This window comes from Mesorhizobium sp. Cs1299R1N3, assembly GCF_037179625.1.
Classification (GTDB): Bacteria; Pseudomonadota; Alphaproteobacteria; order Rhizobiales; family Rhizobiaceae; genus Mesorhizobium; species Mesorhizobium salmacidum.
On the sequence record NZ_JAPYKQ010000031.1, the window covers coordinates 1 to 43,133 of the forward strand.

Consider the following 43,133-nt stretch of genomic DNA (forward strand, 5'->3'; position numbering starts at 1 on the left):
ATTTGCGCGGTATTATCCGTCGAGCCATCGTCGACGATGATCGCCTCCCAATCAGCAATGCCCTGGCCGAGGAGGCAATCGAGCGCTTGTGTGAGCGTGACCTCGGCGTTCCGCGCAGGCACCACGATTGAAACCAATGGATTATGCGCCACGTTGTCTTACCCCCGCCTGGTTCGTAAGTGGTGGAACAAGTTGCGTTGATCTTTGTCGGCTTAGGCCGTCACGATCGACGCCGATCCATTCGACCCATCGTCCACAACGACTATATCCAGTATCTGGTAGGTCTGCCGGCGGATGCCGGCATGCATTGCGCCGATGTTTTGCTCGACATTGAACAGCGGTACCACACTGCTTTGCGGTAGCATTATTCTGGATCATCGAGCTTTCGTTTTCTTCGGCAAGAGTCGGCGAATGTCAGAACCGGATAACGGCATCGGATGGCAGCTCTGCCCTGTCAAGATCGGGGCGAATTAGGGGCAAGAAAAAAGACTTGAAGACAGGCTTGAACGGCAAGCGCTCATGCCCGACGCCTTAGAGCTGCGGCCCTCGGCAAAAAAGATGATCGCGGCGAAGACGAGAGCGCAAGTTGATCCGGATCGACCCACTCGGAACCGCGGCCGAACTGCGAGCGCCGCAGTTGCTTGATGATGGATCCAAGGCGCTCGAAATTCACGCGCGAACCGGCTTAAGCCGAAAAGATTCCGGCTTGCGAGCCGGGTATTTTGCTGACATCTTTATAAGTTGCTAAATTAGTACGGTGGCTGCTGTTCAAATGAAGGGTATAGGGATGGCTAAGGAATCTTCGAGTACCGCTTCTCCGGCAAATAAAGCGGACGCAAATCTGACAAGTAATGCAGAGGGAAACGGGCTGGCCTTCATGGCGGGCCAGGCTCGCGAGAGCGGGACCCCCGGCGACGCTGTAGGTGTCGACAAGATACGTGATCTGCTGTTCGGCAACCAGATGCAGGACTATGACCGCCGCTTTTCCAAGCTTGAAGAACGGGTATTGCAGCGCTTCAAGGATGTCGAATCCGAGGCCAAGCGCAATCTTGAAATGTACGAGTCAAATGCGAAAAAGCAGGTCGACTCGCTTGCGGCGCAATTGCGGAACGAAAAAGACGCGCGAGCCGACGCCGACAAGGAGATTGACCGGAATCTTCGCGAGCAAAATCAAGCGCTTGAAAAGCAGGTGCGCGCGTTGTCGGATCAATTGAACGAGCTTGAGCGCGAAATTGCGGACCGGATAAATCGAAACGATCATTTGCTGCGTGAGGAAATCAAGCAAAAGAATGAAGGCATTCAGATGCTGATGGAGAAAATGTTTTCCGATCTCGGCAACGTCAAGACCGACCGAAATCTTTTGGCTGGCCTGTTTGTCGAGGTTGCAAAATGTCTGAACCAGGATCCCGTCGGCAGCAAGAACAACTCGGAGCGTAGCTGGAAAGTGAGTTGATCGGAACTTGACGTCGACCGTCGACCCAATCAGCCTTCCACAAAAAACAGCCTCGAACGATACAGAGATTGATCGCGAGGCTCTGGCCCGTCTTTTGATCGAAATTGCCCGGAACGTTGATCCGGACTACCGTGCGCGTCTCGGCGGAGTTCCAACCGCCGATCCTCGCATGGAAACGCTGCGCCAGTTGCTGGTCAGCCGCGAAATTTCGGAGCTTTCACGAGTTACGCATCTGCTCGACGAACCGGAGCAGCTTGCGGCAGCCGTGGGCGACGTGCTTCCCAGTGCGGCCGCACGAGCGCCTCATGCGCAACTCGGCGAGGCCCTTGCGCCGGCTGTCGAAAGGGCTGTGCAGCGGTCCATCCAGAAGAGCCCGCGCACGCTGACGGATATACTATACCCGGTGTTTCTGCCGGCAATTCGCAAGTCGATCGGGGAAAAGATCGACCAGACTTTTCAGTCGCTGAATGAAACTTTAAGACATATATTCACCTGGCATGGGCTCAAGTGGAGACTCGAATCCTGGAGGACTGGTGCTAGCTTCTCTGAAGTTGTGCTGAAGCATTCTCTTATCTATCGTGTAGAGCACGTCTTTCTCATTAATCGCAATTCAGGTCTTTTGATAGCGCATGTAACTGCGGACAATGCGACGAGCGAAGATCCTCAACTCATTTCTTCGATGCTCAGTGCAATTCAAGATTTTGTGAAAGATTCATTTAACGAGAAAGAGCAGAGCGGCCTGGACACAATTCGCTTTGGCGACCTTCGTCTCTGGTCGGAAGTTGGACCGTTTGCGACCCTGGTTTCGGTGATCCGAGGAAATCCGCCAGAAGAACTGCATGAAATAGTTCGCGATGTATTGCTTCGTATCCATGAGGAATGCTCGCAGGCTTTAGTGGAGTTTGACGGTGACAGTTCGCAGTTGGCCGGCATAGAGGCGCAGTTGCAGACCTGCGTCGAGCTGAAGCAGGAGGAGTCAAACGAGGGTTTTCCGTGGCTGGTGGTAGCTCTGGCTCTGCTGCTTTTGAGTCTGGCTGGCGGTTGGTTCTTTCTTTCCTGGCAATCCGGGCAGCGATGGCAGGCCTACGTATCGCGACTGGAGACCCAGCCGGGCATCATCGTTGCCGAACAAGAGATACGCGGCGGCCAATTTTATGTTGCCGGCCTGAGAGACCCGCTTGCCGCCGACCCGCAAGCTCTGCTGTCCGGAACGCACGTCGATCCTGCCCGGGTTCATTCGCAGTGGCAATTTTATCAGAGCCTTGAACCGGAGTTCGTGTTGAAGCGGCTGACGGCGTCGCTGGCTCCGCCGGATTCAGTACGACTTTCGGTCGTCGATGATCGCCTCGTTGCCGAGGGTGAGGCTCCCGATAGCTGGATAGATCGGGCGCGCGCAGCGGCCCGACAGCTTTCGGCAGGCGGGCCAGTATTCGATATCTCAAGGGTCCGCGATGTAAGCCCCGAAGCACGCGCGGCAGAGCACTGGCAGGCCTACGTGTCGCGACTGGGGACCCAGCCGGGCATCATCGTTGCCGAACAAAAGATACACGATGGCCAATTCTATATTGCAGGGCTGCGAGATCCGCTTGCCGCCGACCCACAGTCGCTGTTGTCTGGAGCGCAGGTTGATCCTGCCCGCGTTCATTCACAGTGGCAATCCTATCAGAGCCTTGAGCCGGAGTTCGTGTTGAAGCGGCTGACGGCGTCGCTGGCTCCGCCGAACACAGTGCGGCTTTCAATCGTCAATGATCACATCGTTGCCGAAGGTGAGGCTGCTGCCACGTGGATCGACCGGGCGCAGGCCGCAGCCCGGCAGCTTTCAGCAGGCGGGCCGGTATTCGATATTTCCGGGGTCCGTGACCCCGAAGAACGCGAGGCGGAGCGCTGGCGGGCTTATGTGTCGCAACTGGAGACCCAGCCGGGCATCATCGTTGCCGAACAAAAGATACGCGACGGCCAATTCTACATCTCCGGCCTGAGAGACCCGCTTGGCGCCGACCCGCAGTCGCTGTTGTCCGGAACGCAGGTCGATCCCGCCCGGGTTCATTCGCAGTGGCAATTCTATCAGAGCCTTGCGCCGGAGTTCGTGTTGAAGCGGCTGACGGCGTCGCTGTATCCGCTGAAATCGGTTCGGCTTTCGATCGTGGAGGGTCGCATCGTTGCCGAAGGTGAGGCTCCCGACACCTGGATAGATCGGGCGCGCGCAGCGGCCCGACAGCTTTCGGCAGGCGGACCGGAATTCGACATCTCCAAGGTTCGTGATGTGAGCCCCGAAGCACGCGAGGCGGAGCACTGGCAGTATTATGTATCGCGACTTGAGGCCCAACCGGGAATCATCGTCGCCCAACAAACGGCGAGGGGCGGCCAATTCTACATTTCCGGCCTGAGAGACCCGCTTGCCGCCGACCCGCAAACTCTGCTGTCCGGAACGCAGGTTGATCCTGCCCGCGTTCATTCACAGTGGCAATTCTATCAGAGCCTTGATCCGAAGTTCGTGGTGAAGCGGCTGACGGCGTCGCTGTCCCCGCCGAAATCGGTTCAGCTTTCGATCATCCAGGGTCGCATCGTTGTCGTGGGTGAGGCTTCTGCCGGCTGGATCAACCGGGCGCAGGCCACCGCCGAACAACTTTCGGCGGACGGAGTGGTTCTGGATGTCTCGCAGCTGCGTGAGCTGAACCTTGCAGATCTTAATTATTTGAGAGAAGCCATCCAGGCGACCGATATTTTCTTCTCTTCCGGCAAAGTTGTGCCGGGACCGGAGCAGTTGCCGGTTCTCGACAGGTTGGCGGATCAAATAAAGGAATTCGCCCAAGATGCCCGCAAGTCAGGCGTAACAGCACGGTTCATGTTGACCGGGCATTCGGACACCACGGGCCGTGAGACGGCCAACGCGTCGATCAGTGCAGCCCGCGCCGAGACAGTTCGTGCGCTTCTCAACAAACGCGGCGTCGCTCCGGAACTGCTGCTGGTTCGGGGCGCGGGCACTTTTGAGCCGCTGGTGCCTGAAAATAGTCAAACCGGGAGCTCCACCAATCGCCGGGTTTCGATTACGGTAAACCTGGACTAGTGGAGCCAAGGATGTTGCAAAAAAAGATCTGCATGCTGGGCGGGTTCTCTGTCGGGAAGACGAGTCTGGTGCGCAGGTATGTGCAGAGCATCTTTTCAGAAACCTACTTGACCACGGTGGGAGTGAAAATCGACAAGAAGAGTGTCGCGCTCCCGGACAAAACCGTGGATCTGATTTTGTGGGATTTAGCTGGTGAAGACGATATCGGCTCATTCCGCGTCAGCTATGTGCGAGGTGCAACCGGGCTTGTGCTTGTCGTCGATGGAACGCGCGCCGCCACTCTTGCCGTGGCGCTAACGCTGCGCGAACGGGTCGAGGCCGAATTCGGCGCCATGCCGTTCGTGGTGCTGTTCAACAAATCCGATCTGGCCGATCGGTGGGCAATATCGGATAGCGAGATTGACGAACTGAGGCAGCGTGGATGGCAAATCTATCTAACGAGTGCGCTCTCGGGTGAGAATGTTGATGATGCGTTTCGTCAACTTGCTTTGATGGTAACCAAATAGACCATGCATGGATTGCCACGAGAAGTCAGCAGCTGGATTTTCAATTTCTTCTACAATGGGAACTCGGTCGCATATCTGAAAATCGACGCCCAGCTTTGCATAACTGCTAAGGGCGGAAATATTGAACATTATGGACTCTCATCGCTTCGCATTGGCGAGCCTGTTGCCGAGCAGCTTGAATTCATGGAAGGTTTGCTGCCTTGCCCGGAGCTTCCGTTTCACATTGCCATGGTCGAGCTGCCCAGCGGGCGTGTCGCGGACCTTCATTTTTTTGCTGACAATGCCTGCGTGTGGCTGCTCTTTCTTGATGCCACTGCCGAACGCGACAATAGGCAGCGGCTTCAACAAAAGGCTTATGAAATGACACTCCTGCAAGAGAGGGAGCGTCAACTCAACGAGAAATTACAATCGACGAACGAGGCGTTGAGGAAGAGCCAGGAGGGGTTGGCGCGTGAATACCAGCGCGCCGAAACCCTGCTCCTCAACATTCTTCCGGCGTCGATCGCGGAGCGATTAAAAGCGCACAAAAAAATTGCTGACAACCACGCAGAAGTGAGTGTGCTTTTTGCCGACATAGTCGGTTTTACAGAACGAGCGCGGAGCGTCGGAGCCGTGACTACGCTCGCTATTTTAAATTACTTCTTCAAGGCGGCGGATCGGCTCTCGGAACGATACGGCTGCGAAAAGATCAAGACAATCGGCGATTGTGTGATGGTGGTCGCTGGCCTGCCCACCGCGCGATCCGATCATGCAAAGGCCCTCGCGCGCTATGCACTTGAGCTGCGCAAGGCGGTCAAGCGCGAACGCTTCGCAGGAGAACCGCTGAGACTCAGAATTGGAATTCACTCAGGCCCAATCGTCGCGGGCGTCATAGGCAAGAGGCGGTTCGCCTATGACCTGTGGGGCGAGACGGTTAATCTCGCCTCGCGTATTCAAACGTCCGCGGAGCCCGATGAAATCCGTATTTCGGATGCAACTCGCCAAATGCTTGGACCAAATTTTGCTTGCGACCCACTCGAGGAAACGGAATTGCGTGGTACAGGTCGTGTGCGAATGTGGCGGCTCCCGGCCTGATTTGCCGCACGGCAGTGCCGACCCTGGAGCCCACGCATCTCAAGCCCCAAGCTTTAACGCGAAGTTTTGACTAATGGTGACCTTCATTATCGGCATCGCAAATGGCAGCAATGCAGTCTTCCGACGCTCTATTGGGCGACTTGGGACACGGCTGACATCAGTTCCTGCGGGTTTGGCGCCCCAAACATGTATCGCCCACCTTCTGGAACCTCCGTGAAGCTCCAGCGAACGATCCCTTGCCGGTCCAATAGGAACTGACCGATCAGTTGTCCGTGTCCCGTCGCCATCATCTGCTCGTCGGCTTCGGTCACTTCGTAATTGTCCTTCTTGTCGAGGAATTCGCTGGCCGCAAAAGGATCCATGGGACCGGGCAACTCGCTCGGCATGACGACCCGCATATCCTTTGCAGCTGCGATCGAGACCTTGTACGGCCAGTTCGTCTCGTTTTGGGTGAATTCGAGATTGGGCAGTCCAAAAGCACGATGTGAAGCGCGTTCAGGGTCTGAGGCCGCAAGCAGGTTCGGCATCGGGTGGTAGCGGAAATAGAGACGCGCCCGTTCGATCGGCGTGTTGACCACCGTCAGGCTCTCCACGCCCTTTTCGCGCAGCTCCGGATCAAGCCGCGCCTGGGCGGCGATATGGCGGCGGCAAAACGCACAATGCAGACCTCGAAACAGACCGACCAGCACCGGTTTTTGTCCGCGAAAGTCGTCAAGCGCGATCTTGCCTTCCTGGGTAATGGCGTCGAGTACCAAGTTCGGCGCTCGGTCTCCCGGTTGAAGTGGCAACAAGTCACTATGCGCGGACATTTCCAACCTCCAACCCCGGCTAGTCGAGAAAGGGCAGCACCACAAGCGCTTCCGGGTCGAGCCCGTGCTGGGCGCATATACCCTGCGCCAGGGAAAAGTACCGTTCGGCCTCAGCCAGATTGTCGAGGTCGAGATTAAGCGTTGCGAGACCATCATAGCACGGAAACAGCAGTTGGGGTTCGCCCGTTTCGCGGGCTACGTCCAGTGCTTCCTGGAACAAGCCAACGGCCAGTTCCGGACGGCCGTTGCACTGGTGGATCTGCCCAAGCACAATCAACGGCACCGGCAGGTGCTCTCGCTGGTCGAGTGCCCGGTCGATCTCGATGGCTTTCTCGGCAGCAGGCACGCCCTCTGTTGGACAGCGATCCGTGAAAGTACAACAAGCGACCGCCAGATTGGCGAGAAGGCGCGCCTGGAAGCCCAAATCACCAATATGGCGCGCGACTTCAAGACCGCGCCGACAGACCTCCATCGCCCGTGCTGGATCGATGGTCGTGTAAAGCACGCCGAGATTGGTGTAGCCGCGGCAGGCCGCGCCCAGCAGACCGGCGGCTTCGGCCAATTCAATGCTGTGCTCGACCTGACCCACGGCTTCACGGTTTCGCCCAAGGCGAGCCAGCGCGACAGCCTTGGTATTGAGGGCCTCGGCGGTCACAAGAGTGGCCTCACGCCCTACATCGGAGACATGCTCCGTTGTCAGAGTGCGTACGCAGTCCAACGCCGCGTCTGCCCATTTTGCCGCGAGAGCGTGATCTCCGCTACGGAACGCCTGTCGGCCACGTTCTTCCCAGAGATGCGCCTGCTCGATCGGAGCATCCGCTCCATCGAGGAGCGCTGCCGCTTCAGCGTAGCGGGATTCTGCTTTGTCCCGCTTGCCGACGTCCCAGAGCAGCCGACCGATCTTACGCAAAACTCGCGCCGACGCTACGCGATCGGCCGACTCGCGGTATGCCTGCAACGCCGCTTCGTAGTGGCGGTGAGCGATCTCGCGGCGGCCCGCCGGGCCGCTCAAATCGGCAATGCGCTCGGCAATTGTCAGTTTGAGCGGTGTTTGCCCGGTCGCCTCCAACGCAGTCAGTGCTCGCTCGTAGAAACGAAGGGCGTCGTCGTTGGCGTATATCATGCGAGCGCGATCACCGGCCGCCTGCAGGTAATGCGCGCCCTTCTCCCGCTCGGCGCTCTGTGCGAACTGATGACCGAGCACGGTCAAATCCTCGAGCCGTTCCGGATTATCGCCGCACAGTTGCTCCAAGGCAGCACCTATCCGCCCGTGGATTTCGGTCCGGCGTTGCAGGAGCAGATTCTGGTAGATCACGTCCTGCAGCAAGGTTTGAGTAAAGCGATAGCTTTGCGACGAGACAGAGCCTGATCCGGCAACTTCCTCAATGATTTCCGCATCGCAAAGCAGTTCGCAGCCGGCTTCTAGCCGGGCGGGGTCGGCTGTCACGGTCTTCAGAAGTGTGGCATCGAAGCGTGGGCCGATTACCGCGGCTTCCTGGGCCAACCGGCGCACCTCTTGTGGCAGCCGGTCGACGCGGGCAAGCAACATTGCCTGGATAGTGGCGGGAATGTCGGTTGCGACTTCGCCTGCCACAGTCCGCCATTGCTGGCCCTCGCGCATCAGTACACCGCGATCAATAAGGCCGCGAACGATCTCCTCTACAAAAAGAGGGTTGCCGCCCGCTCGCTCGAGGATCTGATCGACGAGCCCTCCTGCGGAGCTTACCCAGCTCTCGCCGAAAAGCGCCGCCAGCAGGCTGCGTCCTTCATCGCTGTTGAGCGGCGAAAGCCTGAGCGCCGTGTGACTGACCCGACTTGAGTCGAGCTGGCCGCTGTCCGGCGCCGAGCGATGCGTGACCAGCACCATCAACCGCGTGCGTTCCAACCTGTCCATCACGAAACGTAGTGCCTCGAGCGAAACGGCGTCGGCCCAGTGCAGGTCTTCGACGACAATCAACAGCGGCGACAACGCAAGCCGCCGTTCTATGATGGTGCGGACCGCGTAGAGAATTTGCCGCCGTAGCTGCTCGGGTTCGACATGCTGCAAGGTGGCATCGGGGTCGCCAAGGCCAAGCACATGGTAGAGCAAAGGCATCAGCCGCTTCGCCTCCTCGCCCTGCAGGCCGAGATCGGCAAGCAAGCCTGCGAGCTTCCCCCGCATTTCGTCCCCATTGTCGTTTTGCATCATCCCGGCAGCACCGCGCACCACTGCACCCAAGGCGCCAAATGATTGTTCGCCCAGCGGTGAGCACGTGGCCTGTCGCACGGCGACGTTGCGAAAACGGTCCTCGTCGCCGACACGGGCGACGAACTCCTTCACCAGCCGCGATTTCCCGATACCGGCTTCTCCGACGAGGCGGACAAGTTGGGCCGAGCCGCCGCACGCCTGGTCAAGGCTCGCCAGCATTCTATTGAGCTCCGCAGCACGACCTATCATCGGCGCGCTGAGGCCGAGCGCCTCGAGCCCACGCGCTGCACGCGGCGCCGCAAGCGGTGCATCCAGTCGATGGACGAGCACACTGCCAGCCTTGCCGCGAAGCACGACATCACCCATCGACTCGTAAGAGAAGGCATGCCGGGTCAGCCTGTGAGTGAGTTCGCCTACCAGCACTTCACCCGGTGCGGCCAGCGATTGCAGGCGTTGCGCTGTATTCACCGTGTCGCCGGTCACCGAATAGGATTTGGCGGTGCCGATGCCTAATCGTCCAGTAACGACCGGACCAGTGTTTATGCCGATGTGGAGTAATAGAGGCGAGCCGGAGTGGGGGGCGCTTTCGCCGAGCCGCGCCGTCCGGGCGATCATGTCGAGAGCGGCGCGAAGCGCACGTTCCGGATCGTCCTCATGCGCGACCGGCGCACCGAACAAAGCGAGCAGTGCGTCGCCGATGAATTTGTCGACGAAACCACCAAAGTTTCGCACGGCCGCCGTCAATTCCTTGAACAGTTCGTTCTGCAGCGTTTGCATGACCTCGGGGTCGAGCTGCTCGCTGAGTGTCGTGAAACCGCAAAGGTCGGCAAAGAGGACGGTTACCGTCCGGCGATCGGCGTCAGAGATGGGATGCAGCCCTTCGTCGCTATCGATGTTCGCAAGCAGCGACGGAGTTCGAGAAGGCGGCACAATGGTTCGGCTTGGTGTCGGAGCAGGCCGTTCGACGGCTTTTGCGGGTGCACCGACGCTTGCCCCACATTTCGGACAGAACTCGAAATCAGGTGCGCAGGGATAGCCGCAACTGGCGCATGGCACGGGCTGGCGCTTGCCACACTTCGGACAGAAAGCGTAACCGCCCTCAACCTTGAAACCGCAGCCTGCGCAGTCCATCGAGCCAGACCTCACTAGGGGCCGTGACTGCGTGATCTCCTTACGCACTTCACGGCCAGGGTATTCACAAGCATGAACCGATAGCCGTCGACCGGCAAGCGGCAGCGCAAATGGGCATCGGGCGATCGGGTGGGGCCTGTGGCAGCGCGCAGCCAATTCGGGTTTCTGCGTGGCTGTCGGTTACGAAAGTTTCCTCTTGGTTCGGTCTTCCTGCTATCGTGGAGATGAGGAGGCGGACCCTTGAGCGAGAATCGTAAGCTAGCCGCAATCCTAGCTGCGGATGTGGTCGGATATAGCCGGCTCGCGAGCGCGGACGAAGATCGTACTTTGGCGAGGCTGCGGGCACTGCGCAGCGACCTGATCGATCCGATCATCGCAGTGCACCACGGCCGGGTGATCAAGCGCACCGGCGATGGGGCGCTGGTTGAGTTCCGCAGTGTGGTGGATGCCGTGCGCTGCGCCATAGAAGTTCAGAATGGTATGGTTGAGCGCAATGCCGGCGTGCCGCAGGACCGCCGTATCGAGTTCAGGATCGGCATCCATCTGGGAGATGTGGTCGAAGAAAGCGACGGCGACCTGATGGGCGACGGCGTCAACATCGCCTCGCGTTTGGAGGGACTCTCGGCGCCCGGCGCCATCTGCCTGTCCGAGGATGCCTATCGCCAGGTCAAGGCGAGGCTCGACCTCTCGGTCAGCGATCTCGGCAGCACACAGCTCAAGAACATCGCCGAGCCGATCCGGGTCTATTCGCTGCAAGTAGGCAGCGCCGCAACCAAGGCGGCCGCGACCTCGGAAACCGCGACGAGCCGGCCGGCTACGGCAGTGCCGCCGAAGCTGTCGATCGCCGTGCTGCCGTTCGCCAACATGAGCGGTGACGCCGAACAGGACTACTTCGCCGACGGCATCTCCGAAGACATCATCACGGCCCTGTCCAAACTGTCACAGCTCTTCGTCATCGCACGCAATTCGTCGTTCACCTTCAAGGGCCAGAACGTCCATGTGCAGGAGGTGGGCACGAAGCTCGGCGTGCGGCATGTCCTTGAGGGCAGCGTACGCAAGTCGGGGAACAGGGTGCGCATCACCGCGCAGCTCATCGACGCAACTTCGGGCGGCCATCTTTGGGCGGAGCGGTTCGATCGCGACCTGACCGACATATTCGCCGTGCAGGACGACGTGACGCAACAGATCGTTGGCGCGCTGGCCCTCAATCTGACTGAGGATGACCGTCAGCGGCTGGCGCCAGAGTACCCGCGCAACACGGAGGCGTATGACTATTTCCTGCGGGGCAGGGAGCTATGGCACCGGCTGACGAGGGAGACGAACGTCGCGGCCCGCGACCTCTTGCAACGTGCCATCGAACTGGACCCGAAGTTTGCCTCCGCCCACGCATTCCTGGCCCTCACGCACGGACTCGATTACCTGAACCGGTGGAGTGCGTCGCCGCCGGAATCGATGGCGCAAGCGGAAGAAGCCGCAACGCGAGCGGTAACGCTGGATGGCAGCGATCCCTGGGCGCACTGGGCGCTTGCTATTGCCAAGCTGTACACACGACGGCACGATGGGGCCATCGACGAGGCCGAGCGCGCGCTAGTCCTCAATCCGAACTTCGCCGAAGCGCACGTCGCCCTCGGCGAGGCGCTGTATTATTCGGGCAGATCCGAGGCCGCCCTCGAGAGTTTTGCCCGGGCGAAGATCTTGAATCCATATTTTCCTGATGTGCTTCTGCACTTCCAGGCTTTGGCCTTGTTTCAACTGGGAAGGTACGAAGAGGCCGTTGACCTCTTGATGCAACGGCTGGCTCGCAATGCTGTCACCGACGTCTCGCGGGCGCTTCTGGCCGCCAGCTACGGCCATCTGGGCCGTTTCGCCGAGGCCCGAGCGGCATGGCAGGAGGTGCTTCGCGTCAATCCCGACTACTCGCTGGAATACCGTCGCAAAGTCCTGCCCTACAAGAACCCTGCCGATTTCGAACTCGTGGTGGAGGGGCTCCGCAAGGCCGGTATAGTGCAATGACTGGTGAGGCCATGCGGCCGGATCAGACGCTATAGGCTTGGCCGATCTTGCGCCATCGCGCGTTTTCGCGAACCAGTTTCAGGTTGTCTGTGGTCTCGGCAAATGTCCGCGAACGGTATTGCCGGAGCAGGTCCGCGAAGAGCGCCCCTTCCGGCAGGCCGGCAAGCTGCTCGCGGACCGAGATCTTTTCATCGATGACACGCATGCCCCAGGCATTTTCCCGAACCTGCAGCTCCGCAGCCAAATCACGCTCTTCCGGCGCGCTTTCATCCAGCGCAGCCAGCACGATCGAGTGGAAAAGCGCTACATAGCCAATCTGTCTCAGGCCGCCCACAACCCGCACGCGCGGCAATATGGCAAGGACGAGAAACGTCAGGAACAAGTCCGGCAGCAGCACGCCCTCCAGCAACGCCTGCTGGAGATGCGGCCGCTCGAACGGGATGGAAAGGCCATGCGGCCTGTCAGGCTCGATCAGGTGCCCGTTCTCTAGGACGAGTTTGCGCACGCGCTGCTCGCGGATGCCCCAGAAATAGGCGGTGGCATTGGGCAGGAATCTGCCAAATGGGCCCGACGCGGCCTCTTGCAAGGCATGGTCGAGACGCTGGCGCCTTGCGGGCTCAAGAAGCAGCCTGGAAAGAAGACTGCCGTCTTGGTCCAGATGCCGCGTCATGACCGCCGCGGCGAGCCGATCATCGATAAAAACCGGCCGCGCCATGCCGGAACGATCCCAATCGGTGACCAGTTCCTCGTTGATTTCTGTCAGCGCATCGGCGGCGGTCGCAAACACCTTGTCCTGGCTGGCAAGCAGTGTACCCAGCCAGCGGCTGGCATCCGTTTCATCGCCCACCGCTTCGAGCGCGCGCTTGTTGAGGGAGACGGGACCGGCCACGCAGGCGCTTTTGCGGCACAGTTTGTGGCGCCCCATGCCAAACAGGTTGACCTTGTCGTCTCCGACATCGAGCCATCCGGGCCCCTCCCGGCCAATTGTCTCCATCGTCATCGTCGTTCCCATGAAGCCGACGAAGGCTGACAGCCGGTTTTCGACCGCGCCGAGCCAGGCAAACAGGAGGGCATCGAAGGTGATCCGGTCCATCAGAAGCAGGCAGTGCAGACCGGATTGAATCACCGGTCTGTGCTCGAACTCTTCGAGGGCCTTGCCGATCTCCTCAGGCTGCATAATTGCACCGAGGCGCTGATGCAGGACTTCGCGCAGGATCGAGCGGGCAGCGATCGCCGGGCCCGATGCAGGCCTTGCCACCGGCCGCCACAGATGGCGGGCGTAGTCGGAAACCGGAACATTCCAGTTCTGCTCGATGTCACGCACGACTTCCGGGCAGAGCAGCGACAGCACAGCCAGAATTTCCACGGGGGGGGCAGGGGCTGGGGCGAAGAGGGCGGTCATTAGAACCGCAACCGGGCCATGCTCAGGAGGTCGTGATACTGCCCGTTGGTAAAACCGGCCTTCACATGCCGGCCTTCAACCTGGAAGCCGTGGCTGGTGTAGAGACGGATGGCCGGTTCGTTGTCGGCATAGACGCTCAATTCGACCCGCTTCAGGGCGCGCCAGTTGTCGGCCACGTCAAGCAGCGCGCCAAGGATGGCAGAGCCGATACCCTTGCCGACAAAGCCATCGTCTAGGCCGATATTGATCTCGCCGATATGCGAACGGCGCGGCGAGCTTTGCACGACCAGGCTGCCGTGGCCGACGACCTTGCCGTCCAATTCGGCGACGATCCAGGTGGTTTCCTGGCCGGACTTGGCGATGCGCCGCTCCACCTGATCCACCGTCTCGAACGGCATCCTGAGCGTGCCCCAGCGGAAGCCCGGCATGTTGAAGATAGCGCAAAGCGCCTCCGCATCGTTTGGCCGGACGGCCCGGAGCTGCGGCTGGATTTTCTCGGATGGCGAGGTCGTGCTGGTCATGGCTTTCCCGGGCGAAGGCAATCGGCCCGGCACGATGCACCGGACGTCACCTGAAAATCCAGCCGTCTCTGCAGCCTATGCTGCCGATTGCGAACCAAAATACCGGGAGGCGGTGTAGAGTTTGAAGGCGCCGCTGATGCCGATCCAGCCGAAAAGGGCGAGCCAGCCCAAGGTAGCGGCCGCCGTCCAGTCGATCCGGTGCACCGCGGCGTCAGTGATAACGAGGCCAAGGATGGAAAGCAGGCCGACCAGAAATTGCGCCAGGCCTAGCACCAGCAATTCTTCGCGCGGCGCGTTTTTCCAAACGAGATACGTGCCGCCAGCGCCGGCGAGGAAGATGGCGCTGTAGACCTGGGCGTGGAAGGGATCGACCGTCCATGGCCAGGTGCTGCTGACCATCAGGGGAAACAGCAACATGCCAAAGCCATAGAGCCCAAGGATCGCCGTCTCCGCCAACATGTAGCTGCGCCATGCGGGGCTTAGGGTCACGCCTTTTGCTGACGGACGGGCTCTTGCCCGCCACAGGAACAACCCGGATACCGCGACCGAACCAAGATAGACCAGAAACCAGAGCCAGGTCGCTTTTCGCTCGAGGTTGAAATAGCCGAGATTGATCAACGAAACCGCCGACACGATGACGGTGAAGATGAAGGCCATGACCAGCACGAGCCTGCCCGGCGACCAGCGATTCCAGAACAAGAGCGCCGCCATCACTGCCATTTCGGCGGTGTAGAAGCCGCCGAGAAAGCGGGCACTGAATGGCGTGACGGGCCAAGGCCAGCGCGGCTTGACCAGCGCAGGCGCGAAAAACAGGCCGGCGCCGACGATCAGGACGATAATGACCCCTGCCGAGAAAAGCCGCAACGCCGCGGGAAATGGCGGGTTGTCGGGTGTCGGCACGGGAGAAAGCCCCAAAGATGACTGCGCCATGCACCCATCATAGTGCCGCTTGCGGCCGGTGAAAATCCGCCGAATGCAAATTGAGCTGTCACCAGATCTATCCATTCGAATGGCCGTTCCATCCCTTTCGACGTAAGATGGAGTGCGCGGACCGAAGACCGGTCCGGCCAACACGCCTGGGAGGCGCATTTTCCGGAGCCTGCACGATGACCGAAGCTCAGGACTTGTTCTCGCTTTTGCGGCAATCGACCGATGTCGATCCGCAGGCAATCGACGCGATCCGGCGAACCATCGCCGAGGGCAAGGACCACGAACTTTGCCGCATCAATGCGCTGGCCTTCGCCAGCAAGAATGGCCTCGACGAGGAACGCACCATCAGCGCCTTTCTCCATGCGGCGCGGGTGGGCATCTTCGACATCTCCTGGAATGTTCTGTGCCCCGGCTGCGGCGGCGTGCTCGACACCAACGCCACGCTGAAAACCATGCAGAAGGACGAATACACCTGCGCGCTGTGCTCCCAGGGCTATTCGCCGACCCTCGACGAGATGGTCGAGGTGACATTCACCATCAGTCCCCGCATGCGCAGGATTGCCGCCCACAATCCGCACGAACTGCCGTTGATAGAATACTTCCGCCAGATCTACTGGGCGTCCGGCGCCGATCTGCCGGACGAGGATTTCGCGGAGAAGATGGAAGCGTTCTCGCTGGAGGATATCGAGCTTGCGCCCGGTGAAAAGGCGGTTCTGCCCATACAGCTTCCGTCTGAATTCGTGATCGTCTTCGAGCCGGTCACGCATTCAGCGCAGTTCATCGACGCCAAGGGCGAACCAACAAAGGAGCGTCGAAGCCTCTCCTTGGTTTTCGACCGCGACCATGTCCAGAACCAGACCTTGGAGATGCAACCAGGCCCTTTGCGCATTTCGCTGGAAAACAGGACCGACACCCGTGTGCTGCCGACTGTCTTCATCGCCGGCCACGCATTGCATGATTTCCTGGGCAAGCGCCGGCCCTTCGTGACCGCCAAGCGCCTGCTAACCAACCAGACGTTCCGCGATCTCTATCGCACGGACACGCTCGACATCAACCAGCGGCTGAAGATCACCAGCCTGACCTTCCTGTTCACCGACCTGCGCGGATCGACCGAGCTTTACGAGCGGGTTGGCGATCTTTCAGCCTTCGATCTCGTGCGCGAGCATTTCCAGGTGCTGCACGAGATCGTCGCGGCGGAGGCGGGCGCGGTGGTGAAGACGATCGGTGATGCGGTGATGGCGACCTTCGCGACGCCTGATCGTGCGATTGCTGCGGCCCTCAGGATGCGCGATGCCATGCGTGCGCTCAATGAAAAAAGCGGGCGCGAGGATCTGCTGCTCAAGATCGGTGTCCATGCCGGCCCTTGCATCGCCGTGTCCATGAACGAGCGGCAGGACTATTTTGGCCAGACGGTCAACATTGCTTCACGGGTCCAGAACCTGGCCAACCCACAGGCGATCTTCGCCACCCGTGCGGTGGTCGACGACAATCTCACCGCCGATCTGTTGCGCAGGAACGCGCTGACGCCCGTGCCTCACGAGGTCTCGCTGCGCGGCATTGAGCGGGAGATCGCGGTGTATACAATCACCTGAGGAATTCCAGGGCAATTCCAGGAAAAGCGTGAAACGCTTTCTCTTGGGAATTGCGTTGGAGCAGCGTTTCCGTGAATCGCTCTCGGCCGCTCACACGCGCTTGCAGAGGAAATAACGATCGGCGGGCTCGGACGTCGGCGTCGGGAGGCGTTGCAGCAGCGGGTGATCGAGCGGCGTGCCACTGACCGCGAAGCCGCCGACGCGAAGCATGCTCGCAATCAGATCGGGAAGCCAGGTAGCGGTCACTGCATCGCGATCATCATAGCCGGTGCCGATGTCGGCATGAACAAGGGCGGCTTCGATGCCAATGAACTTGCGGGCAGTCTCGCGTATTTCGCCGAGCACGAGGTTTTCAGCTTCGGGAATTGAGCTGGCGTGTGCGCCGACTTCGCGATCGAACACCACGATCCGACGCCCGGGCAGGCGCTCGCGCAGATGGTGGAACGTCCGGCCATTGCCGAGGCCGAGCTCGAGCACCAGCCCTTCCATCTTCGCCACCTCGGGGCAGACGTGATCGAGAATGTCACGCTGCGCGGTCATCCTGCTGATGAAATTCTCGAGCCGACTCATATGCTTTTGTGTGTCCTGAACCAGATCAAGAGATCGGCAATGCCCGCGACAAGAACTGTTCACGAGTGCATCCCGAAGACGACGCGCCAAGCTCGATTGCGTGTCGGCACGTATAGGGGCGGATGATAAACACTGCAACAACCGAACTGGCTGCCGGCAGGGATCGTACCGGGTGGAGCCGGCGGCCCGGCGCGCGGCGGAATAGCGATCTCACTTGTAAGGGTCCGCGGCGTCCCGCAAGCCGTCGCCGAGGAAGTTGAACGCCAAGATGACGAGAACGACGGGGAGCATCGGCAAAAGTAGCCATGGATAGAATGCGATCACGCTGACGCTGCGCGCCTCGGTTAGCAGGATGCCCCAACTGGTTGTCGGTGGCCTCAGGCCCAGCCCAAGGAAGCTCAGCGCCGTCTCGCCCAGGATCATGCCGGGTATGGAGATCGTCGCCGTCGCGATCAGATGCGACATGAAACCGGGGATGAGGTGCCGCCGGATAATGCGGCTGCTGCTGGCGCCCATCAATTGCGCGGCCAGAACGTAATCCTCCTCGCGCAAGGCCAGAAGCTTTGAACGCACGGCCCGCGCCAGTCCGGTCCAGTGGAGCAGCCCGAGGATGACGGTGATGCCGAAATAGATCAGGATCGGACTCCAGGTAATCGGCATGATCGCCGCCAGAGCCAGCCATAGCGGAATGCTGGGGATCGATTGCAGAACTTCGATTATCCGTTGAACGATCAGGTCGAAGATACCGCCGTGATAGCCAGCCAGTCCGCCTATGACAATGCCGAGCAGGAAGCTGAAACTGATGCCGACAAGGCCAATTGTCAGTGAAATGCGTGCGCCATAGATGATACGCGACAGCACATCGCGCCCCAGCCTGTCGGTGCCGGCCAGAAAGAGCTGGCCGTTTTCGGCAGGACAGACAAAATGCCAGTCACCTTCGACCAGGCCCCAGAACCGGTAACTGTCGCCCTTGCAGAAGAAACGAATCCGCTGAACATCATCCTGTTTGTCGATGTAGTTCCGCTTGAGTGTTTCCATATCCAGCGTCATCTGGCGACCATAGACGAACGGCCCGACAAGCTGGCCGTTATGGAACAGGTGTACCCGCTGCGGCGGCGAATAGATGTAGTCCATGTTGCGTGTGTGCAGATTGTAGGGCGCCAGGAACTCGCAGATCAGTATCCCGAAATAGAGCGCTGCCAGAAATATGCCGGAGACAAGGGCAAGCCGGTGCCGTCGGAATTTCCACCACATCAGCCGCAACTGCGACGCCTGAAAGACCTTCGACTGCTCCGCCGTCATCGCCTCGACTGATTGCAGGTCAAAGGGCGCGATGGAAACGAAGTGTTGCAGTGGGGCACCCGGAGCGGGCAGGGGCGATTCCTTGTTCATTTGGTGCTGCCGCCCTGCAAACGAATTCGTGGATCAAGCAGCGCCAGCGCCAGGTCGGAAATCAGCACGCCGATGACCGTCAGGAAGGCGAGGAACATTAGGAACGAACCCGCCAGATACATGTCCTGGCTCTGCAGCGCCTTGATCAGCATCGGCCCAGTCGTTTCCAAGGACAACACGATCGCCGTGATTTCGGCACCGGAGATGATGGCCGGCAGGATGGAGCCGATGTCGGAAATAAAGAAATTGAGCGCCATGCGCAGCGGATATTTGACCAGTGCCTTGAACGGATGAAGGCCTTTGGCGCGCGCGGTCACGACATATTGCTTGTGAAGCTCATCGAGCAGATTGGCGCGCAGCCGCCGGATCATGCTTGCCGTGCCGCCGGTGCCGATGATCAAGACCGGGATCCAGAGATGGGCGAGGATCGACTTCGCCTTGGCCCAGCTCATCGGCTCACTGAGATATTGCGGGTCCATGAGATGGCCGATTGAGGTGCCGAACCAGATATTGGCGAAATACATCAGGATCAGCGCCAGCATGAAATTCGGAATGGCAAGGCCGAGAAGGCCGAAGAGAGTAAGGCCGTAGTCGCCCCAACTGTATTGATGCGTGGCGGAGTACATGCCGATGGGAAAGGCGATGAGCCAGGTGAAGATGATCGTGACGAAGGAAACCAGCACGGTCAGCCACATTCGGTCCCCGACGACGTCGCGAACCGGCAGCTCATACTCGAAGGAATAGCCGAAATCGCCGTGCAGCATCCCGCCGACCCAGTAGAAATAGCGAATGACGGGCGGCTGGTCGAAACCATATTCCTTCCGCATCATTTGGATGCGATCGGAATCCACCGCTTCGCCCTGAGCCCGAAGCTCGGAAACATAGCTGTCGAAATAGTCGCCTGGGGGAAGTTCGATGATCGTGAACACCAGCGCCGATATGATCAGCAGCGTTGGAACCATCACAGCGATGCGCCAGACAATATATCGAAACACGCTCAGGACTCTCCAAGCCAGAATGTATCCGGCATGTAGACACCGAAATAGGCGGTCGGGTCATAGCCGTAGAGCGCCTTGTCAGGCAGATTGCGCAGCCGCGAGGACACCAGAACCGGCTGATGCGTTCCGTTCACCGTGCCGATCGAAAACACCTGATCGGTGTAGATCGACAACATCGAATTCCAGATCTCGGCGCGCTCCGCGGCCTTGGTCGATCCGTTCCAGCGCTTGAGCAAAGCCATCAACTCGACCACTTCAGGAAGATCGGGCGCCTCACCCATCGTGCCATGGGACAGATAGTAAGTGCCCCAGAGCGGCCATTGCAGCTGGTCGTCGATGGTGGGGGCCAACTGGTACGGATTCATGTCGGAGGTCGGCACGCCATTGTCGATGCCCGACCACATCGACATCATGATCTGGCCGCCAAGTGCGCGGCTGCGGAAGATGTCGCGCTGCGAAGTCCGGACGAACAGGGCGATGCCGATCTGGCGCCAGTGATCGGTGATGAGTTCGAGCGCGTCGGTTTCCAGCGTGCTTTCGCCGGCCGTTTCCACTATGATCTGCGCGGGGCGTCCATCGGGAAGTACCCGCAGGCCATCATCGTCGCGCGCTTGAAGCCCGACCTCGTCGAGAAGGGCGTTGGCCTGGTCGGGATCATGGGCGATCCATGCGTTCGCGAATTCCGGCCGGTAGAGCGGGCTCTCCGGCAGGACCGTATCGGCGCTTTCCTGCGCCAATCCGTAGAACACGGCCAAATTGATCTCGCGCCTGTCCACAGCGAGGGAAAGCGCGCGGCGCACGCGCACGTCACGAAAAAGGCCACGCCACACCTGGTCGCCACAATTCAGATTGGGCAACAGCGCCAGCCGCGAACCCTGTGTGCGTTTCCACAGATGCATCTTCACCGGATAGCGCTTCTCCGCATCCTTCAGAAAAGAGTAATCGGCGAAGTCAATTCCCATGCTTTGCAGATCGCTCTCACCCGCACCGGTCTTGGCGGAAATGATCGCTGACGAGCTGACATTCATGACAATCCGGTCGACATAGGGCAGTTGCCGGCCATCATCGTCTATTCTATGAAAGAACGGGTTTCGCTCGAAGATGAACTGCTCAGCCGGCGGCTTGGTCCGGTTCTGCCAGGGATCGAGCGTCGGCAGCTCCGGGTTCTCCGGGCGATACTGCCGCGACATGCGGATATGCAGGAGCGTCCATTTCTGGACCCGGTTCTCCTTCATCAGGCCGGCGAGCCGGAATGGATCCTGGTATTTCTTGTGGAACTGCTTGAGATAGGCGGCCGGCAAAACAAGCGGTGTCGGCGAAGCAGCGGCAAGCTTGGGCAGGAAGTCGGGATTGGGCGCCTCCCAACTATAGCGGACAGTCAACGGATCGACGATCTCGAAACGTGGCGGCTTGCCGTCCGCCAGCAGGGCAGGGGCGAGCCCGCCTTGCGAAAGCTCATCATTCAGCCAGACATCTTCCCAGCAATAGCGAAAATCCTCCGGCGTCAGCAGGCTGCCATCGGACCATTTATGCCCTTCCCGAATCTTGAACGTGAAGATGCGATCATCCGCTGCGTCGAAGCTTTCGAGAATGTCGGCTTGCAAGTTAAGCCTTTCGTCATAGCCGACCAGGCGGGCATATCCGTAGATCGTCATCATCCGGATATCTTTCTGGCTGCCTATGATGGTACGCAGCGTGCCGCCATACTTGCCGGGTTGCCGGCCCATCGCAGCGAGATTCAATACGCGCGGGCTCTTGGGCAGGCGTTCGGCGAGTGCCGGCAGCGCCCTGGCCGTCAGCTGCGGCTGAAGAAAATCCGGCTCCAGATCGCCAGCGCGCGACGTGCCCGGCAGAAATGCCGAAGCCATGAGCCCAAGGACGGTGCGCCGGCTGATCACAGGCGTAGCTCGCTGAGATCGGCCGAACGGCGGGCCAGCACGAGGTGACCGCCGCCAAGATCGAGCGGCGACAGCACATCCTCTTCGCCCTCGTCGTGGAATTGCGGTCCCCATGCGCTGGCGTCGGAAGCGCCGCCGAGCTTCAGCGTCTTGAAATCCATCGGCCGGTCGAGATCGGGGAAAGGGACTGCGGCGACCAGTGAGCGCGTGTAGGGGTGGACCGGTTTCCTGAGCAGAATTTCGCGCGGCGCAAGCTCGACGATACGCCCGCCGCACATCACCGCGATGCGGTCCGCCATGTAGTCCACCACCGCCAGATTGTGGGATATGAACAGGTAGGTCAGGCCCAGTTCCTTCTGCAGGTCCTTCAGGAGGTTCAGGATCTGCGCCTGGACAGAGACATCGAGCGCCGAAACCGGCTCGTCGCAGATCAGGAGTTCTGGCCCCAGGGCCAACGCGCGCGCGATGCCGATACGCTGACGCTGCCCGCCGGAGAAACTGTGAGGATAACGCTTGATGAAGCGCGGATCGAGCCCGATCGCCTGCATCAGGCTCTTGACGGTGGCTAGTCGGGACGCGGCATTGCCACGTTGATGGATTTCCAGCGGCTCGCTCAAGATATTTTCCACCGTCATGCGAGGTGAAAGCGACGAAACCGGATCCTGGAAGACCATCTGGATTTTCGCGCGCAGCAGGCGCAGGGCGTCTCTGTCGCCTCCCAATACGTCGATCGGTCCATCGCGGCCATTGAAGATCACAGAGCCGCCGCTAGGCGTGACAGCCCGCATGAGCATCTTGCTGACGGTGGTTTTGCCGCAACCGCTTTCGCCGACCAGGCCCAGGCACTCACCACGCCTGATATCGAAGCTCACGCCGTCCACGGCGCGAACAGAGGTTTGACGATCCCCGCCGAACCATCCGGACTTGCGGATGGTAAAAACCTTTGTCAGATCCCTGACCGACAACAGGATGTCGTCCGGCCCCTTCGATGCCGGCGCCGTCTGCTTGCCCAGCAGGGTGCCGACGTTCACCGGCACCTCGCGGAGCGCCTTTAGCCTCTCGCCCGGCTTCAGGTCGAAATGCGGAACAGCTGCCATCAGGCCCTTCAGGTAAGGGTGACCTGGCCGGCGGAATATCGCCTCGACTGGTCCCGCTTCCATGATCTCGCCATGGTACATGACCACCACCTCGTCGGCGACATTGGCGACCACGCCGAGGTCGTGCGTGATCAGCAGCATCGCCATATTCAGCTTGCTCTGAAGCCCGCGCAGCAATTGTAGGATCTGCGCCTGGATGGTGACGTCCAACGCCGTCGTCGGCTCGTCGGCGATCAACAGGGCGGGCCGGCAGATAAGCGCCATGGCGATCATGGCGCGCTGACGCAATCCTCCCGAAAGTTCAAACGGATACATGTCGTAGGCGCGCTTGGGATTGGGAAAGCCGACAAGGCTGAGCATTTCCTCGGTCCGCGCCTTGCGCTCTGCCCGAGCCATCGGCGTATGAATCTGCAGGGATTCGCTGACCTGGTTGCCGATCGTGTGCAGCGGCGAAAGCGATATCATCGGCTCTTGAAAGATCTTGCCGATGCGGCTGCCCCTCAACGCCCGGATTTCGGGTCCATCACGCGGCATCTGCAGGATATCCTGTGTCGTGCCGGGCTTTTCAGGGTCGGAAAATAGGATACGGCCACGAACATGGGCTGTGTTCGGCAAAATGCCCATCACTGCCTGGCTGAGAACCGATTTTCCGGAACCGGACTCGCCCACAAGCGCGGTAACCTTGCCGGGAAGGACGCGAAGATTTGCGCGCCTGACGGCGTGCAATGGTCCCCCGATAATGGCAAAAGAGATGCCAAGATCTTCGACCCGTAGTAGATCAACGCCCGAATTCATTCTCACACCAGCCCCACTCTGGCAACGTCCAGAAAGCGAGAGACTAGCGCATTGCCAGTCTAGAGCAACTTGGATTCGACACGGTCGCCTGCGGCGGAACCGGCGACCGGACTGCTTACCAAAGGCGTTCGGATCAGATTGGGGTGGGCTACTGGAGCTTCCTCGGGTCGCCCGCCGACTGCCGTGCGGCATCGCGATGAAGCAGCATGACCTGCTCGGCCTCCGATCTCCGGTCGTAAATCGGCTCCAGCGCACCGTCTTCATCGAGTGAGAGAGCGCCCGACAGATCGGGTGAAAGCACCGTCAGCTTCTGCTTGATCCCCGCCAGTTCCTCGCTGCCGAGCGTCAGCCAGCTGCTGGCGCCGCAATAGCTGGCGAAGTCTTTGCTGGCGAGAACGCGGTGCGGATATTTCTTGGTCAGGGTCTGGAGGCGCTGGACCTCGTTTACAGCCGAGCCGAAGACAGAGAATGTGAGCCGGTCGGTAAGCCCGACATTGCCGAACATCACGTTGCCGACATGCAGGCCGATGCCAAATTTTATGTCGGACAACCCCTTTTCCTTCCTTCGCAGATTGAGATCCACCATGCGCGCGGTGGCCTTGTGCGCTGCCGCCAGAGCAGACTGGCAGGCGGTCTCGGAATGCGAGCGATGTCTTTCACAAGGGTAGACGGCAATGAAGCCATCACCTATGAAACTCATGATCTGCCCGCCTTTGCGATTGAAAGGTGTAGCAATGGCATCGAAAAACTGGTTCAGCGTATCGATGTAGATTTCGCGGCCAGAAGTTTCGGCAAGCCTTGTCGACCCGCGCATATCGGCCATGACCAGTGCGGCCCGGATTGTGTCGCCCTCGCCGCGCTTGATCTGGCCGTCCAGCACGCGTCTGCCGGCGTCGCCGCCGAGATAAGTGGTCATCATGTTGTCGGCCAACTTGGTGAGCACCGCCATTTTGGTTGCGATGGCGAGATGGTTTTGGATACGCAGCAGCGCCGAAATCATGCTCTCGCTGAAACCTGAAGCACTGTCGGTGGACCAGGACCCGATCATGCCCTGACTGGTATTGCCGTTGAAGGGATGGACGAAAGCCATGTAATCGGTCACGCCCATAAGCCTGAGTTCATCGAAAACAGGAAATTCCGACGGGACCGACGGGTCGAGCCGACGCCGCAGATGGTCGAGCTTGTTGCTGAGCAGATAGTAGTATGGGCTGGTCAGGAACCTGTCAGAATGAACGCCGTCCTTTTTGCGGAAGCCTTCCACTTCCATGCCTTGGCCGCGAATCCAGGTGAAGCCAAGCGCGTCATAAAGCGGATGAAGCATCGAAAAGCTCAAATGCACCCGCTTCAACGGCAGGCCGGCAGCAGCCAGCCGTTCGCAAAACCCCTTTACCAATGTTTCCAGCTCGTTGCCCGCCAGCGCCGACTGAGTCAGCCAGTCGGCAACCTTATCCATGAGAATTGTGGAAATTTCTGCTTGCGCCGTGCTCATACCACCTCGAAACCCGTCGAAGACGGAGCCATTATCCTTCGATCCGCCATAACACAGTCCGCCAGCGTGCCAAAGATGCCCAAAGTCAACGGGGTCGGCTTCGGCGGCAGAACGGCGAAGGAATTACCCGAATGACCGTCCTTGCAACCAAGGACAGGCTGCATTCATGTCTTGTGGCGTTATGTGGCGAAGCTGCGGCTGGAGTGCAATCACGATCCTGACATCCGGGCAAAAAATTTGCCGGCTGGGACGCCGTCAGGCCTTCACCACCGTCTCTCGGAGCAGCCCGAGACGGCCAAAAACATTGCGTGTGTCGACGATCAGAACGGCGTGATCAGCGATTGTCTGATAGTCGATCGCGTCATGGTCGGTTGCAACGACGACAGCATCGAAATCCTTCAAGGCCGCCTCGGTCAATTCGACCGAGCGGCGCCCCTTGATCGCCATATGCTCTCGTGTGGTCGGAATATCGGGAACATGCGGGTCGTGGAATTCCGCCTTGCCGCCCCATTCCTCGATGAGTTCAATGAGCCGCAATGAGGGGCTTTCGCGGATATCGGGCACATTCTTCTTGTAGGCGAGCCCTATGATGAGAATGCGCGAGCGGCTGAGCGCCTTGCCGCAGCGCCGGTCCAGCGCTTTCGCCAGTTCATCGACCACATGACGCGGCATAGCAGTGTTGATCTCTGCCGCCAGCTCGATGAAGCGGGTCGGCAGTTCATACTCGCGCGCCTTCCACGTCAGGTAAAAGGGATCGATCGGAACGCAGTGCCCGCCCAATCCGGGGCCAGGATAGAAAGGCATGTAGCCGAAGGGCTTGCTCTTGGCCGCCTCGATCACCTCCCAGATGTCGATGCCCATCGCGCCGAGCACGACCTTCAATTCGTTGACGAGCGCTATGTTGACCGAACGGAAGATGTTTTCCGTCAGTTTGACTGCCTCGGCGGTCGCCGTGCTGGAAACCGGAACGACGGTTTTGACCACGCCTTGGTAGAAAGCCTGCACGAGCGTCGCCGCTTCAATGCCGTCACCTGCCACGACCTTGGGGATCGTCGCGACTTCAAAGTTGCGGTTGCCGGGATCCTCGCGTTCGGGCGAGAAGCCGAGGAAGAAGTCTATCTTCGACTGCAAGCCGGTTTCTTCCAGTATGGGCTTGATCACGTCGTCGGTTGTGCCGGGATAGGTGGTAGATTCCAGCACGATGAGGTGGCCGAGACGCAGATGCTTTGCGATGACGCCAGTCGTGTTCCTGACAAAGGAGAGGTCCGGCTCACGGTTTTTCGTCAGCGGTGTCGGAACGCAGATGATGATGATATCGCAGACGGACAGTTCGGCAAAATCCGCTGTGGCGCGGAACCGTCCACTCGCCACGTGGCCGGCGAGGTCTGTCGACGTCACCGCCTCAATGTAGGATTGGCCGTTGTTCAGGCTCTCGACCTTCTGGGCTTCGATGTCGAAGCCGAAAACCGGGAAGCCGGCGCGTGCGACCGCAATTGCCAGCGGCAACCCGACATAGCCCAATCCGATCACGCCGACCTGCGCGGCGTGCGTCGAGATACGGTTCAGCAGACGGTCATATGCCGATCGTGAAGCGTCCAAAAATCTGCTTTCCCGTTAATTCGGATAGGCTGGTCGCTGCCAGGCGCGGCTTACCATGGTCCCAGGAACCATGCCCGAGGCATATTGCGGAAAATGGATTCTCGCAAGCCGCCATCAGACCGGCAACTTTGCCTTCAAGCTTGCGGCAGCCATCGCATAGCCGCCGGCGGCACCATCTATGAAATGAACGTGATCGCGCTGCAGCGGCGAGGCGACGAGGCATGTCATCAAGGCCGATTTCTGGCGGTGCAGGCCATAGTTGCAGATGCCCGCCTCTTCCGCCTGTTTCAGCCGGTTCTCGATCCGTTGCAACACATCAGCGTCAACGTCGATGGTCATCTTCAAGCCGTCGTCGAATTTCCGGAAATCCGAATTGCTGGCCACGTCGCGTTTGTAGATCTTCGGATCGAAACTGCCGATCGTCCAGCCGTATCTGTCGGTGATGGCCGTAAGCGTCATCAGGAACACTATCCACAGCTTCGACAGCCACCGCCGTCCTGCCGGCGCCGTGGCCCGCGCCTCAATATCGAGGCCGGCGGGCAGCAAGCTGTAATCCGGCCCGTTCACCGGCACCGGGTGGCCATCGCGTTCCTGCCTGCCGGCAAGGGCGATGATGTCAGATGCCAGAAACTGAAAACCGCGCAGGTCGCGCGACGCCCCCGGTATGGCTATGATCGAGACGATTTCGCCATGCCGGGTTTCGATCGGGTTCCAGCGGCAGGAGAGGCCGGTCAGATCCGGCCGTGCGCCGGCCGGCGCAGGATCGATGCGGTAGCGCCCCGCTTTCATCTCGGCTTCCGCCCAACTGCCGCCACCGCCGGCGAACATTGCATAGAAAACCGCATCGGATGCTTGGAACCTTGCCACGCGAACATCGAGGCCTTGCGCTCGAATATCCTTTATCGGCACGATTGCGGCACGCAGGGTTAGGTCCAGTTCGTCCGCCACCCATCTCTGGACAGCCGCCAGCGCGTTGCGGGTGGTCTCCACTGCCGAGCCGGGAAATGCGACGAGCGCCCCGTCGCCGCCGAAGACAAAGGGAAGATCTTGCCGACCCAGCGCATTGAGCAGGGCCGAAATGACACTGGCGCCGGCCATATTGACTGTCTTATAGCGTCCAGTCTCGATCGCATTGGTCGAGCCGACAATGTCGGCGGTGGCCAGCGCCCAGCAATCGGGGAGAGGCCGATAGTTGTCGATATCGGCAACGCTTTCGAACTTTGCGAAGACCGGTAGAGAAGCGATAAACGGGTCCGACGCGGCAGCTGTTTCCATGAGCATCAGATAGCACATTCCACTGCTTGAAGGTGAAGTCGATGATGCTTCGAAATTGACTTGCGCATGCTTTCCGATGATAGGGTCGCGCAATGCGAATTGCCTTCTACGCGCCGCTGAAGTCACCCAATCATTCCGTTGCCTCCGGCGACCGCCAGATGGCACGCACGCTGGTCAAGGCGCTGGAACATGGAGGACACAGCGTCGAACTGGCATCCGAATTGCGCTTCTATCTACGCGAACCGGAGCCGAAAAGTTTCGATGCGCTCAAGATAAAGGCCCGAGAGGAAGCCGCGCGGCTGACCAGGCTCTGGGATCGTGACGGCAAGCCCGATCTATGGTTCTGCTATCATCCCTATTACAAAGCGCCCGACCTGATCGGGCCCGAGCTGGCGTCGACCTTTGCTGTCCCCTATGTGACGGCGGAAGCTTCCTATTCGAGGCGGCGCAATGCCGGTTTGTGGGCCGATACGCAAGCGTTGGTGGTGCGAGCCGTCGAACAGGCGGCGCTGAACATCTGCTTCACGCAAAGGGATCGTCAGGGACTGGCAGATGCGATACCCGGGGTCGCTCTTGATATGCTGTCGCCCTTTATCGACACATCGGTATTCCAGGAAATGCCGGCACGAGGTTGTCCGACGCGCCTCGTTGCCGTTGCCATGATGCGCCCGGGCGACAAAGTCGAAAGCTATCGCATGCTGGCGCAAGCGCTCGGTCTGATCGGCCACCTGCCCTGGACCATGTCGGTCGTCGGCGACGGGCCTGCCCATGACGAGGTCAAGGCGCAATTCGCCGGCTTTGCCGCCGACCGTATCGAATGGCTTGGCGCGATTGAGCCAGCCGCCGTGCCAGATGTCCTCTACGGTGGAGGAATTTACGTCTGGCCGGGTTACGGCGAGGCCTATGGCGTTGCCTATCTTGAAGCACAGGCCGCTGGCCTTCCGGTGGTGGCTCAGGACATCGCCGGCGTGCCGGAAGTCGTGCGAGATGGCCAGACCGGGTTTCTCACCCCGCCGCGCGATGTGGCGGCGTTCGCTTCTGCCATTGAAAGGCTTCTTGCCCGTAACGATGAAAGAACCATCATGGCTGCAGAAGCCAGACGTTTCATCCTTGAAGAACGTTCCCTCGGCGTTGCAGCGGCGCATCTGGCCGAACTTCTTCCGAAGGTCCCGGTTTCATGACATCGTCCGATCGGATCTGGCAGTCCTTGGTGGAAGAACTGGCGGGCCGGCAACGGGCGGGTCGTAAGGCAGAGTTCTGGCTGCGCGACGATGATGCCGTGGATCCGACGGCTGCGCTTGATCGGCTGCTCGACCTCACGGCTGAATTCGCGGTTCCGGTCACTCTGGCCGTCATTCCGGCGCTCACTGATGAGAAGCTTGTCGCCCGGCTTGACGAGGCGCCGCATGCCACGGTCGCCATCCATGGCTGGGTGCATCGAAATCACGCGCCTGAGGGTCAGAAAAAGCAGGAACTCGGCGCCCATCGGCCACGCGAGGCCGTGCTCGATGAACTGGTTCGCGGGCTGGCGCACGTAACCGGCCTGCACGGCGCACGTGCCGTTCCGATGCTGGTGCCACCCTGGAACAGGATCGACGCCGGCCTGGTATCCGACCTTGGATCGATAGGATTTGCGGCATTGTCGGTCTATGGGCCGCCGAAGCCGGCTCCACTGGCGGTCATCAACAGCAATGTCGACATCATGGATTGGCATGGCACGCGCGGCTGCCGCGATCACGGCCTATTGGTTCAGGCTATCATCGCGCACTTGCAGCATGCATTCGACGACGAACCGGTCGGCCTGCTCACCCACCATCTCGTACATGATGAATCGGCGTGGCTTTTCCTCGAACGGCTGTTCGCAGTCACCGCACGGACTGAAGCCTGCGCATGGCTTCCGATCAGGACATTGATCGCGCGCAGCGCCGGTAGAAGAAACAGCTCAGCGCTTTTTATGCGATGAGACTGTAAATTCGAGGGTCTGGCCATCCCGCGCGGCAAACGCGCCGGCAAACCTGTCCTTGGCCAGTTTCTCCATCTCGTCCAGTTGCTCGTCGGTGCGTGTTGGATCGTGGTGAAACAGCGCGAGCCCCCGCGCACCGGCCGCCTCACAGAGCTTGACGCCCTGTTGCCATGTCGAGTGGCCGTTACCGCGGCGGCGTTCCAATTCCTTCTCGGTGTAGGTGCAATCGTAAATGACGAGGTCGGCATCGTCGATCAGGCCGAGCACCGACTGATCGAGTTTGCCCGTCTCGTGCTCGGTGTCCGTGATCACCGCCACGACGCGGCCGCCCCATTCGACCCGGTAGCCTATGCAGCCGCCCGGATGGGTAAGGCTGCCGGTCCGAACCACCACCCCTTCGCGCGGCCGAAGCACGTCTCCGGACACGAAATCGCGGCAGTCGAGCTTTGCCTTGCAGACGTCCATTTTCACCGGAAACCACGGCGGCCGGATGAACTCATCGATCATCTGCCGGGTCGTCATGCGTCCTGCAAGATGCCCGGACCAAAGGGTAAGCTTGACGCTCGGGTCAAAGATCGGCGCAAAAGCCGGCAGCCCGATGATGTGATCGTAATGGCAATGAGTGAAAAGCAGGTCGAAATCGGTCACATCCGCCGCCTGAAACGCCCTGCCGGCAGGCCGCAGGCCAGAGCCCGCGTCGAATAGAAGCGTATGCTTGCCGCATCGCATCTCAATACAGCTTGTGTTGCCGCCATAGCGAACGAATTCCGGCCCGGATACCGCAATGCTGCCGCGCACGCCCCAAAACCTGACCAGGAAAAAATCGTCGTCCATACTACTTTTCGCCCATCGTGGCTCTAGGCGGTTCGTGCGTCGATCAGATCCGCCGTCGTATGGCTCAGCCGATCGGCAAGAACCCGCAATATCTCGATCGTCATTTCCGGGAACTCCTTCATAAGCCTCAGGAAATGATCCTTGCGGATTCTCAAAACCTCCAGATCACTTGCCGCTCTGACGGTGGCAGTGCGGGAGCTGTTGCACAATATGGCGATTTCGCCGACGATCGAATTTGGCAGCAGTTCGGCAACTTTTATCGGCCCGCTGTCGGAATCGACCAGAATATCCGCCCTGCCTGAAAGGATGACATAGGCGGCGTCTGCCTCGTCGCCCTGCCGGAAAAGAATCTGGTCGGCGCTGTAGTTCACGCGATCGGATGTGAACGCGAGCAACTTGAGCTTGGCCGGCTCAATGCCAGAGAACAAGGGAACGCGTTGCAGCATTCCAACTTCATCCTTGAGCAGCATTGTCGCAAACCTTCCTAAATTCGCGTCTGCCAGACTATGACAGAAGTTCCTTGAAGATACTGTTCCCTGCCAAAAGTGTCTCGTGTGTACCGTCTTCCACCAATTGACCCGAGTCAAAGACGATAACACGATCGAACCCTATCGCCATTGCCGGACTCGTCACGACCCACACAATCGCCGGCGAATGGCCGTCGCGTCTGGCTTCCTCGAGCACGTTTCGCAGCACCTTGTCCTGAATGCGCTGATCGAGCGCCGACAGCGGCCGGTTGAAAATGAGAAAATCGGGACGCTTGAGCAGGGCCCGGGCAACATCGAGCTTCTGTCGCTGTCCACCGGTCAGCCGCCTGCCGCCGGCGCCGACGTTGAAATCCAGGCCGACATCCAGAAGCTCGGCATAAAGCCCCAGCTCGTCAAGAATTTCATAGACGATGGAGCGTATGCGGTCCGGCGCGTCGGGATGGTTGTTGCCCACACGCCCGAACAGGACATTGTCCATGACGGTGGCCGCGGCGATGTATTTGGCGGGATCATACCGTTCGATCGCGTTTTGCAGCTCGGGCGGCAGGTTTTCATAGAACTGGTTGCGTGCGGCGACGATCTTGCTCATCAGCTCGTCGGTCAGCAGGCCGAAGCGGTGCCGGGGCTCGATATAGGCAAAGCTCAAGGTGATGATCATGGCGCGGTCGGCCTCCGAAACCGCCTCGTAGGGACGGTTCTTGAGCCGCTGCAGCAAGGTCTCGTAGGTGGGGATCTCCTCGGCGCTCATGAAGGCGAGCTGCTGGAAGAACTGGTGATCGGGCGGCAGGTCGGCAAACAGCTCGATCGCCTGTTCGGCGATCTCCATGCCCATTTCGTAGAGCGTGCGGTCGAGGCCGGCTTGCTTCAGCACGGAAGCAAAATAGGGATTGGCCGCCAGGGCCTTGTCGCCCAGTTCGGGGCCGGCGGCAGCGCCGAAAAGCAGGTTCTGGCCGATCGTCGCTTCCGTGTTGTAAGCGCCCGGCTCGAAAGGAACCACCAGTTCGCGCAGCCCTTCCTGTTCCAGCCGGGTTCGCAGCGCCGCACGCAGTTCGACGATCCGCCCGGCAAGCTTCGTGTGACGCGTGAGGTCTGCCGAAGAGCGCAAGCCAAGATCCAGAATGTCGCGCGACAGAAGAACCGCGTCGAGCACCCGGCGCACGGCTTCAAAGAGGTCGTGCGGTCCGGTAGCCCCGGCGGAAGCATAGTTGATCCAGTCGCTGTGGATATCAAGATCCGGATTGCCCGACCGGCGCGCCTCGTCGATGCTCCAGCGGTGCTGGTCTGCCGCGGCACCGTCATAAGTCACCGATGTCAGTGGCGCATGTTTCAACCCGTAGAGCAGGTTATCGCGGAGGCTTGCCTGGAACAGGAAAACATCCGACGAGGCGTAGGACATGCGCCGGCCGGTCACTGCTTCGGGGAGTTCAAGCAGGTCGTCGGCGCCCGAAGTGACCCTTCCACTGTCCGGCCAGTTCAGCCGCGCGAAGGCTTCTGCTAGCGCCTCCGCTCCACCTGTTGGGGTGCTGACCAGCGCCACCGTCTCAGCAGGCTTGACCTGCATGGAGATACGGTTGAGGAGCATTGCACCGCCATCGTCTGCCATGGACAGACCGACCGCCGACAGCGGGTTTGTCATCGGACCGGGATCGTCGATCGTCAGTGCTCCGATTCCCGGCGCAATGATGTTGTCGACGGTAAACTGTTCGACGACCTGCTGATATTTGACCTGGACATCCTGCCGATCCTGATCCCAATCGATCAGTTCCTTCATCGGTCCGGGCAAGTCCTTGTAGGCGCCGATCACGGCCACGAGTTGGCCGACGTCCAGCCGGCCCCCGATGACCAGATACCCGCCGATCATGTAGAACAGAAAGGGCGTGAGCTGCGCGAGAAAATTGTTGAGGAACTTTACCATGAATTTCCATTGGTAAAGATCGAAGCGGATCTTGAAGATGAGCCCGAGCCGGGCAGCTATGTCGGCGCGCTCGTAGTTTGACGTATCGTGGACGTGAACCGCGCCGATGCCGTCGACGATTTCGCCAACCCGGCCCGAAAGCGCGCGCGCCGTCAATTGCCGTTGGCGCCCGAGCACGAGTAGCCGCCGCCGCATTCGCGGGATGAGCACGATCTGGATCACCACGATCACGACCGCTATCATTCCGAGCCAGACGTTCTGGACCATGATGAACAGCATGGCCGTCAGCGCCTGGCCGCCGAGCAGCACCGGCTGCAGGAATGCATCGCCGATGAAGCCGCCCAAGGGCTCCACCTCGTCCTTCACCATCGTCGCCACTTCGGCGGATTTCACCCGCTTGAAGTAAATCGGCGGAAACCGCAGCACACGATCGACAAGATCGAAGCGGATACGCCGCAGCATGCGTTCGCCGAGACGGCCCTTGTAGGTGTTGATGTAGAGTTTGAACAGGCCGTTGATGACGACCAGCAAGAGGAACACAATGCTCAGCGCAAGCAGCGTCGCCTTGCGGCCGAGCTGAAAACCGGAGAAGAACAGGACCTCGCCAATAAACGGCAGGTTATAGTGCAACCTCATGAATGGCAGGGTCGCGTCGGGTTGCTCGAAGCCGCGGCCCTGGATCGGGCCGTTGACGATCAGCTTCGGCAGGTTGAAGGACATGAAATACGGGATCATCGAGAGCACGACGATCAGCAATATCCAGACCTGCTGCTTCTTGGTGTGCGTCCAGATATAGCGAGCTAGGCTGGGTTCCATATGCGACTGTGGACCTCAGTTGGAAGGATGGATGCAAAAGCACCTGCTGGCGAATGGCGTATCGGCAATTTCTTCGTCGCCAATGACAAGCTCGAAGCTGCAGTGCACGGAAGTAGTGCTGCGCTCAGCAAGATTGCGTTGTGTCGCCCGAAATCCCAACATACAAGGCGAATATGATGGATGTCACGCAACCGCGCAATGCCGGCATGGACGGGCACGAGCAAGCCTTGGATCTCACCCGAGGAATTGCGGCCTATGTCAAAAGCCCTCTCGTGGCAGGGCTGGCGCGCGTCATCGCCAAGCATCCGAACACCGATATCGCCAACGCCTTCAACCACAAGCAGGTCGCCTGCAAGATGTGGGCGCTCGACAGGCTGTTCGAAAGTTACGCCGGCCGGCTCGGGCGCATATGGGTTCTGGGTGGATGGTACGGCGTGTTGCCGGCGATGCTTTTCAACGACGCCCGTTTCGACATTGCGGCGATCGACAGCATCGACATCGATCCTGAAGTCGGGCCGGTCGCACTGACCCTCAACCGGGAAGCCGGCGACCGCTTCCGGGCGCTGACGGAAGATATGTACGCACTCGACTATGCCGCCGGGCGGCCCGACCTGGTGGTCAACACGAGCTGCGAACACATAGCTGATCTGGGTGCCTGGCTTGCCCTGCTTCCGCGAGGGACGAACGTACTGCTGCAATCCAATGATTATTTCAGCGAGCCGACGCATATCAACTGCGTGGCTTCACAGGCAGCCTTCGAAGCAATGGCGGCGCTACGGGAGGTGCGGTTCTCCGGTGAACTGCCGACCAAAAAATATACGCGCTTCATGCTGATTGGAACTGTTTGACGCGCTTTGCACGAATCCAACCCAGACGCGGCCCGCGTCAGGATTTCGGGGACCAGGTTCGATACCGCTCACGCAGAATCTGCGCCGAGCGACGCGCGCCTTCCAGATCGAGACGGTGCGAGGCTGGTGTCGGCCCTCCAAACGCCTGTTCAATCGCTTGGGTCAAACCTTCAGGCGTCAGGTCCTTTTCGGTCAACACCGTTGCCAGACCGAGTTTTTCGAGCATCAGGGCGCGAACCGTTTGTTCGGTTTCTCCGCCGACTGCAAATGGGACAAGCAGGGAGCGACAACCCGCGCGCAGCACATCGCAGACCGTGTTGTAACCCACCTGCGAGACTGACAGGCGGGCGCCGGTCAGCAGGCTGGCGAAATCCTCGCGGAACCGGAAGATGGACAGGCCAGGCGTGGCATCGCGTGCGATCGTGTCAAACTCGACTTTCGGCAGGTTTGGGCCGGTGATCAAACACCATTTCCAACCGTTTTTGGCGTTCCGCGCCGCTGCGATGGTGGAGTGAACAAGGCCCTTTCCGGCAGCCCCGCCGCCAACCGACACCAGAATGTCGAAGCGCTCGCAGACCGCGGGCGATGGCGCTCCCGCAACGAGCCCTGTGTAGATGACCTCAGCCCTGATCGCCCCAGCCAGTGGAAATGTCTTGTCGATGGTTGCGAAAGCCGGATCGCCGTGGACCATAACGAGGTCGAAATGCCTGTTGATGAGATCGATCGTTTCCTCGTTTCGGCCCGGCTTGACGCGCTCCTGAAGGATATCACGGACAGACGTCACCAGCAGCGGTCTGGGCGACGTCGCGTCGATGGCCTCGATCAGCGGCAAGAGTTCGAAACGCATCTGCCGACGTCCAAATGGAAACGCCTCGACAATGACGATATCAGGCCTGCAATCCCGGAATGCCTGCAGCAGCATCTCCGAACGCCGTTTCTTGAAATCATCGTCGATGGGTTTGCCCTGCAGGTCGACAAGTCCGGAAAATCCTTCATCGCCGGAGGTGACAGGTGGCAGGGTGACAGATTTTACCCCCAGTCCTGGAAACCCCGCGATCGGCGCTCCGCCGGTCACGACGGTTACGTCAAACCCGTCATCGACCAGAGCCGCCGCGACGCGGCTGGTGCGTGCGAGATGGCCGATACCGAGCAGGTGCTGGACATAGAGGAAGGCACGCAGCTGCTTCATTCGGCGGCCCGCCACTCGCGCTCGAACAGTTCCTTGAGCTGTCCAATGCTCGCCACATGATCGAAATTGCCGCGCACGTGCCGCTCTGCGGCGTCGCCGAGGCGGGCGCGCAGCACGGGATCACGGATCAGGCGCTCCAGCGCCTGTGCCAGGGCAATTGGGCTATCGGTCGGCACCAGCAGCCCGGTTTCATCCGGCGATATAAGCTCCGGCACACCAGAAACGTCGGTGGACACGCAGGCAAGCCGCTGGCTAGCTGCCTCAACGAGAACATTTGGCAGACCGTCCCGGTCGCCATTTGCCGTGATCCTGCAGGCCAGGGCGAAGATGTCGGCGCAGCGGTAGTGCTCAAGCACCTCTTCCTGCGCAAGCGCGCCTTTCCAGCAGACGCGACCATTCAGTCCGAGCTTTTGCGCCAGCGCCTTGAGCCGTTCCAGTTCCTCGCCGCCTCCGATATGCTCGAAACGCCACGCCAAATCACCAGGCAAGAGGGCAAGGGCCTCCAGCAAGGTATCGTAACCTTTCTTTTCAACGGCGCGCCCGACACTCAGAACGATAACTGGTTTGTCCGGCGCCGAGCCGTCATGCTGTTTTCGCACCTCGCCGAAACTGCCGAAGCGATCAAGGTCGAGCCCATGATAACTAAGATGCACACGCGCGTTGCCGTTAGCGAGTTGTTTCAGACGGTCGAACCCGGTTTTCGTGCAAGTGACCGTCCAGCGCGCCGAGGAAAGCTTGCCAGCCAGATCCCAGTCTGCCGAAGTCCAGATGTCCTTGGCATGGGCCGAGCAGCTCCAGGGCAGGCCACGAAGCTGGCTGGCATAGCGCGTCACCGATGCCGGCGTGTGCGCGAAATGTGCATGCAACCACCCCGCGTCTTCCGGCCATTCGGCCGCCAGCACGAGCGCTTGCCCGAAGCGACGGACGCGACTGCGCGTAAAGTCGCGGGGGATATCGGCAGCTAGCGATCCGAGCGCGCGCCAGAAGCCCGGCCGCAGCAGATAAGCAAACAGCGAGCGGACCACGCGCAGCGGCTCTTGATGCAGATATTCCGGCAGATAATGGACGGGCGCTTTGATCTCGTCATGCACGGGGTGGCGTCTTGCGTCGGTCGGCCGCCTGAGCGCGACAAGTATCAGGTCGAACCCCGAACGCTCTAGACCGAGCAGTTCCTGCGCGATGAAGGTTTCCGACAGCCGCGGATAGCCCTTCAGAACCACGACGATCTTGCGATGTTGCAACTCAGCTCATGCCTTCAATGACCGAAAGGTGATGGCCGGCCCGCCGGTCGAGCAGTTCCGCGACGATTTCGGAAATATGAGGCAGCCCTTCCAGCGTCAGATGCGGATTGCTCTGCGATGGGCGGGGCCGGTTTGGCAGCACTTCCAGTGCATTGGCAAACCGCTGAGAATCCTCTGCTTCTTCCGGCAAAAGCATCTCGATGAGGCCAAGTTGGGCGGCGCGCCGTGCACGAATCAGTTGTTCCTCGCGGGGCTTAATGCGCGGCACGATCAGCGCCGGCTTGTCAAAAGACAGTATCTCGCAATAGGTGTTGTAACCGCCCATCGCCACCACCGCCTTGGCGCCGGCAATCAGCTCTTCCATGCGGTTGTCGAACTCGATGATCTTGATATACGGGATCTCGGACCCCTTCTTGAGCAGCTTGTTGCGCTTGCGGGCCGGCATGTAAGGCCCAAGCACGATCAGCGCCCTATGCTGCAATTGCGGATCCTGCTGGTAGGCATCGATGACGTCGTGAATCAACTCACCGCCGTCACCGCCGCCACCGGTCGTAACGAGGATATAGTCGCCCTCGGGCCGGTGGCCCGGCAACTCGTTCTTCTGCAGGCTCCGTTGCAGGAAACCCACGAACTTCATCTTTGCTCTGACAGCCGGCGGCACATCCAGGCCGGTCAATGGATCATAGAAATCCGGCGGCCCGTAGACCCAGACCTTGTCGTAGAACAGGCCGATCTTGCGCATCACATCCCTGCGTGCCCACTCTGCTTCGAGCAGATGCGGCGCGTCCATCACCTCGCGCAGGCCCAGCACGAGCGTGGTGCCCCGTGTCTTGAGGTAGGACAGCGTATCCTCAATCTCACCACGCAGGCCGAGCGGTTCCTTGTCGACGATGAGGATATCCGGCCGGAAGGTCTCGGCTGTGTGGCGGATGATTGACTGGCGCATCCTTAGCGTCTCATGCAGATCGATATCCTTTTCCAGCGAGGTGTATTCGCCGTTGCGCAGCTTGATGACGCTGGGGATCTTCACGAAGTCGACACGGGCGCGGTAGTCGAAGGCGCCAGCGATAGGCGCACCCGAAATGATAAGCACCTGAAGTCCGCGAAAATCCTCGACCAGCGAATGCGCGATCGTCCGGCAGCGCTGCAAGTGACCGAGCCCGAACGTGTCGTGGCTGTACATAAGAATTCGAGCATTTTCTGCGTGCTGGGTCATTGTTGAACGTCTCTTAGAATTCTCGCCTTGAGGACCGTGAGCGACGCGCCGGCTTCGAAACCATCGTGGTTTTGAAAAATGAGCCGCCATTTTTAATACGTATTACTTCTGTGGAATGCCTTTCAGACAGGCTTTCCGATTGTCTTAGTCCGAAACTTGTTGGATTGGCGAATATCGCCTCGGCGGGAGCGGGCCGAGACACCTTGTTGTCGTTTTGGGAAGGATCGAAGGGGAATATGGTATCCAAAAGATCGGCAGAAATCATCCCTCTTGATTCCAAAAAGTTCCGGTGTCTCCGAACTCCATTGGTTCGGAGCGGTGAAGGCGAAATCGCTATCCTGCCCATATAGCCAATTGATCGGTCGCCCGGCGGCGCACGGCCCATATTGTTGTGGAACTCATTTCGCGCGCCATTGCTCTCGGTCTTGGGGGACCAAAGGTGCTGCCCATCAATGTCTTGACGGGCGGTCTGATTGTGATTCACCGACCAGAACTGAGCCATCTGTCGCCCAAGCTAGCCGGAATTTCAGCAAGAATCGAGTGGATGCCAGCGCTGACAACGCACCGCCCACAGGTGGGCGTGTGCAAGACCAGTTACTTGTCGATCGCGATGGCCTCTAGTTATCTCTTGGGGCGGCAGTTCGACCATGGTGCCGAAGGCATCGCCCTGGGCGCCGCCGACGAAGAAGCGGATGTGGATATCCTTGCACCACTGGGCGCCGAGCGCCTGCCGGCAGTGTCGAGATGGGAGCGCCGTGGTGGCAATCAACCAGCAGCTGTTATCAACGCGGCCACAACGATCAGCGCGCGCATCATGGCCCTAAGCTCTCGCCCGTGGCCATGGCTGGGGGCGGTAATCGCGGTCCACGCGGCCAATGTAGGTTTCATCGGCTTCTACGATCTTGCCTTCGCCGCCAAGCGGGCCAGATGACTTAACGTCTTCCGCCATGGCCTCGCGGATACGGTGCGCCATGAACCAAGCGGTCTTGTAGGTGACGCCAAGCATACGGTGCATCTGGTGAGCTGACATGCCTTTCTTGCACGAAGCATACAGATGCGAAGCTAGCACCCATTTGTGCAGGCCGATCTTGGAGCGCTCAAAGATCTCGCCATTGGCGATTGCCTCCTTGATCAGCGGCACCGCCGAGCCACCGGCACCGAGAGTGGTGAACTGGATGCCGTTGTCGGTAAGCACGGTAGGATCTTGTAGGGAACGGCCGCGATCAGCCGCAGCGAGAAGTCTCTCGATACGGCGGTGGGCCGTGCAACTCGACGGAGGCGAACTTCGAGGTGCGGTCGATGGCTACGAACATGTGCAGCTTGCCCTGCTCGGTCCTGAACTCGGCAATGTCGATGTGGAAGTAGCCGATCGGGTAGCTCTTGAGCTTCCTCTTGGCGGGCTTGTCACCCTCGACATCCGTCAGGCGGCCGATGCCATGGCGTTGCAGGCACCGATACAATGAAGACCGCGTCAGATGCGGAATGGTTGGCTGCAAGGCATAAAGCAGTCGTCGAGCGGCAGCAGCGTGTACCGCCGGAAGGCTACGATGACCGCCTCCTCCTCGATCGAGAGCACCGTCGAGCGCGGCTCCTTCGGGCCAGTCGGCAGATCGGCCACCGAAGTCCGCGTCTTCCAATTCGCGACCGTCTTGTGGTTGATCCCGTAGCGCTTGGCCAGCGTGGCGCCGACGGAGCCTACGTCTCGCCCCAGTTCCATTTGCCGGCCTTCGACGTCGAGGCTTCGACACCACGGGTTGCGGCGATTCCTTCACCGCTGGCATCATCGTCGGCATCTTCAAGGGCTGGGACCTCAGGCGATCAGCGCTCTTTGCCAGCGCAGTCGCCGCTAAGGTTGCGATGGGGCACGGCTCCGAAGGCAAACTCGTTTCATTCGACGACACGATCGTGGCCATGAATTCGCTCCCGGTCAATACATCGAAGGTTCAAACAGCATGACCATTCTTCCTGAGGCCAAGGGCAAGACGGCTCTCGTTACAAGCGCCAGCCGCGGCATCGGCAGGGCTCTTGCGTCCCGAATCGCTGACTATTTGAAATGTTCGAAACCTCGAAGTTTCGCTAACACGATCATTGCGGTGCCGCGGTACTCGGCGCTCACATGCTCGCTCAACGGAGACGATTCCCAGGCAGCCAGTTCCGCAACGAAAGGAGAAGCCGCGACCAAGGGCGTTGTGCATGACATCCTGGTGCGCAATGCCGACCGCAACCTACACCGATCAGCCCGAACTCTACACCGTGACGGGCGAGGAATACGCCTCACACAAGACGACCAATCATTCCGCTGGCGAGTACGTCTCCTACGAGGATGGCGCGTCGACCATTCGAACATGATTGAGAACGTGTTCTCGGTCTTCAAGCGCGGCATGATCGGCGTGTACCAGCATTGCGGCGAATCCCATTCACCGCTGCTTGGCTGAGTTCGATTTCCGCTACAATCGCCGCAACGGCGCTGAAAATCTCAGATGCAGAACGCGCTGAAGACTTGCTTCCCATGGCCCGCGACAAGCGCCTGACCTATCGGCGGATTGGTGAATCCGGCCTCGCCCAAGCAAAAAGGCGCGCAAACTGCTTCTGCGTAAGAAAAAATCGCCTGCGAAAAGCGGGTATCTTGAAATTTAGGGTTACTAGCTCTGTTTTCTATCTGTCCGAATGCAAACGGCGGTGATTTTCCCGAATCACCGCCGTTGATGCACCAAGCCACAGGGAAGGACGGCTAGGCACATGAGAACGATTACCAAATTAAACCTACCGGCGAGTCCGTCAAGTCGGCCTGTGGCCACACACAGGAAAAAACCAATGGCCGGACATTCCGAGTCAGTTGTCACAAACCCGATAACGACGACGCAGACCGCCGCATTCAAGGCTTGGGCGGGAAAGGCAGCAGTCAGTGGTGTCGAACCATTGACCAGCTAATCTCGCTTATTGAGGGCGGCAATAAGTTCTGACGATAGACACCAAGGGCAATTCCGTCTGGATCGATGTGCGCACGAGAAACGGTCGGAAATATCTGAAAACCGACTCGGACGGCATTGAGCATAACAATCTCTTGGCGCTCCTCACTGTCCTTAGAGCCTCTGGCGCTCGGGCTTTTGGTCGCCTCCCTTCCGGTCTTTGGATCGGGAGGGGTCTTCAACAGGCGGCGCAAAATCTCGTCGCCGTTATCCTGGTCTCTGTCTTTGGGGGGATCTGACATGAAGCTTTCCGAAATTGTGAAGAACCCTGGCCCCGACTGGGTTCGTAATTTAACTAACGAGCATATGCGAGCTAACATGCCTAGATAGCTGCGTAATTTTTAGTTCCATAAGATCGATTACGTGACTTTCGCCGGTCAAATTTAAGGTTTCTCAATATTGCAAAGTGCTTACCTCTATCTGCAAATCTTATTGACTGCGAGAGGTACCCGACGGTGTTGCCGCAGTAACGACTGCTCCGGTCTGTGCCCGAAAAAGTCGCATAATTGGCAGTCCGGGACTGCTTGCCTATCAGGTAACGCCAGCTCGTCTTACCTGGATTCCCAAAAGCGGGCGGACCAATTGTCAAAACCTGCTTTCGCCATCGCAGGCAATGATTGCCCCGGTTCGTCTGGCTGTCGTCTATGACGACACGATCAGGTCGGCCGTGATGCTGCCAACGCTTTGCGGATGAAGCGCCTTGCGGCCAACAGTCACGGTTCTCGCTGAAGAAGAAATCGACCGTGTCGCCGACACTGTCGATGGCGCGGCACGGCGGTGTGCCATACCAAGGCACCATGCGGGAGGGCTTACGCAGCATCGAGAAAGCTCCTTTCGTGCAGCTCTCGCATGCGCTGGACCTTATCCGCCGAGGGCTGGATGCGCCAACCCGCGTGCTCATGCCCGACCCGTTCGACGAGGAATTCATCGACATCAGAAATGAACATCGCGTCCTCTTTCGTGACGAGGCCGCCGTGCCGGAAGCCCAACCATTCGACGCACAGCTCGTCGTTATCCGAGAGCGTCCTCGACCGATGCATGACGTTGTTCTTGCCGGGCATCGCGACCCCGCAATGCCGGCCGGCATGCCAAGCTGCCCGCCACGGCGACGTCGTTTGCAAAAGCAGCTTTAGTCCCGCCCCTAAGACGACCCACATGTGCTCGGCGCGCGGAAGGAAAGCGGGGAAGCCGAGCTCCCTGAGTTCGGCCTCGATATCGGTTGTGAAATCCCGCAGCCTGTCGAGTTTGTCGGGCGGGATGACTCGAGAACCGCGCGTCCGGTTTGAAGCCGTATTGATAAGACGTCTGCCTCGCGACGCCGATCTCGCCGGCTATGCGATGCGAATCCCAACCTGCGCGTTTCAGGATGTCGCGGACTGCAACGTAGTGATCCCGGATTTCCTGATGCGATGCGGTTCTCATGATGCCCTCGCTTCCGATTGGGCACCGCCGCCTGCGAAGGCTGCCCAATCCCAGTCAGCCAGCGTCCGCGTGTAGCAGATGATCGACGCGGCATGCCGCGAGCTGGACCCAGCTTCCATGAACTCTGTCCGGGAGGCCGACAAGGCGAGGGCAGCATACCTGAAGAGCGGTCACCCGGATGACTGTGCTTCAAGGGATGGAGCGTGCCATCTCGCATGCGCTGGACGCGGGGTTGAGCTGCCGTTGGGTCTGCATCGCAATATCAGCGGCGTAGTGTGTGCGGTCCTCATTAGAGCATCCCTTCTTGGCTAGAGCGGTTCACGAGTTGATGGAATCGAAGGGATTCCGGATCAGTCGGTTTTGTGATTCAAGATGCTGGCTGGAATGGAGGCCAGCATCTGATGACTCGACCTCTTTCCAATGATCTTCGCGA

35 protein-coding genes and 4 pseudogenes are annotated in these 43,133 nt (G+C 59.8%); 12 read left to right on the forward strand and 27 right to left on the reverse strand.

The features are described 5' to 3' along the window. The 3 genes from O7B34_RS30805 to O7B34_RS30810 form a co-directional block, all read right to left on the reverse strand. The coding region (locus O7B34_RS30805; RefSeq protein WP_337149511.1) for a glycosyltransferase family 2 protein at window positions 1-152 on the reverse strand (152 nt) is incomplete at its 3' end. A gap of 60 nt (window positions 153-212) precedes the next feature. Then, on the reverse strand, window positions 213-365 hold the full coding sequence (locus tag O7B34_RS32280; RefSeq protein WP_442921022.1) for a glycosyltransferase: 153 nt from the start codon (window positions 363-365) through the stop codon (window positions 213-215). A 152-nt stretch (window positions 366-517) separates the two neighbouring features. Then, window positions 518-673 carry a transposase gene (locus O7B34_RS30810; protein WP_337149482.1) on the reverse strand — a complete coding sequence of 52 codons (156 nt, stop codon included), beginning with the start codon at window positions 671-673 and terminating at the stop codon, window positions 518-520. Window positions 674-787: 114 nt separating this feature from the next. On the opposite strand from O7B34_RS30810, the gene O7B34_RS30815 reads away from it, so the two are divergent. Genes O7B34_RS30815 through O7B34_RS30830 form a run of 4 tightly spaced genes read left to right on the forward strand, consistent with a single transcriptional unit; the run spans window position 788 to window position 6,100 of the window. Beyond that, on the forward strand, window positions 788-1,453 hold the full coding sequence (locus O7B34_RS30815) for a hypothetical protein (RefSeq protein WP_337149483.1): 666 nt from the start codon (window positions 788-790) through the stop codon (window positions 1,451-1,453). Window positions 1,454-1,460: 7 nt separating this feature from the next. After that, window positions 1,461-4,520: an OmpA family protein gene (locus O7B34_RS30820; RefSeq protein ID WP_337149484.1), complete on the forward strand. Its 3,060-nt coding sequence runs from the start codon at window positions 1,461-1,463 to the stop codon at window positions 4,518-4,520. 11 nt (window positions 4,521-4,531) lie between these two features. Continuing rightward, a complete protein-coding gene (locus O7B34_RS30825; protein ID WP_337149485.1) occupies window positions 4,532-5,026 on the forward strand; it encodes a Rab family GTPase in 495 nt (164 codons plus the stop codon). Between the two features lie 3 nt (window positions 5,027-5,029). Then, on the forward strand, window positions 5,030-6,100 hold the full coding sequence (locus tag O7B34_RS30830; protein WP_337149486.1) for an adenylate/guanylate cyclase domain-containing protein: 1,071 nt from the start codon (window positions 5,030-5,032) through the stop codon (window positions 6,098-6,100). A gap of 128 nt (window positions 6,101-6,228) precedes the next feature. On the opposite strand, the gene O7B34_RS30835 is transcribed toward O7B34_RS30830, so the two are convergent. Next, entirely contained in the window at window positions 6,229-6,909 is a 681-nt protein-coding gene (locus tag O7B34_RS30835) for a redoxin domain-containing protein (protein WP_337139421.1), read from the reverse strand. Window positions 6,910-6,928: 19 nt separating this feature from the next. Beyond that, entirely contained in the window at window positions 6,929-10,228 is a 3,300-nt protein-coding gene (locus O7B34_RS30840) for an ATP-binding protein (RefSeq protein WP_337149488.1), read from the reverse strand. A gap of 240 nt (window positions 10,229-10,468) precedes the next feature. Between O7B34_RS30840 and O7B34_RS30845 the strand changes: the two genes are divergently transcribed. Continuing rightward, window positions 10,469-12,241 (forward strand): adenylate/guanylate cyclase domain-containing protein, encoded by a 1,773-nt coding sequence (locus O7B34_RS30845; protein WP_337149489.1) that lies wholly within the window; start codon window positions 10,469-10,471, stop codon window positions 12,239-12,241. Window positions 12,242-12,263: 22 nt separating this feature from the next. On the opposite strand, the gene O7B34_RS30850 is transcribed toward O7B34_RS30845, so the two are convergent. The 3 genes from O7B34_RS30850 to O7B34_RS30860 all read right to left on the reverse strand — a co-directional run bounded on the left by O7B34_RS30850 (window position 12,264) and on the right by O7B34_RS30860 (window position 15,235). Then, window positions 12,264-13,607, reverse strand: a complete 1,344-nt coding sequence (locus tag O7B34_RS30850; protein ID WP_337149491.1) for a hypothetical protein — start codon at window positions 13,605-13,607, stop codon at window positions 12,264-12,266. A 35-nt stretch (window positions 13,608-13,642) separates the two neighbouring features. Beyond that, on the reverse strand, window positions 13,643-14,164 hold the full coding sequence (locus O7B34_RS30855) for a GNAT family N-acetyltransferase (RefSeq protein ID WP_337149492.1): 522 nt from the start codon (window positions 14,162-14,164) through the stop codon (window positions 13,643-13,645). 75 nt (window positions 14,165-14,239) lie between these two features. Beyond that, the gene (locus O7B34_RS30860; protein WP_337149494.1) at window positions 14,240-15,235 is read right to left on the reverse strand and encodes a hypothetical protein; all 996 of its coding nucleotides are present in this window, start codon (window positions 15,233-15,235) and stop codon (window positions 14,240-14,242) included. A 35-nt stretch (window positions 15,236-15,270) separates the two neighbouring features. On the opposite strand from O7B34_RS30860, the gene O7B34_RS30865 reads away from it, so the two are divergent. Further along, the gene (locus O7B34_RS30865; protein WP_337149495.1) at window positions 15,271-16,686 is read left to right on the forward strand and encodes an adenylate/guanylate cyclase domain-containing protein; all 1,416 of its coding nucleotides are present in this window, start codon (window positions 15,271-15,273) and stop codon (window positions 16,684-16,686) included. Window positions 16,687-16,776: 90 nt separating this feature from the next. On the opposite strand, the gene O7B34_RS30870 is transcribed toward O7B34_RS30865, so the two are convergent. The 8 genes from O7B34_RS30870 to O7B34_RS30905 form a co-directional block, all read right to left on the reverse strand. Next, a complete protein-coding gene (locus tag O7B34_RS30870; protein WP_224589980.1) occupies window positions 16,777-17,256 on the reverse strand; it encodes a class I SAM-dependent methyltransferase in 480 nt (159 codons plus the stop codon). A 210-nt stretch (window positions 17,257-17,466) separates the two neighbouring features. Further along, on the reverse strand, window positions 17,467-18,648 hold the full coding sequence (locus O7B34_RS30875) for an ABC transporter permease (protein WP_337149496.1): 1,182 nt from the start codon (window positions 18,646-18,648) through the stop codon (window positions 17,467-17,469). Beyond that, window positions 18,645-19,643, reverse strand: coding sequence for an ABC transporter permease (locus O7B34_RS30880; RefSeq protein WP_337139430.1), 999 nt, complete (start codon window positions 19,641-19,643; stop codon window positions 18,645-18,647). The genes O7B34_RS30875 and O7B34_RS30880 overlap by 4 nt, the downstream gene beginning before the upstream one ends. Window positions 19,644-19,645: 2 nt before the next feature. Beyond that, window positions 19,646-21,514 carry an ABC transporter substrate-binding protein gene (locus O7B34_RS30885; RefSeq protein WP_442921023.1) on the reverse strand — a complete coding sequence of 623 codons (1,869 nt, stop codon included), beginning with the start codon at window positions 21,512-21,514 and terminating at the stop codon, window positions 19,646-19,648. Window positions 21,515-21,540: 26 nt separating this feature from the next. Continuing rightward, on the reverse strand, window positions 21,541-23,436 hold the full coding sequence (locus O7B34_RS30890) for an ABC transporter ATP-binding protein (protein ID WP_337149512.1): 1,896 nt from the start codon (window positions 23,434-23,436) through the stop codon (window positions 21,541-21,543). A 148-nt stretch (window positions 23,437-23,584) separates the two neighbouring features. Then, complete coding sequence (locus O7B34_RS30895; RefSeq protein ID WP_337149498.1) at window positions 23,585-24,925, reverse strand: adenylate/guanylate cyclase domain-containing protein; 1,341 nt, start codon at window positions 24,923-24,925, stop codon at window positions 23,585-23,587. Window positions 24,926-25,180: 255 nt separating this feature from the next. Continuing rightward, entirely contained in the window at window positions 25,181-26,524 is a 1,344-nt protein-coding gene (locus O7B34_RS30900) for a nucleotide sugar dehydrogenase (protein ID WP_337139435.1), read from the reverse strand. A 114-nt stretch (window positions 26,525-26,638) separates the two neighbouring features. After that, entirely contained in the window at window positions 26,639-27,799 is a 1,161-nt protein-coding gene (locus tag O7B34_RS30905) for a DUF3095 domain-containing protein (RefSeq protein ID WP_337149513.1), read from the reverse strand. A gap of 92 nt (window positions 27,800-27,891) precedes the next feature. Between O7B34_RS30905 and O7B34_RS30910 the strand changes: the two genes are divergently transcribed. Beyond that, a complete protein-coding gene (locus O7B34_RS30910; RefSeq protein WP_337149500.1) occupies window positions 27,892-28,980 on the forward strand; it encodes a glycosyltransferase family 4 protein in 1,089 nt (362 codons plus the stop codon). Next, on the forward strand, window positions 28,977-29,762 hold the full coding sequence (locus O7B34_RS30915) for a polysaccharide deacetylase family protein (RefSeq protein ID WP_337149501.1): 786 nt from the start codon (window positions 28,977-28,979) through the stop codon (window positions 29,760-29,762). Before O7B34_RS30910 ends, O7B34_RS30915 begins: the two co-directional genes overlap by 4 nt. Here the strand turns inward: O7B34_RS30915 and O7B34_RS30920 are convergent. Genes O7B34_RS30920 through O7B34_RS30930 form a run of 3 tightly spaced genes read right to left on the reverse strand, consistent with a single transcriptional unit; the run spans window position 29,742 to window position 33,815 of the window. Beyond that, window positions 29,742-30,596, reverse strand: coding sequence for an MBL fold metallo-hydrolase (locus O7B34_RS30920; RefSeq protein ID WP_337139439.1), 855 nt, complete (start codon window positions 30,594-30,596; stop codon window positions 29,742-29,744). The genes O7B34_RS30915 and O7B34_RS30920 overlap by 21 nt on opposite strands. Window positions 30,597-30,619: 23 nt before the next feature. Continuing rightward, a complete protein-coding gene (locus tag O7B34_RS30925; RefSeq protein WP_337149502.1) occupies window positions 30,620-31,066 on the reverse strand; it encodes a cyclic nucleotide-binding domain-containing protein in 447 nt (148 codons plus the stop codon). Window positions 31,067-31,100: 34 nt separating this feature from the next. Beyond that, the gene (locus O7B34_RS30930; RefSeq protein WP_337149503.1) at window positions 31,101-33,815 is read right to left on the reverse strand and encodes an ABC transporter ATP-binding protein; all 2,715 of its coding nucleotides are present in this window, start codon (window positions 33,813-33,815) and stop codon (window positions 31,101-31,103) included. Between the two features lie 176 nt (window positions 33,816-33,991). On the opposite strand from O7B34_RS30930, the gene O7B34_RS30935 reads away from it, so the two are divergent. Then, a complete protein-coding gene (locus O7B34_RS30935; RefSeq protein WP_337149504.1) occupies window positions 33,992-34,663 on the forward strand; it encodes a class I SAM-dependent methyltransferase in 672 nt (223 codons plus the stop codon). Between the two features lie 37 nt (window positions 34,664-34,700). Here O7B34_RS30935 and O7B34_RS30940 read toward each other — a convergent pair whose 3' ends face one another. Genes O7B34_RS30940 through O7B34_RS30950 form a run of 3 tightly spaced genes read right to left on the reverse strand, consistent with a single transcriptional unit; the run spans window position 34,701 to window position 38,309 of the window. Beyond that, window positions 34,701-35,852 (reverse strand): glycosyltransferase family protein, encoded by a 1,152-nt coding sequence (locus tag O7B34_RS30940; RefSeq protein WP_337149505.1) that lies wholly within the window; start codon window positions 35,850-35,852, stop codon window positions 34,701-34,703. Beyond that, window positions 35,849-37,093, reverse strand: coding sequence for a glycosyltransferase (locus tag O7B34_RS30945; protein WP_337139444.1), 1,245 nt, complete (start codon window positions 37,091-37,093; stop codon window positions 35,849-35,851). The genes O7B34_RS30940 and O7B34_RS30945 overlap by 4 nt, the downstream gene beginning before the upstream one ends. 1 nt (window position 37,094) lies before the next feature. Beyond that, on the reverse strand, window positions 37,095-38,309 hold the full coding sequence (locus O7B34_RS30950) for a glycosyltransferase family protein (RefSeq protein ID WP_337149506.1): 1,215 nt from the start codon (window positions 38,307-38,309) through the stop codon (window positions 37,095-37,097). Window positions 38,310-38,748: 439 nt separating this feature from the next. Here O7B34_RS30950 and O7B34_RS30955 point away from each other — a divergent pair, with 439 nt between their 5' ends. Further along, window positions 38,749-39,240, forward strand: coding sequence for a hypothetical protein (locus O7B34_RS30955; protein ID WP_337149507.1), 492 nt, complete (start codon window positions 38,749-38,751; stop codon window positions 39,238-39,240). On the opposite strand, the pseudogene O7B34_RS30960 reads toward O7B34_RS30955, so the two are convergent. Both O7B34_RS30960 and O7B34_RS30965 read right to left on the reverse strand, forming a co-directional pair. Continuing rightward, a pseudogene (locus O7B34_RS30960) lies at window positions 39,178-39,420 on the reverse strand (IS1595 family transposase); the annotation flags it as partial. The gene O7B34_RS30955 and the pseudogene O7B34_RS30960 overlap by 63 nt on opposite strands. Window positions 39,421-39,474: 54 nt before the next feature. Beyond that, window positions 39,475-39,987: pseudogene (locus O7B34_RS30965) on the reverse strand (IS481 family transposase); the annotation flags it as partial. 113 nt (window positions 39,988-40,100) lie between these two features. Here O7B34_RS30965 and O7B34_RS30970 point away from each other — a divergent pair. Together O7B34_RS30970 and O7B34_RS30975 are read left to right on the forward strand one after the other, a co-directional pair. Further along, window positions 40,101-40,265, forward strand: a complete 165-nt coding sequence (locus tag O7B34_RS30970; protein ID WP_337149515.1) for a hypothetical protein — start codon at window positions 40,101-40,103, stop codon at window positions 40,263-40,265. Between the two features lie 218 nt (window positions 40,266-40,483). Next, a pseudogene (locus O7B34_RS30975) lies at window positions 40,484-40,872 on the forward strand (transposase); the annotation flags it as partial. Between the two features lie 339 nt (window positions 40,873-41,211). On the opposite strand, the gene O7B34_RS32285 reads toward O7B34_RS30975, so the two are convergent. From O7B34_RS32285 to O7B34_RS30990, 3 genes and pseudogenes are all read right to left on the reverse strand, one after another. Further along, window positions 41,212-41,520: a hypothetical protein gene (locus tag O7B34_RS32285; protein ID WP_442921024.1), complete on the reverse strand. Its 309-nt coding sequence runs from the start codon at window positions 41,518-41,520 to the stop codon at window positions 41,212-41,214. Between the two features lie 349 nt (window positions 41,521-41,869). Then, window positions 41,870-42,047: pseudogene (locus O7B34_RS30985) on the reverse strand (DDE-type integrase/transposase/recombinase); the annotation flags it as partial. Between the two features lie 40 nt (window positions 42,048-42,087). Beyond that, the gene (locus O7B34_RS30990; protein WP_337149509.1) at window positions 42,088-42,339 is read right to left on the reverse strand and encodes a hypothetical protein; all 252 of its coding nucleotides are present in this window, start codon (window positions 42,337-42,339) and stop codon (window positions 42,088-42,090) included. Between the last annotated feature and the right edge of the window lie 794 nt (window positions 42,340-43,133).

Coding starts and splice junctions, on each gene's coding strand:
- O7B34_RS30910 (WP_337149500.1), top strand. CDS start 27,892: ATGCGAATTGCCTTCTACGCGCCGCTGAAGTCACCCAATCATTCCGTT.
- O7B34_RS30950 (WP_337149506.1), bottom strand. CDS start 38,309: ATGACCCAGCACGCAGAAAATGCTCGAATTCTTATGTACAGCCACGAC.
- O7B34_RS30915 (WP_337149501.1), top strand. CDS start 28,977: ATGACATCGTCCGATCGGATCTGGCAGTCCTTGGTGGAAGAACTGGCG.
- O7B34_RS30830 (WP_337149486.1), top strand. CDS start 5,030: ATGCATGGATTGCCACGAGAAGTCAGCAGCTGGATTTTCAATTTCTTC.
- O7B34_RS30870 (WP_224589980.1), bottom strand. CDS start 17,256: ATGAGTCGGCTCGAGAATTTCATCAGCAGGATGACCGCGCAGCGTGAC.
- O7B34_RS30930 (WP_337149503.1), bottom strand. CDS start 33,815: ATGGAACCCAGCCTAGCTCGCTATATCTGGACGCACACCAAGAAGCAG.
- O7B34_RS30825 (WP_337149485.1), top strand. CDS start 4,532: ATGTTGCAAAAAAAGATCTGCATGCTGGGCGGGTTCTCTGTCGGGAAG.
- O7B34_RS30890 (WP_337149512.1), bottom strand. CDS start 23,436: ATGAATTCGGGCGTTGATCTACTACGGGTCGAAGATCTTGGCATCTCT.
- O7B34_RS30905 (WP_337149513.1), bottom strand. CDS start 27,799: ATGGAAACAGCTGCCGCGTCGGACCCGTTTATCGCTTCTCTACCGGTC.
- O7B34_RS30885 (WP_442921023.1), bottom strand. CDS start 21,514: ATGGCTTCGGCATTTCTGCCGGGCACGTCGCGCGCTGGCGATCTGGAG.
- O7B34_RS30895 (WP_337149498.1), bottom strand. CDS start 24,925: ATGAGCACGGCGCAAGCAGAAATTTCCACAATTCTCATGGATAAGGTT.
- O7B34_RS30865 (WP_337149495.1), top strand. CDS start 15,271: ATGACCGAAGCTCAGGACTTGTTCTCGCTTTTGCGGCAATCGACCGAT.
- O7B34_RS30855 (WP_337149492.1), bottom strand. CDS start 14,164: ATGACCAGCACGACCTCGCCATCCGAGAAAATCCAGCCGCAGCTCCGG.
- O7B34_RS30935 (WP_337149504.1), top strand. CDS start 33,992: ATGGATGTCACGCAACCGCGCAATGCCGGCATGGACGGGCACGAGCAA.
- O7B34_RS30875 (WP_337149496.1), bottom strand. CDS start 18,648: ATGAACAAGGAATCGCCCCTGCCCGCTCCGGGTGCCCCACTGCAACAC.
- O7B34_RS30835 (WP_337139421.1), bottom strand. CDS start 6,909: ATGTCCGCGCATAGTGACTTGTTGCCACTTCAACCGGGAGACCGAGCG.
- O7B34_RS30815 (WP_337149483.1), top strand. CDS start 788: ATGGCTAAGGAATCTTCGAGTACCGCTTCTCCGGCAAATAAAGCGGAC.
- O7B34_RS30925 (WP_337149502.1), bottom strand. CDS start 31,066: ATGCTGCTCAAGGATGAAGTTGGAATGCTGCAACGCGTTCCCTTGTTC.
- O7B34_RS30990 (WP_337149509.1), bottom strand. CDS start 42,339: ATGCCCGGCAAGAACAACGTCATGCATCGGTCGAGGACGCTCTCGGAT.
- O7B34_RS32285 (WP_442921024.1), bottom strand. CDS start 41,520: ATGTCAGATCCCCCCAAAGACAGAGACCAGGATAACGGCGACGAGATT.
- O7B34_RS32280 (WP_442921022.1), bottom strand. CDS start 365: ATGCTACCGCAAAGCAGTGTGGTACCGCTGTTCAATGTCGAGCAAAAC.
- O7B34_RS30920 (WP_337139439.1), bottom strand. CDS start 30,596: ATGGACGACGATTTTTTCCTGGTCAGGTTTTGGGGCGTGCGCGGCAGC.
- O7B34_RS30940 (WP_337149505.1), bottom strand. CDS start 35,852: ATGAAGCAGCTGCGTGCCTTCCTCTATGTCCAGCACCTGCTCGGTATC.
- O7B34_RS30840 (WP_337149488.1), bottom strand. CDS start 10,228: ATGGACTGCGCAGGCTGCGGTTTCAAGGTTGAGGGCGGTTACGCTTTC.